The organism is Candidatus Avelusimicrobium fimicolum (assembly GCF_021632165.1).
Classification (GTDB): domain Bacteria; phylum Elusimicrobiota; class Elusimicrobia; order Elusimicrobiales; family Elusimicrobiaceae; genus Avelusimicrobium; species Avelusimicrobium fimicola.
Genome location: NZ_JAJWTS010000011.1, coordinates 1 through 46,030 on the forward strand (window position 1 = coordinate 1; position 46,030 = coordinate 46,030).

The 46,030-nt window shown below is 48.6% G+C and carries 62 protein-coding genes and 1 tRNA gene; 57 read left to right on the forward strand and 6 right to left on the reverse strand.

Going from position 1 to position 46,030, the window contains the following annotated elements:
* Window positions 1–423: 423 nt before the first annotated feature.
* Window positions 424–924, reverse strand: coding sequence for a type IV pilin protein (locus tag ACQY2K_RS05095; protein ID WP_428040989.1), 501 nt, complete (start codon window positions 922–924; stop codon window positions 424–426).
* Between the two features lie 339 nt (window positions 925–1,263).
* Between ACQY2K_RS05095 and ACQY2K_RS05100 the strand changes: the two genes are divergently transcribed.
* From ACQY2K_RS05100 to ACQY2K_RS05295, 40 genes are all read left to right on the forward strand, one after another.
* Complete coding sequence (locus ACQY2K_RS05100) at window positions 1,264–1,626, forward strand: hypothetical protein (protein ID WP_428040990.1); 363 nt, start codon at window positions 1,264–1,266, stop codon at window positions 1,624–1,626.
* Between the two features lie 10 nt (window positions 1,627–1,636).
* Window positions 1,637–1,984, forward strand: coding sequence for a hypothetical protein (locus ACQY2K_RS05105; RefSeq protein WP_177746023.1), 348 nt, complete (start codon window positions 1,637–1,639; stop codon window positions 1,982–1,984).
* Between the two features lie 319 nt (window positions 1,985–2,303).
* The gene (gene rpsJ, locus ACQY2K_RS05110; RefSeq protein WP_428037898.1) at window positions 2,304–2,648 is read left to right on the forward strand and encodes a 30S ribosomal protein S10; all 345 of its coding nucleotides are present in this window, start codon (window positions 2,304–2,306) and stop codon (window positions 2,646–2,648) included.
* An 18-nt stretch (window positions 2,649–2,666) separates the two neighbouring features.
* A complete protein-coding gene (gene rplC, locus ACQY2K_RS05115) occupies window positions 2,667–3,458 on the forward strand; it encodes a 50S ribosomal protein L3 (protein WP_177746025.1) in 792 nt (263 codons plus the stop codon).
* Between the two features lie 12 nt (window positions 3,459–3,470).
* Complete coding sequence (rplD, locus tag ACQY2K_RS05120) at window positions 3,471–4,103, forward strand: 50S ribosomal protein L4 (protein ID WP_177746027.1); 633 nt, start codon at window positions 3,471–3,473, stop codon at window positions 4,101–4,103.
* The gene (locus ACQY2K_RS05125; protein WP_177746029.1) at window positions 4,103–4,399 is read left to right on the forward strand and encodes a 50S ribosomal protein L23; all 297 of its coding nucleotides are present in this window, start codon (window positions 4,103–4,105) and stop codon (window positions 4,397–4,399) included. Before rplD ends, ACQY2K_RS05125 begins: the two co-directional genes overlap by 1 nt.
* A gap of 21 nt (window positions 4,400–4,420) precedes the next feature.
* On the forward strand, window positions 4,421–5,260 hold the full coding sequence (gene rplB / locus ACQY2K_RS05130) for a 50S ribosomal protein L2 (RefSeq protein ID WP_177746031.1): 840 nt from the start codon (window positions 4,421–4,423) through the stop codon (window positions 5,258–5,260).
* Between the two features lie 2 nt (window positions 5,261–5,262).
* Window positions 5,263–5,547 carry a 30S ribosomal protein S19 gene (gene rpsS, locus ACQY2K_RS05135; protein ID WP_177746033.1) on the forward strand — a complete coding sequence of 95 codons (285 nt, stop codon included), beginning with the start codon at window positions 5,263–5,265 and terminating at the stop codon, window positions 5,545–5,547.
* A gap of 16 nt (window positions 5,548–5,563) precedes the next feature.
* Window positions 5,564–5,923 (forward strand): 50S ribosomal protein L22, encoded by a 360-nt coding sequence (rplV, locus tag ACQY2K_RS05140; RefSeq protein WP_087289330.1) that lies wholly within the window; start codon window positions 5,564–5,566, stop codon window positions 5,921–5,923.
* A 3-nt stretch (window positions 5,924–5,926) separates the two neighbouring features.
* Entirely contained in the window at window positions 5,927–6,658 is a 732-nt protein-coding gene (gene rpsC, locus ACQY2K_RS05145; protein ID WP_177746035.1) for a 30S ribosomal protein S3, read from the forward strand.
* A gap of 13 nt (window positions 6,659–6,671) precedes the next feature.
* Entirely contained in the window at window positions 6,672–7,082 is a 411-nt protein-coding gene (gene rplP / locus ACQY2K_RS05150; protein WP_428040991.1) for a 50S ribosomal protein L16, read from the forward strand.
* A gap of 3 nt (window positions 7,083–7,085) precedes the next feature.
* Window positions 7,086–7,289, forward strand: coding sequence for a 50S ribosomal protein L29 (rpmC, locus tag ACQY2K_RS05155; protein ID WP_177746038.1), 204 nt, complete (start codon window positions 7,086–7,088; stop codon window positions 7,287–7,289).
* A gap of 11 nt (window positions 7,290–7,300) precedes the next feature.
* A complete protein-coding gene (rpsQ, locus tag ACQY2K_RS05160) occupies window positions 7,301–7,570 on the forward strand; it encodes a 30S ribosomal protein S17 (protein ID WP_177746040.1) in 270 nt (89 codons plus the stop codon).
* Window positions 7,571–7,598: 28 nt separating this feature from the next.
* Window positions 7,599–7,967 carry a 50S ribosomal protein L14 gene (rplN, locus tag ACQY2K_RS05165; RefSeq protein WP_087289320.1) on the forward strand — a complete coding sequence of 123 codons (369 nt, stop codon included), beginning with the start codon at window positions 7,599–7,601 and terminating at the stop codon, window positions 7,965–7,967.
* Between the two features lie 3 nt (window positions 7,968–7,970).
* A complete protein-coding gene (rplX, locus tag ACQY2K_RS05170; RefSeq protein WP_177746042.1) occupies window positions 7,971–8,279 on the forward strand; it encodes a 50S ribosomal protein L24 in 309 nt (102 codons plus the stop codon).
* 15 nt (window positions 8,280–8,294) lie between these two features.
* Window positions 8,295–8,891, forward strand: a complete 597-nt coding sequence (gene rplE / locus ACQY2K_RS05175; protein WP_428037896.1) for a 50S ribosomal protein L5 — start codon at window positions 8,295–8,297, stop codon at window positions 8,889–8,891.
* Window positions 8,892–8,906: 15 nt separating this feature from the next.
* Window positions 8,907–9,092, forward strand: a complete 186-nt coding sequence (locus ACQY2K_RS05180) for a type Z 30S ribosomal protein S14 (protein WP_087289315.1) — start codon at window positions 8,907–8,909, stop codon at window positions 9,090–9,092.
* A gap of 70 nt (window positions 9,093–9,162) precedes the next feature.
* Complete coding sequence (gene rpsH / locus ACQY2K_RS05185; RefSeq protein ID WP_177746046.1) at window positions 9,163–9,555, forward strand: 30S ribosomal protein S8; 393 nt, start codon at window positions 9,163–9,165, stop codon at window positions 9,553–9,555.
* 9 nt (window positions 9,556–9,564) lie between these two features.
* Entirely contained in the window at window positions 9,565–10,116 is a 552-nt protein-coding gene (gene rplF / locus ACQY2K_RS05190; protein ID WP_428040992.1) for a 50S ribosomal protein L6, read from the forward strand.
* Between the two features lie 2 nt (window positions 10,117–10,118).
* Window positions 10,119–10,484: a 50S ribosomal protein L18 gene (gene rplR, locus ACQY2K_RS05195; protein WP_177746050.1), complete on the forward strand. Its 366-nt coding sequence runs from the start codon at window positions 10,119–10,121 to the stop codon at window positions 10,482–10,484.
* Window positions 10,485–10,498: 14 nt separating this feature from the next.
* Window positions 10,499–11,101: a 30S ribosomal protein S5 gene (gene rpsE / locus ACQY2K_RS05200; protein WP_428040993.1), complete on the forward strand. Its 603-nt coding sequence runs from the start codon at window positions 10,499–10,501 to the stop codon at window positions 11,099–11,101.
* Between the two features lie 18 nt (window positions 11,102–11,119).
* Window positions 11,120–11,581, forward strand: coding sequence for a 50S ribosomal protein L15 (gene rplO, locus ACQY2K_RS05205; protein ID WP_177746054.1), 462 nt, complete (start codon window positions 11,120–11,122; stop codon window positions 11,579–11,581).
* Window positions 11,581–12,915: a preprotein translocase subunit SecY gene (secY, locus tag ACQY2K_RS05210; protein ID WP_177746056.1), complete on the forward strand. Its 1,335-nt coding sequence runs from the start codon at window positions 11,581–11,583 to the stop codon at window positions 12,913–12,915. The genes rplO and secY overlap by 1 nt, the downstream gene beginning before the upstream one ends.
* Before the next feature lie 206 nt (window positions 12,916–13,121).
* Complete coding sequence (locus tag ACQY2K_RS05215; protein ID WP_428040994.1) at window positions 13,122–13,760, forward strand: adenylate kinase; 639 nt, start codon at window positions 13,122–13,124, stop codon at window positions 13,758–13,760.
* Entirely contained in the window at window positions 13,757–14,509 is a 753-nt protein-coding gene (map, locus tag ACQY2K_RS05220) for a type I methionyl aminopeptidase (protein WP_177746062.1), read from the forward strand. The genes ACQY2K_RS05215 and map overlap by 4 nt, the downstream gene beginning before the upstream one ends.
* A 77-nt stretch (window positions 14,510–14,586) precedes the next feature.
* Window positions 14,587–14,799, forward strand: a complete 213-nt coding sequence (gene infA, locus ACQY2K_RS05225) for a translation initiation factor IF-1 (protein ID WP_177746064.1) — start codon at window positions 14,587–14,589, stop codon at window positions 14,797–14,799.
* A complete protein-coding gene (rpmJ, locus tag ACQY2K_RS05230; RefSeq protein WP_177746066.1) occupies window positions 14,800–14,913 on the forward strand; it encodes a 50S ribosomal protein L36 in 114 nt (37 codons plus the stop codon).
* Between the two features lie 21 nt (window positions 14,914–14,934).
* Window positions 14,935–15,309: a 30S ribosomal protein S13 gene (rpsM, locus tag ACQY2K_RS05235; protein ID WP_177746068.1), complete on the forward strand. Its 375-nt coding sequence runs from the start codon at window positions 14,935–14,937 to the stop codon at window positions 15,307–15,309.
* Window positions 15,310–15,334: 25 nt separating this feature from the next.
* Window positions 15,335–15,757 (forward strand): 30S ribosomal protein S11, encoded by a 423-nt coding sequence (gene rpsK / locus ACQY2K_RS05240; RefSeq protein WP_177746071.1) that lies wholly within the window; start codon window positions 15,335–15,337, stop codon window positions 15,755–15,757.
* 5 nt (window positions 15,758–15,762) lie between these two features.
* A complete protein-coding gene (gene rpsD, locus ACQY2K_RS05245) occupies window positions 15,763–16,392 on the forward strand; it encodes a 30S ribosomal protein S4 (RefSeq protein ID WP_177746074.1) in 630 nt (209 codons plus the stop codon).
* Between the two features lie 13 nt (window positions 16,393–16,405).
* Entirely contained in the window at window positions 16,406–17,404 is a 999-nt protein-coding gene (locus ACQY2K_RS05250) for a DNA-directed RNA polymerase subunit alpha (RefSeq protein ID WP_177746076.1), read from the forward strand.
* A 17-nt stretch (window positions 17,405–17,421) separates the two neighbouring features.
* Window positions 17,422–17,766 (forward strand): 50S ribosomal protein L17, encoded by a 345-nt coding sequence (gene rplQ, locus ACQY2K_RS05255; RefSeq protein ID WP_177746078.1) that lies wholly within the window; start codon window positions 17,422–17,424, stop codon window positions 17,764–17,766.
* A gap of 10 nt (window positions 17,767–17,776) precedes the next feature.
* Window positions 17,777–18,820 (forward strand): rod shape-determining protein MreB, encoded by a 1,044-nt coding sequence (locus tag ACQY2K_RS05260; protein WP_177746080.1) that lies wholly within the window; start codon window positions 17,777–17,779, stop codon window positions 18,818–18,820.
* A 198-nt stretch (window positions 18,821–19,018) separates the two neighbouring features.
* Entirely contained in the window at window positions 19,019–19,777 is a 759-nt protein-coding gene (gene mreC / locus ACQY2K_RS05265) for a rod shape-determining protein MreC (RefSeq protein ID WP_428040150.1), read from the forward strand.
* 3 nt (window positions 19,778–19,780) lie between these two features.
* A complete protein-coding gene (gene mreD, locus ACQY2K_RS05270; protein ID WP_428040995.1) occupies window positions 19,781–20,275 on the forward strand; it encodes a rod shape-determining protein MreD in 495 nt (164 codons plus the stop codon).
* A 9-nt stretch (window positions 20,276–20,284) separates the two neighbouring features.
* Complete coding sequence (mrdA, locus tag ACQY2K_RS05275) at window positions 20,285–22,126, forward strand: penicillin-binding protein 2 (protein WP_428040996.1); 1,842 nt, start codon at window positions 20,285–20,287, stop codon at window positions 22,124–22,126.
* 1 nt (window position 22,127) lies between these two features.
* Complete coding sequence (locus ACQY2K_RS05280) at window positions 22,128–23,471, forward strand: FtsW/RodA/SpoVE family cell cycle protein (RefSeq protein WP_428040997.1); 1,344 nt, start codon at window positions 22,128–22,130, stop codon at window positions 23,469–23,471.
* A gap of 31 nt (window positions 23,472–23,502) precedes the next feature.
* Entirely contained in the window at window positions 23,503–24,171 is a 669-nt protein-coding gene (locus tag ACQY2K_RS05285) for a DUF2344 domain-containing protein (RefSeq protein ID WP_428040998.1), read from the forward strand.
* Between the two features lie 34 nt (window positions 24,172–24,205).
* Window positions 24,206–25,660, forward strand: a complete 1,455-nt coding sequence (locus ACQY2K_RS05290) for an Rne/Rng family ribonuclease (protein WP_428040999.1) — start codon at window positions 24,206–24,208, stop codon at window positions 25,658–25,660.
* 38 nt (window positions 25,661–25,698) lie between these two features.
* Complete coding sequence (locus ACQY2K_RS05295) at window positions 25,699–27,405, forward strand: N-acetylmuramoyl-L-alanine amidase (RefSeq protein WP_428041000.1); 1,707 nt, start codon at window positions 25,699–25,701, stop codon at window positions 27,403–27,405.
* 54 nt (window positions 27,406–27,459) lie between these two features.
* On the opposite strand, the gene ACQY2K_RS05300 is transcribed toward ACQY2K_RS05295, so the two are convergent.
* On the reverse strand, window positions 27,460–28,008 hold the full coding sequence (locus ACQY2K_RS05300; RefSeq protein WP_428041001.1) for a type IV pilin protein: 549 nt from the start codon (window positions 28,006–28,008) through the stop codon (window positions 27,460–27,462).
* Between the two features lie 89 nt (window positions 28,009–28,097).
* On the opposite strand from ACQY2K_RS05300, the gene ACQY2K_RS05305 reads away from it, so the two are divergent.
* From ACQY2K_RS05305 to ACQY2K_RS05320, 4 genes are all read left to right on the forward strand, one after another.
* Window positions 28,098–28,340, forward strand: a complete 243-nt coding sequence (locus ACQY2K_RS05305; RefSeq protein ID WP_428037886.1) for a helix-turn-helix domain-containing protein — start codon at window positions 28,098–28,100, stop codon at window positions 28,338–28,340.
* A 13-nt stretch (window positions 28,341–28,353) separates the two neighbouring features.
* On the forward strand, window positions 28,354–28,896 hold the full coding sequence (locus ACQY2K_RS05310; protein ID WP_428041002.1) for a chromate transporter: 543 nt from the start codon (window positions 28,354–28,356) through the stop codon (window positions 28,894–28,896).
* Complete coding sequence (locus tag ACQY2K_RS05315) at window positions 28,893–29,417, forward strand: chromate transporter (RefSeq protein ID WP_428041003.1); 525 nt, start codon at window positions 28,893–28,895, stop codon at window positions 29,415–29,417. Before ACQY2K_RS05310 ends, ACQY2K_RS05315 begins: the two co-directional genes overlap by 4 nt.
* Before the next feature lie 153 nt (window positions 29,418–29,570).
* The gene (locus tag ACQY2K_RS05320) at window positions 29,571–30,314 is read left to right on the forward strand and encodes a hypothetical protein (RefSeq protein WP_428041004.1); all 744 of its coding nucleotides are present in this window, start codon (window positions 29,571–29,573) and stop codon (window positions 30,312–30,314) included.
* A gap of 83 nt (window positions 30,315–30,397) precedes the next feature.
* On the opposite strand, the gene ACQY2K_RS05325 is transcribed toward ACQY2K_RS05320, so the two are convergent.
* Window positions 30,398–31,054 (reverse strand): M48 family metallopeptidase, encoded by a 657-nt coding sequence (locus tag ACQY2K_RS05325; RefSeq protein WP_428041005.1) that lies wholly within the window; start codon window positions 31,052–31,054, stop codon window positions 30,398–30,400.
* 61 nt (window positions 31,055–31,115) lie between these two features.
* Here ACQY2K_RS05325 and gcvT point away from each other — a divergent pair, with 61 nt between their 5' ends.
* The 9 genes from gcvT to ACQY2K_RS05370 all read left to right on the forward strand — a co-directional run bounded on the left by gcvT (window position 31,116) and on the right by ACQY2K_RS05370 (window position 41,006).
* Window positions 31,116–32,195 (forward strand): glycine cleavage system aminomethyltransferase GcvT, encoded by a 1,080-nt coding sequence (gcvT, locus tag ACQY2K_RS05330; RefSeq protein ID WP_428041006.1) that lies wholly within the window; start codon window positions 31,116–31,118, stop codon window positions 32,193–32,195.
* 18 nt (window positions 32,196–32,213) lie between these two features.
* Entirely contained in the window at window positions 32,214–32,594 is a 381-nt protein-coding gene (gene gcvH, locus ACQY2K_RS05335) for a glycine cleavage system protein GcvH (protein WP_177746112.1), read from the forward strand.
* 61 nt (window positions 32,595–32,655) lie between these two features.
* Complete coding sequence (gene gcvPA / locus ACQY2K_RS05340; RefSeq protein WP_428041007.1) at window positions 32,656–33,981, forward strand: aminomethyl-transferring glycine dehydrogenase subunit GcvPA; 1,326 nt, start codon at window positions 32,656–32,658, stop codon at window positions 33,979–33,981.
* A 1-nt stretch (window position 33,982) separates the two neighbouring features.
* A complete protein-coding gene (gene gcvPB / locus ACQY2K_RS05345; protein WP_428041008.1) occupies window positions 33,983–35,431 on the forward strand; it encodes an aminomethyl-transferring glycine dehydrogenase subunit GcvPB in 1,449 nt (482 codons plus the stop codon).
* Between the two features lie 143 nt (window positions 35,432–35,574).
* Window positions 35,575–36,273: a lipoyl protein ligase domain-containing protein gene (locus tag ACQY2K_RS05350; protein WP_428041009.1), complete on the forward strand. Its 699-nt coding sequence runs from the start codon at window positions 35,575–35,577 to the stop codon at window positions 36,271–36,273.
* The gene (locus ACQY2K_RS05355) at window positions 36,273–36,965 is read left to right on the forward strand and encodes a M50 family metallopeptidase (RefSeq protein ID WP_428041010.1); all 693 of its coding nucleotides are present in this window, start codon (window positions 36,273–36,275) and stop codon (window positions 36,963–36,965) included. The genes ACQY2K_RS05350 and ACQY2K_RS05355 overlap by 1 nt, the downstream gene beginning before the upstream one ends.
* Before the next feature lies 1 nt (window position 36,966).
* Window positions 36,967–39,264 (forward strand): AsmA family protein, encoded by a 2,298-nt coding sequence (locus tag ACQY2K_RS05360; protein ID WP_428041011.1) that lies wholly within the window; start codon window positions 36,967–36,969, stop codon window positions 39,262–39,264.
* The gene (locus ACQY2K_RS05365; RefSeq protein WP_428041012.1) at window positions 39,251–39,832 is read left to right on the forward strand and encodes a phosphoribosyltransferase family protein; all 582 of its coding nucleotides are present in this window, start codon (window positions 39,251–39,253) and stop codon (window positions 39,830–39,832) included. Before ACQY2K_RS05360 ends, ACQY2K_RS05365 begins: the two co-directional genes overlap by 14 nt.
* Before the next feature lies 1 nt (window position 39,833).
* A complete protein-coding gene (locus ACQY2K_RS05370) occupies window positions 39,834–41,006 on the forward strand; it encodes a class I SAM-dependent rRNA methyltransferase (RefSeq protein WP_428041013.1) in 1,173 nt (390 codons plus the stop codon).
* A gap of 167 nt (window positions 41,007–41,173) precedes the next feature.
* Here the strand turns inward: ACQY2K_RS05370 and ACQY2K_RS05375 are convergent.
* Together ACQY2K_RS05375 and ACQY2K_RS05380 are read right to left on the reverse strand one after the other, a co-directional pair.
* Window positions 41,174–41,245, reverse strand: a tRNA-Phe gene (locus ACQY2K_RS05375).
* 81 nt (window positions 41,246–41,326) lie between these two features.
* On the reverse strand, window positions 41,327–41,776 hold the full coding sequence (locus tag ACQY2K_RS05380) for a GAF domain-containing protein (RefSeq protein ID WP_428041014.1): 450 nt from the start codon (window positions 41,774–41,776) through the stop codon (window positions 41,327–41,329).
* A gap of 109 nt (window positions 41,777–41,885) precedes the next feature.
* On the opposite strand from ACQY2K_RS05380, the gene ACQY2K_RS05385 reads away from it, so the two are divergent.
* Genes ACQY2K_RS05385 through ACQY2K_RS05400 form a run of 4 tightly spaced genes read left to right on the forward strand, consistent with a single transcriptional unit; the run spans window position 41,886 to window position 44,561 of the window.
* Window positions 41,886–42,092 carry a 4Fe-4S dicluster domain-containing protein gene (locus ACQY2K_RS05385; RefSeq protein ID WP_177746131.1) on the forward strand — a complete coding sequence of 69 codons (207 nt, stop codon included), beginning with the start codon at window positions 41,886–41,888 and terminating at the stop codon, window positions 42,090–42,092.
* A gap of 21 nt (window positions 42,093–42,113) precedes the next feature.
* Entirely contained in the window at window positions 42,114–43,277 is a 1,164-nt protein-coding gene (gene vorB, locus ACQY2K_RS05390) for a 3-methyl-2-oxobutanoate dehydrogenase subunit VorB (protein WP_428041015.1), read from the forward strand.
* A gap of 4 nt (window positions 43,278–43,281) precedes the next feature.
* The gene (locus ACQY2K_RS05395) at window positions 43,282–44,025 is read left to right on the forward strand and encodes a thiamine pyrophosphate-dependent enzyme (protein WP_428041016.1); all 744 of its coding nucleotides are present in this window, start codon (window positions 43,282–43,284) and stop codon (window positions 44,023–44,025) included.
* A complete protein-coding gene (locus ACQY2K_RS05400) occupies window positions 44,025–44,561 on the forward strand; it encodes a 2-oxoacid:acceptor oxidoreductase family protein (protein ID WP_428039931.1) in 537 nt (178 codons plus the stop codon). Before ACQY2K_RS05395 ends, ACQY2K_RS05400 begins: the two co-directional genes overlap by 1 nt.
* A gap of 226 nt (window positions 44,562–44,787) precedes the next feature.
* Here ACQY2K_RS05400 and ACQY2K_RS05405 read toward each other — a convergent pair whose 3' ends face one another.
* Complete coding sequence (locus ACQY2K_RS05405; RefSeq protein WP_428041017.1) at window positions 44,788–45,990, reverse strand: spinster family MFS transporter; 1,203 nt, start codon at window positions 45,988–45,990, stop codon at window positions 44,788–44,790.
* Between the last annotated feature and the right edge of the window lie 40 nt (window positions 45,991–46,030).

Below are 46,030 nucleotides of genomic sequence, written 5' to 3' on the forward strand. Positions count from 1 at the left end.
CGCGAAGGTGGCCATACGGTAGGCGCCGGTGTTGTAACCAAAATTATTGAGTAGTTTTACTGCTTAATGTGCAAAAAGGGGGACCGAATTTTCGGCCCTCCTTTTTTGTTGGTACAAAGTAACCCGGTATAGCCGGGGGACAGTTATTGTTTTAAGGGAGATTAATTTATAAATACCTCTTACTTTTTGTGCCGTCAAAAAGGAACAAAAAACTCGCCGCTCGGGCTCCATAAAAAGCAGTTCGCAACGGGAAATTTTATAACTCGCTTTGCTCAACCAATAAAATTTCTTGTCCGCCGTGAACGCTTTTTATAAACGGAACAAAGAGCGGGCAAACAGCAAAAAAACGAGGTAATTTTGCCCTTTGTAAAGACTTAAAATAACTATCGGTGTAGAGGTGTCATTTGCAGCGTTTTATTTTCATTAAGGTCGGTACTCTACCCCTAGGCTTGTGAGAGATTTGCAAATATCTTTTCCTTGTTCTGTCTCTGAAGAACATAACAAACAATTTTCCCCATCAACGGAAGGGTAACAACGCCATAAATCATAAATGCTTTCGTCCTTTATGTTTCCTGTGCAGGTTCCTTTACACCGGTAGGCGGCTACACCTGTCGAGTCGTCTCTTGTCAGATAGAAGAAATTTTTTGTTACATACATAGGACCACAACAACCTGAGTCCTTCCAGTAGCCACCAGATAAAGAAATATCCCAGTTTTCGGGATCGGCATATACAGCACTATCATAAACACCACTACTTAAAATAGTTGTTTCCACAGCATTAACAATATTACTGGTAATAGAAAGAGCCTCGGTTGCACGGGCTTTTTCTACGGCTTTGGTGTATTGCGGCAGGGCGACGGCTGATAAAATGCCGATAATCAGCACGACTACTAACAATTCTATTAAGGTAAAACCTTTTTCCATACTTTTCTCCTTGTCAGTTTTTGGAAAAAAGGCTCATAAAAAACGGCTGCCTATCTTGCGCCAGAGCAAGTGCCGCAAGTATAAACAGCCGTAGTCTGCCGCCAAAAAGGCGGCAAACATTCAGCCCAAGAAAAAGGGGTTATAAGGCCCTTTCCCTTGCGCATTTGATCGGCTGTTTTTGGACTTGCTCTGGATTACGTTCGTAATGCCTCCGTGTTCTTCACACGGTTCCAAAAACAGATAAATTTTTATTTCTGCAACATTTTAAGTATAACAAATTTAAACGTATTCTCCCAGTTTGGTATAATATAGATAATCATTATATAAGGAGTCGCTCGTATGAATATTAAATTAGCGGGCTTTTTGGGCAGCGTTCTGTTGCTGGCAGGTTGTGCGGCCACAGAACAGGGGTACCAGCCCATTAACCCAAAAGCCAAAAACTATGCCGAAGCGTTGCGGTCGGCTGATAAATCGTGCCAAGTAGATGCGGATTGCACCTCGGTCAACAAGGGTTGCTGCCTGTGCCACGGCAAAGAAGCGGTTAATAAAGCGGCCGCCAAAGCATTGAAATCCCGTTGGAATAAAGAATGCGCTGATGGCGTATGCACCTTGGAAATGTGTTATGTGGAACTGAACACGTCCTGCCAAAACGGGACTTGTGTGGGCACACCCAAGCCAATGAAGGACTATTTTGCCAGATAAGGAGAGATAAGTGAAAAAAATTCTAATTGTATTAGCCTGCGCCGCCGCATTGGGCGCTTGTGCTTCTTCCGGTGCGGGGATTAATGCCACTCCGGCCAAATTAACCAAAGCCGTTGCCGCGGCAGACAGAACCTGCCAAACGGATGCCGATTGTGTAGCCGTTCAAAAAGGCTGCTGCCCTTGTGCGGGCTTTGAAGCCGTAAATAAAACGGCGGCCGCCAAGGTTCAAAATGTACTTGAAAAGGCCTGCGCTAATGCCGGTTGTACGCGCGAAGCCTGCTACACCCGCATTACCACTGCGTGTGTAAACAATGTTTGCACGGGCAAATTGATTGCCCCCAAAGCAGTGGCTTTTTAAGGCAGAAACTTTATAATGTGCCCGGCCTTCCAAAACAGGCCGGGTGCTGTATTGTAAAGCCCGACGGAGAAAGTCTTTACAATACAAGACGGATATTATACAATATATATAAGCGAATTTTAGGCGCTAGACAAAGAAACGAAATGGTGAAAAACGTGAGTATTTGTATAGCGCAAAAGCCCACTAATTTGGTATAATAAAATGTACTGAATTGGACGAAAGGCAGGAAATTCCATACCGGCTCGTCGGAGAAAGCGACCCGGGGGAGGAGTTTCTGCCGAATAATTTTTTTGTAAAAAACATTTAAGGAAAACCAAAAATGGTAGAAAAAACAGAAAAAAAGGCGAAAGTATTGAGCCAAGAAAGAATCCGCATTAAATTGCGTTCTTACGATCACCGTATGTTGGACGCCTCGGTTTCCCGCATTGTGGAAACTGCACAAAAAACGGGCGCCATCGTGGCGGGTCCTGTTCTTCTCCCGGTTCGGATTAAGAAGTACACCGTACTTCGCTCTCCCCATACCGATAAAAAGAGCAGAGAACAGTTTGAAATGCGTATTCACAAAAGACTCATTGATCTGAAAAGTCCCACTTCCAAGACCGTTGACGAGTTGATGAAATTAGACTTGCCGGCCGGTGTGGATGTGGCAATCAAAAGCAACTAACAGGAAACCTGATAGAATATGACTGAAGAAATCAAAAATGCTGCTGGTGCCCAAGAGGCAACCCCCGTTGCTGAAGCGGCCAAAGCAGAAACTGTCAAAGAAGCCCCGGCTACGTTTCGTTTCGTAATCGGCGAGAAAGTGGGTATGACCCAACTCTTTGATGAAAAAGGCAACCTTCACGGTGTGTCCGTTGTAAAAGCGGGTCCGTGCAAAGTTGTACGTGTCAGAACCCAGGATAAAGACGGTTACAATGCCGTTTGCGTGGGTTTTGGCGAAGTGAAAGAAAACAAACTTAACAAACCTGAACTCGGTTATTTCAAAAAAGCCAATGTGGCGCCGGTCAAACATATGAAGGAATGCCGTGTGGCCGACGTGAATGGTTTTGAAATTGGTCAAGTCATTTCACTTGAAAAGATTTTTAAACCCGGCGACTATGTGGACGTCCAGGGGAAAATTAAAGGCCACGGTTTTGCCGGTGCGATGAAACGCCACGGCTTTGCCGGTCAGGCTGATTCCCACGGTGCATCTGACAGATGCCGCGCTCCGGGTTCCTTGGGCTCCCGCCGCTCTTTGGGTAAAGTGCTCTCCGGTCAGCGTATGGCTGGCCACTATGGTACCACCACCCATACCGTCGCCAAGATTGAAGTTGTGAAAGTGGATAACGAAAACGGTCTCTTGTTCCTTAAAGGCTCTGTGCCGGGTGCAAGAGGTTCTATCGTCTCCGTCTTGGAAACTTCCAAATACAAAAAACACTATGTGGCGCCCCAGCAGCATAAAGTGTCTGCTTCTAAGGCCGCCAACAAGAAGTAAGGACTTTGACCCATGGAAACTAAAGTTTTAGATATTAAAGGAAAAGAAAAAGGGACCTGCGCTCTGCCGGATAGTTTGTTCGCCGTCAAAGCCAACCCTACGTTCCTGCACGAAGTCATCACCGCCTTTTTGGCCAACCAAAGACGCGGCACCGCTGATGTAAAAACCCGCAGCGAAGTGTCCGGAACCGGCAAAAAACCGTGGAAACAGAAAGGCACCGGCCGCGCCCGCCAGGGCAGTTTGCGCGCTGTGCAGTTCCGCCACGGCGGTATCGCTTTTGGGCCTACCCCGCATTCCTATCGTCAGGATTTGCCGGCCGCCAAACGCAGAACCGCTTTGGCTATGGCTCTTTCCACCAAACTGGCCGAAGGCAACTTGGTAGTTTTGGACTCTTTGACCTTCAAAGAACCCAAAACCAAAGCCTTTGCCGCTGTAATGGAAACATTAGCCGCCGGCCGCAAACCGTTGGTGCTTGATAACTTTGCCGACGAAAATGCCGCTTTGGCCTGCCGCAATATGGAAGGTTTAACCCATATCCCGACGCAGGACATCAACGCCTACGTGGTGCTCAACAGTTCCAAAGTCATCTTGACCAAAGACGCTGTTGAAAAACTGTGCGATACCTTCGCCAAGGAGACGAAATAATGTCCCGCACGTATGAAACGTTAAAAAAGCCCCTTTTGACTGAAAAAAGTCTTATTGAAAGAGACACGCATAACCGCTACGGCTTCGTAGTGGCCAAAACCGCGTCTAAGGGCGAAATCAAAACCGCGGTGGAAAAAATCTTTAATGTAACCGTTACCAAAATCAACACCATTAATGTAACGGGCAAAACCCACCGTATGGGTCGCTTTGAAGGGAAAAGACCTGATTATAAAAAGGCCTTTGTTACCTTGAAAGAAGGCGATAAAATTGAAGTGGTGGAAGCCGCTTCAAAGTAGCGAAAGGAGAAACTACTAACTATGCCTATTAAGTCATTTAGACCTTATACCCCTTCCCGCAGAACGATTACGGTTTCGGATTATTCCGATATCACCAAAACCACTCCGGAGAAGAGTTTAACCAAAGGTCTGCGCAAAACCGGCGGCAGAAATAACACCGGTATGATTATGGTTCGCCACATTGGCGGCGGCCACAGACGTGCTTACAGACAAATTGATTTTAGAAGAGAAAAATACGGCATTCCGGCCAAAGTCGTATCTATTGAATACGATCCGAACAGAAGTGCCCGTATTTGTCTTTTAAATTACGCTGACGGCGAAAAGAGATATATTCTTCATCCGCTCGGCGTACAGGTGGGCGATGTGTTGATGTCCGGCCCGGCCGCTGATATTAAAGTGGGTAACTGCCTTGCTCTTAAAAATATTCCCGAAGGTACTTTTATCCACGCGATTGAATTGAAAGTTGGCAAAGGCGCCCAGTTGGCTCGCAGCGCGGGCAGCCAGGCCCAACTTATGGCCAAAGAATCGGACTATGCCCATATCAAAATGCCGTCCGGTGAAATTCGCTTGGTCCCCAGCGCTTGCTGCGCGACGATCGGCCAAGTGGGCAACATTGACCACGGCAACGTCGTAATCGGCAACGCCGGCAGAAACAGACATCGCGGCGAAAGACCTACCGTACGCGGTAGCGCTATGAACGCGGTTGACCACCCGATGGGCGGCGGCCGTGGGCACGGTAAAGGCGGAAACATTCCGCGCTCCCCGTGGAACCAGCAGACCCGCGGTCTGAAAACTCGCTCCACCAAAAAAGCGTTCGGCTGGATGATTGTCAGCGACAGAAGAAAAAACAAGGCTAAGTAATTATGGGAAGATCAACTAAAAAAGGTCCGTTCGTGGATTTAAACCTGTTGGAAAAAGTTCAGGCGATGAACGCTTCCAACGAAAAGAAACCTATCAAGACGTGGGCAAGAGCCTGCACCATCGTGCCGGAATTCGTGGGACACACGTTTCTGGTGCACAATGGCAGAAAATTTCTTCCCATTTACGTTTCCGAAAGAATGGTAGGATACAAACTCGGTGAATTTTCTTTCACTCGTTTGTTCAAAGGTCACGGTGGCATGACGAAAGATTCCACCGCCCTGAAATAAGAGTTGAGGATTTGATATGGAAGCTTGTGCAAAAGCTAAATTTCAACGTTTCGGCAGCCGCAAGGTAAACTTGGTGCTGGATCAAATCCGCGGTAAAAACGTCAAGGCGGCGGAGGAAGTTCTTCCTTTCGTAGCCAAACGCACCTCGGATTTGGTGGCCAAAACTTTACACAGCGCTGCTGCTAACCTGGAAGTGAAAGCCGGCAAAAAACTGGATTTCAGCAAAGTCTTCATTAAAGAAGCGTTTGCTAACCTCGGCCCCAGCGGCCACTTGAAAAGAGTACAGCCCGGCCCGCAGGGTCGCGCTATGCCCTATAAGAAAAGTATGTGTCATTTGACTGTCATTGTTACCGACGAAAAAAAGGGAGGTCGCTAATTTATGGGACACAAGATTCATCCCCGGTCAATTAGATTAGGTTATATTCAGGATTGGCGTTCCAGATGGTTCGCTCCCAAGAATATGCCCGCGCTTATTAAAGAAGACTTTGATATCCGCAAAATCATTGACGACAAATTCAAAATGGCGGCTGTCAGTTACGTCGGCATTGAAAGAGCCGGTGCGTTCTTGCGTGTGAATGTTCACACTGCCCGCCCGGGTGTGGTAATCGGCAAAAAAGGCGCCGATATTGAAGCGTTGAGAAAAGAGTTGGAAGCCCTTACCGGTAGCAAAACTTTCGTCAACGTGATTGAAATTAAAAATCCGGAAACGGACGCCCAACTGGTAGCCCAGAATATCGCTATGCAACTTGAAAAGCGCGCTCACTATGGCGCCGCTATGAAAAAAGCGATTGAAAAGGCCTTGTCCGGTAAAGCGCTCGGTATTAAAATTATGGTGTCCGGCAGACTCGGCGGCGCGGAAATCGCCCGCACCGAGTGGAAACGCGAAGGCCGCGTTCCGCTGCACACCTTGTGCGCCGATATTGACTACGGTTTCACCGAAGCCAACACCATCAGCGGTAAAATCGGCATTAAAGTCTGGATTTTCAAGAGAACCCACTTCGCCAAATCTCCGAAAGAGATTATGAACGAACTCAAGAAACATCGCGACATGGAAAGCGGTTCCACCGAAGGCGCGACGGAAGTTGCCGCCCCGGCTGTGGAAACCAAATAGAGGACTTTGACTTATGTTAATGCCTAAAAGAGTTAAATATCGCAAGCCCTTCAGCGCGCCGCGCATTAAAGGTAATGCCAAGCGCGGTACGGAAGTGGTTTTTGGCGAATTTGGGTTGAAAGCGTTGGAACCCAAATGGATTACCGCCCGGCAGATTGAAGCTGCCCGTATTACCTTGTCCCGCTTCATCAAGAAAAAAGGCAAATTGTGGATTCGCATTTTCCCGGACAAAGCCATTACGAAACACCCCGCCGAAACCCGTATGGGTAAAGGTAAAGGCGCGCCCGAATACTGGGCCGCTGTGGTGAAGCCCGGCAGAATTTTGTTTGAATTGGAAGGCGCTTCCGTGGAAGATACCAAAAAAGCGATGCGTTTGGCTTCCGACAAACTGCCGATTAAGACGAAACTGGTAACCAGAAGGTAGTTTATGAAAACGAACGAAAAAGAAGTTTTGAAAAAGAAAACGTTGGCCGAACTGAATGAAGCGCTCGGCAAAGCCCAAGAAAAGAAGTTCAACCTTCTTTTCAAACACAGCACCACTCCCATCGCTAACCCGATGGAAATTAGAGCGGTCAGACGCGAAATTGCTCTTTTGCAAACGCTGATCAACCAGAAGAAAGAGCAAAAATAGAGGTTTTAAAAATGGAAAATCAAGAAACCCGTGCTAAAAGAAAGGTCCTCACCGGCGTGGTTGTGTCCGACAAAATGAACAAAACCCGCACCGTTATGGTGGAACGCCTGGTTCACGACGACCGCTATGGCAAAACGCTCAAAAGAGCGGCCAAATTCCACGCGCACGACGAGGCCAACGAAACCAAAATCGGCGACAAAGTGGAAATTATGAGCACCCGTCCCGTTTCCAAAACGACGAAATGGCGTGTTTCCAAGATTGTGGAAAAAGCCAGAGCTTAGTTTTTAAAAACTACGGAGTTATTAAAGTATGATTCAATTAAGAAGCATAGTCAATGTGGCCGACAATTCCGGCGCGCGTAAAGTCCAGTGCTTTAAAGTGCGCGGCGGCCACCACCGGGATATCGCAACTTTGGGAGATGTCGTGATGTGCTCCGTCAGAGATGCGATCCCTACCTCCGCCATTAAAAAAGGCGACGTAGTCCGCGCGGTAGTCGTTCGCGTGGCCCGCGAAAAAAGAAGAAAAGACGGTTCCTATATTCGTTTTGATGACAACGCTGTTTGCATCATCAACGATAACGGCGAACCCAAAGGCACCCGTGTGTTCGGGCCCATTGCCAGAGAACTCAGAGAAAAGAACTTTTTGAAAATCATTTCCCTGGCTCCTGAGGTGGTATAGAGTATGATTATCAAGAAGAAAGATACCGTGCTGGTTTTGGCCGGCAAGGACAAAGGCAAGAAAGGCGAAGTGAAATCTGTCAACCCGGGCAAAAACAAAGTAGTAGTTGCCGGCGTAAATATGATTTCCAAACACACCAAGCCTACTCAAAATAAGCAAGGCGGCATCATCCAGATGGAAGCGGCGTTGGATGCTTCTAACGTAGCGGTCATCTGCGGTAAATGCAAAAAAGCGATGACGCCCAAAGTGCAAGTTTCGGCCGACGGTAAAAAAGTACGCGTTTGCCGCAAATGCAACGAGCCGATCATTTAATCCAGGTAAGAGAAAATGACTAAGAAAGAAACGAAAAACGTAACAAAGGCGCCCGAGGGATATACTCCTCGCTTGCAGGCCCTTTATAAAGAAAAAGTGCTTCCGGCCTTGCTCAAAGATATGGGTGTAAAGAGCCCGATGGCTGCGCCGAAACTCACGAAAATCGTGATTAACATCGGTGTCAAAGATGCCCGTGAAGACATTAAAGCGTTGGAAGTGGCCAAAGAAGATTTGACCGCCATCGCTGGTCAGGCTGCCCAAGTAAGACGCGCCAAAAAATCTATCTCTAACTTTAAACTTAGAGAAGGTATGCCTATCGGCGTGCGCGTAACGCTGCGCGGTGCGAGAATGTATGAATTTATGGAACGCTTCATTATGATCGCCTGCCCCCGCATCCGTGACTTCCAGGGTTTCAACCCGAGTTTTGACGGCAAAGGCAATTTGAACCTGGGTATTAAAGAACATTATATTTTCCCGGAAATTGATGTGGAAAAATCACCCAAAGCCCACGGTATGAACATTACGTTCGTTACCACGGCCGGCAACGATAAAAGCGGTCGCCTGCTCATGGATTATATGGGTATGCCCTTCCGCAAATCGGCTACTAAATAAGAGGACTAAAACTTTATGGCTACTAAAGCATGGGTTGCAAAAATGGCTAAGGACCAAAAGTTCGCCGTGCGCTATCACAACAGATGCCAAATCTGTGGCCGCGCAAGAGGTTACTACCGCGACTTCGGTCTCTGCCGTATCTGCCTGAGAAAGATGGCACACCAGGGTTTAATCCCGGGTCTTAGAAAATCGAGCTGGTAATTTACAGGAGGAGGTATCGCTTTCGGGCCAACTCCGTTACGGAAAGTGGCTTGGGACGATAACCTAGAATATGGATCCAATCGCAGATTTCTTAACCAGAATAAGAAACGCCAATATGAAGAAAAAAGAAAAAGTGGATATCCCTTTTTCTAAAATCAAAACCGAAATTGCGCGCATCCTCAAAGAAGAAGGATATATCGCCAATTTCAAAGCCGTCCATAATGAAACCAAGGGCGGCGTGGTAAGAGTATTTTTGAAATACACGCCGGAAAACGAATGCGTTATCCAGGGCCTCAAAAGAGTGTCCAAACCGGGTTCCCGCGTTTACAGCGCTTACAACAATATCCCGAAAGTTCGCGGCGCTTTTGGTATTTCTATTCTTTCCACTTCCAAAGGCTTAATGACCGACGCGCAAGCCAAAGCCGCCAAAATCGGCGGTGAACTTTTGTGCCAGGTCTGGTAAGGGGGGAATATGAGCAGAATCGGTAAAAAAATTATCAACATCCCCGCTAATACCAAAGTGGAAATTAAAGAGAACATCATCACCGCTACCGGCGCTTTGGGCACCTTGTCCTACACTTTGCCGGAAGGTGTAACCCCCAAAATGGAAGGGGCTGTGTTGACTTTCTCTATCCCGGAAAACCGTGTGAAAGAACTTAACGCTATCCACGGCACCACCCGCGCGAACGTCTTTAATATCATTGAAGGCGTTACAAACGGTTTCTCCAAAACCTTGGAAATCAATGGTTTGGGTTACCGCGCAAATGTGGCCGGACAAAAACTCAATTTGGAATTGGGTTTCTCTCACCCCGTCAATTTGGATATCCCCACGGGCCTTACGGTCGTGGTGGATCCGAAATCCGGCGCGGTAACGATTAAAGGCAGCGATAAGTTCAAAGTGGGCGATTTCGCGGCCAAAATCAGAAGAATCAGACCTCCGGAACCCTACAAAGGCAGCGGTATTAAATACCAGGGCGAACATATTGCCCGCAAAGCCGGTAAGACTGCGGCGGGAGGTAAATAATTATGGCTACTAAGCAAGAAAGATATCAATTCAGAAAGGACCGCAGCCGCGGCCACCTGTTGAAAAACGGTGCGCACCGCCCGCGCCTTTCGGTGTACAGAAGCTTGAAATACATCTATGCCCAAATTATTGATGACAACACCCACAGCACGTTAGTGTCTGCCACGACGTTGTCCAAAGAATTTGAAGGCAAGTTTGACACTTCCGCCAAGAGTATTGAAGCCGCCAAGGCCTTGGGCGCTGCTATTGCCAAGAAAGCGCTTGAAAAAGGTATCAGCGAAGTAATGTTTGACCGCGGCGGACGCGTGTACCACGGCAGAATTAAAGCGCTTGCTGATTCCGCCAGAGAAGCAGGATTGAAATTCTAAGACAGGTGAATTTAATGTCCAATGAAACGCTAGTTAAAAGCGATAACAGAAAAGAAGCGAAAGGCAAAAGAGCCGAGTTTCAAAAAGCAAGACCGCTCGCCGAAGGCAAAACGACGGTCATCCACGTAGCCAGAACGGCCAAGGTAGTAAAGGGCGGTAAACGCTTTGGTTTCCGCGCGTTGGTCGTGGTCGGTAACGGTATGGGCAAAGTGGGCGTTGCTATTGGCAAGGCAAACCAGGTTCAGTTGGCTATTGCCAAGGCTGAATCTCACGCGAGAAAACATATGATTACGTTCCCGATTGTGGGCGAAACGATTCCTCACGAAACCATCGGCAAGTTCGGTGCTTCTTCCGTGTGGATGAAACCCGCCGCCCCCGGTACCGGTGTAATCGCCGGCAGCGGTGTGCGCCTCTTGTTTGAAGCCGCCGGTATCAAAGACGTGCTCGCCAAGAGTTTGGGCAGTTGCAATCCGTGCAACCTCGTGTATGCCACTATGGAAGCGTTCAAACAACTCAAAAGCAAAGAAGTTGTAAACGTGATCCGCGGCAAGGCCGAAAAAGCCGCTGCCGAAGCCCCGAAAGCCGAAGCGTCCGTAGAAGCCGCCAAGGCCGAATAGTTTTGTGGAGAGAATAAAATGGTAACTTTAAATAAACTTTTCCCTAAACATGGGTCTAGAAAAGCCAAAAGACGCTTGGGCCTCGGCCCGGGCTCTGGTTTGGGCAACTACTGCACCAAAGGTATGAAAGGGCAGACTTCCCGCTCCGGTAACAGCCGCAAGGAAAGCAAAGAAGGCGGTCAGATGCCTCTTATCCGCCACACGCCGAAAAGCGGTTTTTCCAATAAAGACTTTGCCAAGCGTTACGATTATGTAAACCTCGGCTCCTTGGAAAAAGTGTTTGCGGCCGGTGCGGAAGTAACCCCCGAAGCCTTGAAAAAAGCGGGCATCATTCACGATGTTACCCGTGTCAAAGTGTTGGCTAACGGCGCTTTGACCAAGGCCTTGAAAGTGTCTGCTCACGGTTTTTCTGCCACCGCCAAAGCGGCGATTGAAAAAGCCGGCGGCACCGTAACCGTGCTTGAACAGAAGACCAAATAATGGCTAACAACACAGTTGCAAATATCTTTAACGCCCCCGAACTCAAGAAGAGACTTCTCTTCTTGATTGGGGCGTTGGCTGTTTTCCGGATTGCGGCTGCAATCCCAATACCCGGTATCAATGCGGATGTTTTGAAACAACTCTTTGCCGCCCACCAAAACGGTATTCTTGGTTTTATGAATATCTTTTCGGGCGGAGCGTTGGGGAAATTCTCCATTTTGGCCTTGGGTATTATGCCGTACATCAATGCGTCCATTATTATGGGGCTTGTTCGCGGGGCGCATATTTTCCCCGCGTTGGACAGAATGCATAAAGAGGGCGAATCCGGCAGAAGAAAAGAAAACCAGATTACCCGTATTTTTGCACTGTTCCTGGCTGTTTTGCAAGGCGCTATGATGACCTTCGCCATCACGAAAGTGGAAGGCGCAGGCGGCGTATCGGCGGTAGTCAATCCGTCTTTTATGTTTTTTGTAACCACCGTGCTGACCCTTGCGGCCGGTACGATGTTTGTAATGTGGTTAGGCGAACAGATTACGGAAAAAGGGGTGGGCAACGGTATTTCGCTCATCATTTTTGCCGGTATCGTGGACCGTTTGCCCAGTGCCATTATGGAAGTCGTCAACCGCGTAAAAACGGACGAAATGGACTTCTTTATGGCCTTGGTGATTTTTGGTGCGGCGATTGTGATTACCGCGTTAGTGGTATGGCTGGAAACGGCCCAACGCCAAATCCCGGTTCAGTACGCCAAACGCCAGGTAGGGAATAAAACTTATGGCGGACAGACCAGTTATCTGCCGCTTAAAATTGACCAGAGCGGTGTGATTGCAGTAATCTTTGCATCCTCTGTTATTTCCTTACCGCTGACGATTGCCAGTTTTAACCAAGAAGCCGCTTGGGCGCAGAAACTGTTGGAGGCTATGAGCCGCAGCAACGGTTGGTATATGTTGATTTTCTCCGCGCTCATTATTTTCTTCTGCTATTTCTACAATTCTATGACGATTAACCCGTCCGATTTGGCAGACAATATGAAGAAATGGGGCGGCTTTATCCCGGGTATTCGCCCCGGGGAACCGACCAAAAACTACATTGAGTGGGTAATGAACCGCTTGACGTTCTGCGGTGCCATCTTTGTATGTTTGGTGGCAGTCTTGCCGGATTTCTTCCGTGCGGAATTTAACGTGGACTTTTACTTCGGCGGTACGGCTTTGCTTATCGTCGTTGGTGTCGCGTTAGATACCGTCGGTCAAATCCAAGCCCATCTCTTGGCCCGCAATTACGAGCCGTTGATGAAGGGCAGCAAGAGAATTAAAGGCCGCTGGTTCAACGTCCAGTAATTTTTACAGATTTTGGGAGATTTCTTTGTTTCCTTTTTCCTCGCATAGCAGTTAGTATGCTTCGGAAAAAGGCGCCTAGAAATCTCCTCAAAATCTTAAAAAATAGTATCCGTTGTTTTGTTGCATTTTTTTGCAAATTATTTTGTGTGTGGCTCTGTTGGGGCTACACGCAAAGTTGTTTGAAAGAATAGGAAGGAATTTTTAAAGTGAATATTGTTTTAATGGGCTGCCCGGGTGCCGGTAAAGGCACGCAGTCGGCCAAGTTGCAAGATGAATTTCAGTTGAAGCACATTTCCACCGGGGATGTTCTGCGCGCGGAAATTGCTTCCGGTTCCGACCTTGGCAAAAAGATTTCCGGCATTATTGAAAACGGAAATTTGGTGCCGGACGAACTGATGATTTCTATGTTGGAAAAGATCGTCAAATCTACCGATAAAGGTATTATTTTTGATGGGTTTCCCCGCACAGTGGCGCAGGCCGAAGCGTTAGATGCTATGATGGCCCGCCTCGGGCGCGAAATTACGGAAGTAATTATGATTGACTTGCCGGAAAGCGAAGTGGTCAGCCGTATTACCTCCCGCCGCCAATGCAAAAAATGCGGTGCTATTTTGCACGTCAATCCGGAAGCCCCGCTTGCCGAATGTCCGTCTTGCGGTGGTGAATTATACACCCGTGCGGACGATACCGCCGAACACGTTAAACGCCGCTTGGAAGTGTATCACAAAGATACGCTGCCGGTAAAAAATTATTATCTAAACAGCGGGAAATACGTAGAAATCAAGGGTAACCAAACCCCCGAAAAAGTTTTTGAAGACATTGTAAATGTCATCAAGAAGGCAAAATGATTGAAGTAAAAAACGATAGCGAACTCCAAAAGATGCGTGAAGCCGGCAAAGTAACGGCGGCGGTCCTCAAACTGATGACCGAACTCGTTAAGCCGGGTATTTCTACGCTGGAATTGGATGCCGCGGCCGAAAAGACGATTCGCTCCTTCGGGGCGACACCGCTCTTTCTCGGTTATTATGGTTTTCCGGGCACTATTTGCGCTTCCGTAAATGAAGAAGTCGTGCACGGAATCCCAAAAAAAGATAGAATATTAAAGAGTGGTGATATTATCAGTATAGATACAGGGGCTCGCCTTGACGGCTTCTGTTCTGATGCCGCAATCACCCTCGGCGTGGGAGAAGTTTCTGACGAAGCCCAAAGACTGATGGACGTTACCAAAAAGTCTTTATATAAGGCAATCGGGCAAGTCAAACCCGGCAAACGTCTTGGCGACGTGGAGCACGCGGTGGAAACTTTTGCCAAGCAAAACGGCGTAGGTGTCGTGCGTGATTATTGCGGGCACGGTATTGGACGCAATATGCACGAAGAACCCAGTATCCCGAATTTCGGCAAGCCGGGCACGGGACCGCTCTTGGAAAAGGGTATGGTCTTGGCAATAGAACCTATGCTTACTGCGGGAACATATAGAGTCAGGGAGTTGGATGACGGTTGGACTGTGGTTACAGCGGACGGGAAGTATGCCGCCCACTTTGAACACACGGTGGCCGTTACGGCTAACGGCAGTGAAATTTTCACGGCCTTTGAATAATCTACGCTGGCGCTTTTTGGAAGGTTCAAAAGGGCGCGGCGGATGTTTGTTCTAAATTTATCCGAACTCGGAGTCGTATGAGCGATAAGATAGAAATTGAAGGTAAAGTCTTGGAATCGCTGCCCAATGCGATGTTTAAAATCGAAATCCCGGGCGGCAAAATTATTCTGGGACATATATCCGGCAAAATGAGAGTTCATCATATAAGAATTCTACCGGGCGACAAGGTCAGACTGGAATTGTCTCCTTACGATTTGACCCGCGGCAGAATAACTTATAGGGAGAAATAAATGAAAGTCAGAGCCAGTGTAAAAAAGATATGTCAGAAATGCAAAATCATTAAGCGCAACGGCGTAGTCCGTGTGGTTTGCGAAGTCGCGAAACACAAACAACGCCAAGGTTAATTTAAGGAGTTTTAGAAGAATATGGCTAGAGTCGCAGGTATTGATTTACCTAAAAATAAAAGAATTGACGTCGCCCTGGAATATATTTACGGCATCGGCAAGAAAAACGCCAAAGACGTGCTTGCCAAATTGAACGGCCAGATTGATCCCGCTACCCGCGTGAAAGACTTGACCGAACAGCAGGCCGGTTTGCTCAACACCATTTTGCAGAAAGAATACAAAGTGGAAGGCGAACTCCGCCGCGAAGTGGCGCAAAACATTCACCGCGCCATTGAAATCGGTTCCTATCGTGGCCAGCGCCACCGCCGCAACCTGCCGGTCCGCGGTCAGCGCACCAAAACTAACAGCAGAACCCGCCGCGGCAGAAGAAAAACCGTGGGTGCTAAAACCAAATAACTTTTAATATTAGGAATTTAAACATATGGCAGAAGAAAAAGTAACAACGGCCCCGGCCGCGCAAGCGCCGGCGGCGAAAGGAAAGAAGAAAAACGCCAAAGCGCCGGTATTCGGCGTGGTGCATATTTACTGCTCGTTCAACAATACGATTGTAACTGTTTCGGACGACAAGGGCAACACGATTGCTTGGTCCACCGCCGGTTCCCACGGCTTTAAAGGCACCAAGAAAAGCACTCCGTTTGCCGCGCAAATCACCAGCAATAAGGCTGCTGAAAAAGCCGTTGCTATGGGTATGCGCGAAGTAGCCGTAAAAGTTTGCGGCCCGGGCCAGGGCAGAGAAACTGCCGTGCGCGCCGTACAGCAAGCCGGTTTAACCGTGTCTTCCATTAAAGACATCACCCCCATCCCCCACAACGGATGCAGACCGCCCAAAGCCAGGAGAGTATAAGATTTATGTCTAGATATACAGGACCCAGCTGCAAAAAGTGCAGAAAATTAGATTGCAAACTTTTCTTGAAAGGGAGCAAATGCTACACCAACTGTGTTATTGACAAGTTGGCGGCCGTAACCAAACGCGGCGGCAAAGTTAGAAAAGCCAAAGTGTCCGAATACGGTATTCGTTTGCAGGAAAAACAGAAAGCCAGACTTCAATCTGGTATGTCTGAAATTCCGTTCCGCAATTTATTTGATGCCGCTGCCAAGGCCGAAGGCCAGACCGGTGAAAATTTCTTGCGCAAATTGGAAACCCGCTTGGACAACACCGTCCGCCGCTTGGGTTTTGCCATTTCGCTTAAAGCCGCTCGCCAGTTGGTATTGCACGGATATGTAACCGTAAACGGTAAAGCCGTAAACGTGCCTTCTTACCAGTTGCGCTTGGGCGACAAAGTAACCCTGAATGCCGCCTTGGCTGAAAATGTGGAAGTAAAGCAAGCCTTGACGGATGCCGAAAAGCGCAACCAGCGCCCGAGCTTCTTGGAATACGATGCGGAGAAGATGACCGGCAAACTTTTAAGATGGCCCGACAGAGCGGAAATGTCCTACCCTGTCAACGAGCAGCTCATCGTAGAATACTATTCTAAATAGTTTGGAGGCAATAATGGCTTTTAACGAAATAGTCCTTCCGCAAAAGATTCAACTGGAAGAAAAAACCGCGTCCGACTTTTACGGCAAATTTATTGCCGAGCCGTACGAAAGCGGTTACGGTCATACGGTGGGCAACTCCCTGCGCCGGATTTTACTTTCCGGTATGGAAGGGGCCGCTGTAACCGCCGTCAGAATCGCGGGTGCCGTGCACGAATTTAGCACGATTCCCAACGTGCGGGAAGACGTTATCAATATTTTGCTCAATATGAAACGTCTGCGCGTGAAAATGGAAGGCAAAAACCGTGAATATTTGCAGTTGCACGTCACCAAACCCGGCGTGGTTACGGCTGCGGATATTGAAGAAGCGTCCGGTGTGGAAATTGTCAATAAAGACCTGGCCTTGGCCACCTTGGAAGTCGGCGGCAGCCTGGAAATGGAAATTGAAATTTCCCGCGGCAAGGGTTATGTGCCTGCCGAAGATTTAACCAAAATTCAGCGCCCTGCCGGGTTTATCCCGGTGGATGCCCTGTTTTCTCCGATTGTGAAGGTCCACTACGACGTGGAACCTGCCCGCGTCGGCCAGAAAACGGACTATGACCGCTTGATTTTGGAAATTACCACCGACGGCACCTTGGCTCCGGCCCGGGCGTTGCACCGTGCAGCGGTATTGCTGTCCAGTTCTTTGCATATTTTCACGATTGAAGGCGAAGACGATTGCGTGGCTACCACCAGCGACGAAGCGGTGGAAGAACCCGTGTCTGCTACCGGGGCCGTCGCCGGCGCGAGCGTCAATTCCAAATTGGATGAACTGCTCAACCAGTCCATTGAATTTATTGAATTGTCGTCCCGCTCCATTAATTGTCTTAAATCCGAAAATATTAACACGGTCCGCGACTTGGTTAAAATGACCGAAGATGACTTGAAAATGATTAAGAACTTCGGTGCCAAATCTATGGATGAAATCAAAGAAAGACTGGCCGAGATGAAACTTTCGCTCGGTATGAAAATTTAAGGAGTAGTTTTTAGCGTATGATTAAAAATACCGGATACAGAAAATTGGGCAAGACTGCGTCCCACCGCAAGGCTATGCTTAACAATATGGCCACCAGCATTATTCTTCACGAACAAGTGAAGACCACGCTGCCCAAAGCCAAAGAAGTTAGACGCGTGGTGGAAGGGCTCATCACGCTGGCCAAAGCCAACAACGAACGTGCCGCCAAAGACACCTTGAAGGATGCCACGGCTGTAAAGAAATTGTTTGAAGTATTGGCTACCCGCTACGCCAACCGCGCCGGCGGCTTCTGCCGCATTTACCGCGCGGGGCTGCGCCAAGGCGATAATGCCGAAGTGGCCATCGTTAAATTGGTTGAATAGGTGAGCGCTTATGGTAATAGACTATCTTGGGGGGCTTTTCTCTTCTGACTTGGGTATGGACCTTGGCACGGCCAACTGTCTAATCTATGTCAAAGATAAAGGCATCGTGCTTCGCGAGCCGTCCGTTGTCGCTGTGGAAAGAGAAACCGGCGAAGTGAAGGCCGTCGGCGCGAAGGCCAAGCAAATGCTTGGCAGAACCCCGGCTAATATTGTGGCCGTGCGCCCGATGAAGAACGGTGTAATTGCGGACTTTGAAGTTACGCAAGAAATGATTCGTTATTTCATCCGCAAGGTCCACAGCAGAAGCAGTCTGTTACGTCCCAGAATTGTGATTGGCATTCCCTCGGACATTACCGGCGTGGAAAGACGCGCGGTAGATGATGCCGCCCGCCAAGCGGGTGCGCGCGAGGTCTATTTGATAGAGGAGCCCATGGCTTCGGCCATGGGCGCCGATTTGCCCATCGCGGAACCGCACGCAAGTATGATTGTTGATATCGGCGGTGGCACGACGGAAGTGGCTGTTATCTCGCTGGGCGGGATGGTGGTTGCCAAGTCTATTGATGTGGCCGGCGACGAATTAACCGAGTGCATCGTGCAGTATTTCCGCAAAAAATACAATCTGATTATTGGCGAAACGACGGCCGAGGAAGTGAAAATCAACCTGGGTTCCGTCTATCCCTTAAAGGAAGAAAAATCCATGGAAGTAAAAGGGCGCGACCAGACACAGGGCCTGCCCCGCACCTTGACGGTAACTTCGGAAGAAATCCGCCAAGCGTTGATGGAGCCGGTGCGCCTGATTATTGACGTGATTAAAAGCACCTTGGAAGAAACCCCGCCGGAATTAGCCGCGGACCTCGTAGATAGAGGGCTTGTGGTGGCCGGTGGCGGCAGCCTGTTAAGAGGCATTACCGAACTGATTCGCAAAGAAACGGATATCCCCGTTCACCGCGCCGCAGACCCGCTTAGTTGCGTGGCCTTGGGCACGGGTAAGTTCTTGGAACAACTGAACGAAAAAGGCTCCCGCTTCTTCGGCTCCCGCGGTAAATCTTTCTAGCAGACGGTTGCAGAAAACCTTTTAGCGGACACAGTTCTTTAAGGGACCGTGTCCGCTTTTTCGTTTAAAAGGGGAAATTCCCCCATACAGATTTGAGTTATGTTATCACATAAAAAAAAGTCATCCAAAAAGCAAGAGCCCGGCTCTCGCCGTCGTTTTTTGCTCCCTTTAATTTTTTTACTAACGTCCTTCCTGCTAATGATTTTACCGCTGGAAGGTTTTGTATCTTCTGTTAAAGCAGTATTGGCGTATGTTTTCTTGCCGCAGGTGCGCGCGGCGCACGCTACGGCTAAATATGCGGAAAATGTCAACCAAACGGTGCGGGAATTATTGGATGCCCACCGGGAAAACCGCGAACTTAAACAGGAAATTGAAATGACGAAGTTGCTTTCGTCCCAAGCCGAAGCCATTTTGGACGAAAACGGCCGTTTAACCGGTTTATTGAAATTATCCCGCACGCACCGTTGGAAAGGGGTGTGGGCGAAAGTGGCTTATCGCGAGCCTTCCCAATGGAACGCTGTTATTATTGATAAAGGTCTAAAAGACGGTATAACCGAGCGCAGTGCTGTAATTTCTATGGAAGAAGGGCAGGAAGGCTTGGCGGGTGTGGTGGTGGAAGCCACAGAAAGCACCGCCAAAGTGCTTTTGGTGCGCGACGAGGATTTTTCCGCCGCTGTTTATTTAGAGCGCGGCAAAGAGGAAGGCCTTTTAACGGGCAACGGGCCGCGTGCGGTTCGTATTAAATATATTCCCCTTTTAACCCAGGTGGAAAAAGGCGATAAAGTTTATACTGCGGCGACCAGCAGTATCTTTCCGGCTGGAATTTTAGTTGGCGAAGTAAGCGGCGTGCGCGAGGACGAGAGTTTTCAAACAGCCCTTACGGTGGAAGTAACTCCGTTGGTGCGCTCATCGGCGGTGCGTGAACTGTTTGTGATTACAGGAAACGGAGGCAACTAACCTATGTGGAGTTTTATTAAATTGCTTTTGCTGTTTATAGTGGCGACGGTGTGTCATTGGGCTTTTTCGTCATTATTTTCTTTTTGGGGATTGAGCGTGAATATTATGTTGGCCTTTACGGTGGCTTTTTGCGCCGTATTAAAGCCTGCGTTTGGTTATCCGGCGGCTTTTGTATGCGGGCTGTTTTTAGATTTTTTCGCTACGAAACTGTTTGGCTACAATGCTTTTTCCTTTACGGTGGCCTCGTGCATTATTTATGCGTTGGCGGAACGGTTTGACTTTGACGGGATTTTCCCGCAGGTTATTAGCGTGTTTGGCTTGTCTGTTTTAGTCAGCGTGATTAATGCGCTTCTTGTATGGTGGTTTGCTTCCGCCGCAATGTGGCCCGGCTTTTGGAGTGTGCTGGGAGGTGCATTTTTCTGTGCGCTCTTGGCTCCGGCGGTGTTTTGGATAGTTCGCCGGGTGTTGGCCTGCGGGCCTGTTTGCCGGCAAAGATAGGATTTTTATATGGCAGTTACCCGGATATTTTTTAATGCGCGTTTAAAAACAATGATGATTCTGGCCGCTGTGGCCGGAGCGGTCATTGCGTTGCGTTTGGTGGATATCCAGGTTTTGCGCCACAATGCTTATTTAAAAATGGCAGAGCGCAACCGTACGCAAATTTTGTACCAGACGGCTCCGCGCGGGCGCGTGTTCACCGCAGATGGCGTAGCAGTGGCCTCAAATGCCCCGGCATTTAGTTTTTATTACCTTTCCGCAGGGCGCAAGGACCCTGAATATTTAAACCAACTGGCGCACGATTTAGCCCCGCATTTAAAGATGAGTGAAGCCGACGTGTTGTCCAAGGTGGAAAAGGGTGTTAAAACGGGCAAGGCTACCTTGCTTGCCGAAAACCTTTCCACCAAAAGTACAATGGCCTTGCAAGAACTCCAACTGTATTATCCGGGTGTGTATTTGATTGAGGAAACGAAGCGCAGTTATCCCTATGGCGGTTTTGCCAGCCACCTGATTGGTTATATCGGGAGTATGGACGAGCGCGAGTGGCAAAAGCGCGACCAAAGTATGGGCTACCGTTTAAATTCCAAAATCGGCAAAAACGGCATTGAAAAGAAATTTGAAAAAAAACTTAAAGGGCACGATGGCGGGGTGTTTTTGGAAGTGGATTACCGCGGACGTGTAAAAAGCATTATTCAAGATAAAAAATGGTCTGCCGGGAGTGATGTATATTTGACGCTGGATTTTGATTTGCAGCGTGCGGCGGAAGAAGGCCTTAAAAAATCTAAAACGGGCCGTGGCGCCGCTGTGGCGTTGGACCCGCGGACAGGGGCGGTGTTGGCCTTGGCGAGCGCTCCGGCATACGACCCGAATATATTTGTAGGGTACAGCGACGAGGAAACCTCCAAACAATCTAAAAAAATCAACGAATATAACCTGGCGGTACAGGGAATTTATCCGCCGGCTTCTACTTTTAAAATTATTACGGCTGCGGCCGCCTTGGAGGACGGGCATTTAGACGTTAAGCGCAAAATCAACTGCCCCGGGCATTATAATTCCGGCCCCCGCGTGTTTAAGTGTTGGAGTACGCACGGCCCGGTAGATTTTTTTGACGGGGTAAGCAACTCCTGCGACGTATATTTTTATGTCGTGGCTTCCGAAACCGGCGCCGCCGCCATTGAGCGGGTGGAACGCAAATTTATGTTTGGCCGCCAAACGGGAATTGATTTGCCCGGCGAAAAAGCAGGCAACTTGTACGGCCCGACCCGTCGCGCGCGTAACAAAACGTATTGGTTTATCGGCGACACATTGAACCTTTCTATCGGGCAGGGGGAACTGCTGGTAACTCCTTTAAAAATGGCGCAGTTTGCGGCCGCCGTAGCCAGCCGGGGAAATGTCTATCGTCCGTATTATGTGGAAAAAATCGTCAGCAACCAGACGGGCAAAACCGAAGTGCTGGGCAAGACGGATATCTTGCAGAAGGCCGATTTGAAGCCCCAAACGTACGATTTATTGTTTAAAGCCTTAAAACATACGGTGGATGATGGTACCGCACGGCGCGTGAAAATCAAAGGCTTAGATGTGTATGGCAAAACGGGTACTGCGCAGAATCCGCACGGAAAAGACCACGGGTGGTTTATGGCTTTTGCGGGGAAAGAAGGGGAGGAACCGTCTATTGCGTTGGCGGTATTTGTGGAATTTGGCGAGGGGGGCAGTTCTGCCGCCGGGCCGATTGCGCGCGCTATGTTGGAAGCCTATTTTCATTTAAATAAGCCCGCAGAGAAGAAAGCCACACCCCAAAATAATCCCCGCTCCGCCGAAGATTATGATGAGTTATTAAGGAGTGCCGATTAATATGGCCGTATTTCGTAATTTTACTAAAAATTCCAGCCGCAGCCGTTTGGACTATGTATTGTTTGGGGCAATGATTTTACTGGTAATACTGGGCGCGCTGTGCATTATGTCCGCCGTCAACAGTTTATCTTTTTCTAACCCGGTTGTCCGCACGCATTTGGTAGCCTTGCCGGTAGGGGCTTTTGCGTTTTTTGTGGGGTGGAGTTTTAACTACCAGATTTTTGATGAACAATGGAAATATCTCTACGGTTTTATTTTGGCTTTGTTAGTGGGGGTATTATTGTTCGGCACCTACCAGCGCGGGTCGCGTTCGTGGTTTGTGCTTCCTTTTTTCTCTATGCAGCCTTCTGAGATTTGCCGCGTGGCGACCCTTTTGGCCGCCGCCGCGTTCTTGGACAGACGCGGACAGCGTATCCGCGATGTTTCCACGCTCTTTGGGTTGGGCGCGCTTTTAGTTCCTGTTTTCGGGCTGATTATGATGCAACCGGACTTTTCGTCCGTAGTAGTTACGTTTCCGGCCATTTTGGTTTTGCTTTATTGCACGGGGGTCAATGTGTTCTATTTGGGTTTGATTGGCCTTTTTGCGGGAGTAGCGGGGTTTTTTACGATTGCCTGGACATATATCTACCTCCACCCCGATTTACAGGAATATTGGCTTGTGCACGCATTTTACGAACTGGCGCATAACGGTTGGTATATGGCCGGATTTTCCGTATTGGTGATTGTGCTGGGTTATGTTTCTTGGTGGTTTTTTAAACAGTTGCGTATGTTGTTGCCGTCCTTTTACTTTGTGTTGGCTACCTTGGTAGTATTGGCGGGGCTGTTTGGCGGGATATTTGTGGACCACCAAATGAAACCACACCAAAGAAAGCGCGTGGAAACCTTTTTGGCCCCCAAATCCGACCCGCGCGGAGCGGGGTATAATGTGTTGCAGGCGCAAATTGCTATGGGGGCGGGGGGCGTGTTTGGTTCAGGGTTATTTTCGGGGACCCAGTCGCGCTTGGGATTTGTGCCCGAAAAACATACAGATTTTATTTTGGCCGTGGTGGGGGAAGAACTCGGCTTGTGGGGAACACTGCTAGTGTTGGGACTCTATTTACTCATTTTATGGAGAATTATCGTAGTGGCATACAGTTCTAGCGACCGCTACGGTTATTTGGTATGTTCAGGCATATTCGGAATGTTTTTTACCTATATGCTGGTCAATTTTGGAATGCTTATCGGTATAGTGCCGGTAGCCGGAATTCCGCTGCCGTTTATTTCGTATGGCGGGTCCAATTTAGTATCCAGTTTATGGGCATTAGGGGTGGTGCAGTCGGTTTACGCACGCCGCATACGGGCATAAAAAGATGATAAACACGCCAAAAATTTATAAAATGCGTATAGTGTTCACCTGTGCCGAAAAATCGGCGGCACAGCGGAACACATTTAATGCCGTGCGCAGTATGGTGCTCGCTAGCGGGCTGCCCTACGAACCGGCCAAGGTCAATAAGAATTGGCCCCGGCTTGCGTACGGTCCGGCACCGTCTATGGGTGTGCGGGCGGAAAGGGAATATGTAGATGTGTATTTGCTTTCCTCCGTTCCCGCAGAGCAGGTGCGCCGTTCGCTGGAACAGGCTAAACCGCAGGGGCTTACGCTTTTAGACGTACAACGCGTGCCTTATGCGTTGCCTTCGGTGCAAAATTTGGCTGTCGGTGCGGTTTACCGGGTGGAAGGAAATTTTGACTTGTTTGGCCCGGAACAGACAGCGGAAGATTTCTTTAATGCGGCCCGGGTGGATATTACCCGCCGGGCTGAGAGCGGTCTGGCACTTGTGCAAAATGCCAAACCGTACATTTGGAAAGCACAAACCGTTTCCAATTCGGCGGTGCGTTTGACGCTTTTAAACGTGCAAGGCAAGTGGAAACGTCCGCAAACGCTTATTGCCGCGTGGCTGGGGGTGGATATCCCGGCGCAGGACGATACGTTTACGGTGGAAGGTTTTACATTTATTAGGGAGAGTTTCCTTTGGCAGGACAGCGAAGGGGAATTCCACCCCATTTAAAGGCTTATGAACAAAGCCAAGAGAGGATTTTTATATGAGTAAGAATTTGGAAGGACAGCCCTCCGTGGAAGTCTTGGTAAATACATCGTTTGAAGAAACGCGTATCGCCATTTTGGAAGACGGACGGGTTAATGAGTTGATTTGGGAACGCCGCGGCTCGCTCAATATCGTGGGCAATATTTACAAGGGTACGGTGGAAAATGTACTGCCCGGTATTTCCAGCGCGTTTTTAAACATCGGTTACGATAAAAACGCCTATTTGTATATTTCCGATGTGTTGGGCGGAGATAAAAAGAATATAGATAAAGTGCTCCACAAAGGCCAGGAAGTGATGGTGCAAGTAGTAAAAGATGCCATCAGCACGAAAGGGATGAAGGTAACGATGGACGTAACTTTGCCCGGCCGCTATTTAGTTTTAACGCCGCACCAAAGTTTTGTGGGGGTGTCTAAAAATATTGAAGATTCCGAAGCCCGCCACAAATTAAACGATATTATGCAGGATTTGGCCGCCAAACACTTAAACGGGATGGGCTGTATCGTCCGCACGGAAGCGGAAGAAGCGACCAAGGACGAATTGGAACGTGAAGTAAAATATCTTTACCGCCAATGGCAGTCTATCGTTAAGAAATTTGAAACCTCCCGCTCCCCTAAACTTTTGCACGAGGATATGGATGCGGTCTTGCAGGTGGCGCGTGATGTGCTGTCGGAAAATGCCAAAGTCTATTTGTTGGACAGCAAAAAAGATTACGAACGTGTGTTGGATTTTGTGGAAAAAAATTCCCCGGATTTGGCTGACCGCGTAAAACTTTATAAAGGCAAAACCCCCATTTTTGAAGCGTATAATGTAGAGCCGGAAATTGACAACTTGCGCAAGACCAAACTCCCTTTGCCCAATGGCGGCAGTATTATTATACAAGAAGCGGAATCCCTTTGCGCTATTGACGTCAACACCGGGAAATTTACCGGCAACAAATCGCAAGAAGAAACCGTAACCCAGACCAATATTGAAGCGGCGGGAGAAATTGCCCACCAGTTGCGTTTGCGGAACATTGGCGGAATTATTGTCATTGACTTTATTGATATGCGCAAGGCATCCAGCCGCCACCGGGTGGTGGAAGCCTTGGCCGCCGCCGTGCACGGGGACCGTGCCAAAATCCGGATTTTGCCGATTACTCGTTTGGGCCTGGTGGAAATGACTCGCGAAAGAAAACGCGCCAGCACAGGCAGTTTTATCAGTGAGGAATGTCCCCAATGCCACGGTTCGGGCCGCGTGTTATCTGCGGAGAGTATGCGTATTAAAATCCAGCGCGAAATTTACGACCTTACCAACGGCCGCCCCGGCGGAAATTTGCGTGTTGTTTTGCATCCGGTTTTGGCCGAAGCCATTAAAAACCGTCAAGAAGATATTGAGCAAAACATTCACCGCACGCTTAAAATTCAGGCGGACCCGCAGTTGGCGTGGGAAGATTACAAAATCGTCTTGGAGTAGAATAAGTGCGCCCGGCGTGTGCCCGGGCGCTTTTGTATATGAAACGGTTTTGGCAAATTTTTCTATCGGGTCTGTTGGCCTTGTGTGCGTCTTGCCCCGCGTTTGCGGCGCAGGACGAGGCCGGTTTTATCGTTTCGGGTAAAAAGGCCGGAACGGTGCCTTTTGAACAAATTGGCGGCGTGCCGTATGTGGACACACAAAAAACAGCCCGTAAATTTGGCGCGAGTGTGGAACTGTTTGCCAAATCTAAGCAAGCCAAAGTTTCCACCAAGGGGTTTTATGCTATTTTAACGGCTCCGTTGCAGGAAATTGTGGTCAACGCACAAGCCAAAACCTTATCTGCCCCCGTATTGGTACGGGGCGGCAAGATAATGACCCCGGCGGAGTTTTTTACGCTGCCTGCGTTTACGCAAGCGGTGGATAAATTGGTTGAATTTAAAGACGGGGCCTTTTATGTGGAACGATGCTATAATTTATCCTGCGAAGATAAAAAATTCGGCGGCAAAGATAATTTACTGGTCTTTTCAGCCCGGAAAAATGTAACCTTTACCACCGAACAGCCCAATAAACATACCGTGATTATTACGTTCCCCAATGCCGTGGTAAAGCGGGATTTGCACGAACGCCTGCGCACCAGTTATATTGCGTCGGCGGATATCCGCCAAAACCGCGGGGATGCGGTCTTAAAAATAATTTTAGGTAAAGATGCTCGCGTTTGGAGTTTTGATTGGGCAGGAGATAAATTAGTTTTTCGGGCGGGCCTTAAAAATGCCTTGCCCGCACCCGAGGAGACGGTGGGGACCGAACCCGTACAGCCGGCCTCGGCACCCGCAAAAGCCGCGCATAAGTCGCTTGTAGAGGGAGAAGAACCTTCGGTCCTGTCGGACACGGAAAACCTCTCTTATGAGCCTGTAATGAAGGCGGCGGCTCCCAAGGCGGCGGTGCTTTCGCCTGCCAATCCGGAAAGCACGCCCCCACAAGCGGCTTCTAAAACCGCGCCGAAACCGGCCCCTGTTTTAAAAAGTGAACCAAATCCCGTCAGTATGCGGGAAGCACGCAAGAAAATGCGCGTAGTGGTGGACCCGGGGCACGGCGGCAAGGACCCCGGAGCCATACGCAACCGTATGCGCGAAAAAGATTGGAACTTGTCCGTAGGCAAGGAATTGGCAAGACTTTTGCAAAAGGGCGGTTTTGAGGTTAAACTTACGCGCGATAACGATACCTTTATCGCCTTGTCTGAGCGTTCTAAAATTGCCAATAATTTTAAGGCCGATTTGTTCGTTTCCGTACATACTAACGCTTCTAAAAACCGCAACGCAAACGGATTTCAGGTATATTTCCGTTCGGAAAAAGCCACCGACAAGGAATCCGCCGAAACCGCGGCTTTTGAAAACGAGGCCATGCAATACGAAGAGGTCCACTATAACTTTGTGGATGCCCTGTTGCAATCGTTAGCCAAAAACGAGTATATTAACGAAAGTTCCAAACTGGCGGGATATGTGCGCAACGCGGTGTATAAACAGCCCGGTATCGGAATTGCCGTCAACCAAAACAGCAGTGTGCGCCAAGCCAACTTTTATGTGTTAAAGGGTGTAAACAGCCCGGCGGTGCTGGTGGAAATGGGATATATCAGCAGTAACAAGGACCGCGCCCGCCTGAGTAATAGTGCGGTGCGCAACAAAATGGCCTTGGGTATCTACAACGGCATTTATAACTACGCCAAAAAAGAAGGTTGGATAAATTAGCGTTTTGTAAGATAAAATAAACAGCCCCCGGTTTTATGCGCCGGGGGTTGTTTTTTAAAAACCCATTGTTTTACAAAGACCGTCAACTTTGCTTTGACACTCGGTTTTTCCCGGATAAGGGGAATTATCAAGCCAAACCACATAATAGGCGGGGGCTTTGTCGTAGAGGTCGGTAGAGGGCATATTCTTTCCGTTATTGGGCAGGCCATGCGTATCAAATAAATTTAAATTTACGTCGTTGCTGTTAAACATATCCACAGCAAAATTATCACACCACAGCATATAGCGGGCCGATGTGTCGGCGGTACAGCCTTTAAATTCTATGTCTAAATCGCCCCAATATTGCGGATAGTTGCCGTTTGCCATATAATATACTTCCATAGCATCTTTTAACGACTTGCCCGCCGTAATCAACTGTGAATAACGGCTTTTGGCCACGGCCTTGGTATATTGCGGCAGGGCCACGCTTGCCAAAATGCCGATAATAAGGACGACTACTAATAATTCAATAAGGGTAAAGCCACGCCTAACGACCCAAGCGGTAGATCCTGAACTAAATGCAGGATGACGGCAAAAACACCAATTTTTATCAAATCCTTTCATTTCTTCCTCCTAAAAGTATCTTTATTATAACATAAAATGATACTTATAGTCCGTGTACTTAAAAGTATCAAGCCGCTATCCTGTAAAGTATGAAAAATACATACACTGTGGCGGACCGGAAATATTTAAAAGCGTTCGGCGCGCGGGTGCGGGCCTTGCGTAAGGCGGCGGGATTTTCCCAAGAGGATTTTGCTTTGGAGATTGGGTTAGACAGAACCTATATGGGCGGCGTGGAACGCGGAGAGCGGAACTTGGCTTTGCTCAATTTGCGCAAAATTGCGTGCGGTTTAAAAATTTCCGTCGCCGAACTGTTAGCGTTCCCTGCTAAATAGTACAATATACGTAATGAAAACGTATTTGATTTTGTTTTGGATATTTGCCAAAATCGGTACATTTACCTTGGGCGGCGGATATGCAATGCTCCCGCTCATTGAACGGGAATTGGTAGATAAAGGCCGGTACTTGGACGAACAGGAATTTTTAGATGCAACCGCTGTGGCCCAGGCCGCGCCGGGTATTTTGGCTATCAATATTGCCATTTTGTCCGGGTATAAGATGAAGGGTTTTTGGGGCAGTGTGTGCTGTGCGTTGGGGGCGGCGCTCCCGTCGTTTATCATCATTTTGCTTATTGCGCTTTTCTTTCATAATTTTAAAGAAAACCCGATAGTTCAGCGTGTGTTTTTAGGAATTCGTCCGGCGGTAGTAGCCCTGATTGCTGTCCCAGTGTTCCGCTTGGCTAAAACGGCGGGTATTACCTATAAAACGGCTTGGCTTCCGGCGGTTTCTGCACTTTTGGTGTGGTTGCTGGGGGTGTCCCCGGTTTATGTGGTGTTGGCGGCCGGGCTGGGCGGTTTTTTATATGGCCGTGTGCACGGGGGCGCAAAATGATTTTCTGGAAACTTTTTGTTACGTTTTTTAAAATCGGGCTTTTTAACTTTGGCGGCGGATATGCGATGATTTCGTTTATCCAAAATGAAGTGGTTTACAAACAGGCGTGGCTGACGACGTCCGAATTTACCGACGTGGTGGCTATCAGCCAGGTAACCCCCGGCCCGGTGGGGATTAATTTGGCCACTTACACGGGATATACCGCCGCACACAGTGTGTGGGGCAGCGTGATTGCCACCTTTGCGGTGTGCTTGCCGTCATTTATTTTAATGCTTCTGGTTAGCCGCTACTTTTTAAAATACCGCCACGCGCAAGCGGTGGAAAATGTTTTTAAGGGCCTTCGCCCGGCCGTGATCGGGCTGATTGCGGCGGCGGCCTTGGTGCTGTGCAACGGCGAAAACTTTGTGGATTACAAGAGCGTGCTTTTGTTTTTGTCCGCCTTTATTGCGGTGGGGAAATTTAAAGCAGGGCCGATTGCCGTTATATTTGCCTGCGGTGTTTTGGGTTTTATTTTCTACTAAAATTAGCATAACCTAACTTTTTAATAAAAAAATAAAAATATTTTTTCTGTTTTTTACGACGGAGAAAATATTTTTTAAAAAATATTTGTTAGTTTAGGCTAACTTTTGCTATAATAAATATATCAAAGTTGTGCATAAAGAGGAAAAAGAAAAATGAACTATAAGAATTTTGCAAAAATTTTATTCGCGGCCGCCTGCGTGGGCGTATGGAGTTTATCTTCCGCCGCCACTAACACGGGTAAAAACGGTAATGTTTCCCGTGCGTTGGATAACAAATTAGCCGAAGTTACATTGGTTTCCGAATTTGAAAAACCTGTTAGGCTCAGCGATATGGTTTCCCGCCGCCGCCCGGGCTTTAAAGATGTTCTGATAAAAGTGGACCGCCAAACCAAAACTTGCCAAGGTGTTCTTTTGGCGGGCACTCCGCGCGTGGCCACCTTGTCCGCTTGCTTTAAAGGGGGCGACGGATACCAAATGAAAAAGGTTACGCTCCGCTTTGCCAACGGGAAACAGGCCGTGGGTACGGCTAACAGCGTAAGCGTGCAGGGGGAATTTGCCCGCCTGTATGTAAAACGCGCGCTTGTACAAGATTTGAAGGGAGTGGAAATCGCCCATATTGCCGCGGGGAAATCTTTGCAGCAGACGTATTCTAATGACGGTGCGGCTATGCTTGCGCAGTTCTTTACGAATCGGGGGGTAATTTCTCCGCGTGCCCGCCGGGCTATGGGTATGAAACCGTCTCTTAAAATCGGTACGCCTGTGTTCTTCCGCGGCAAACTGGTAGCGTTTGCAAACTCGGTTCCAAACAAATTCCCCGTGTCGCTCTTTGGCGGCGTAAGCGAGGATTCTTTGACGGTTGTCCGCCCCGATAACGGGTCTGCCATACTCTTTAAGTAACCATTACTTCCCAGCCCACAAGCCAGGGGCGGGAGGTCTCCTATAAAAAACCGCCGGAAATTCGCACCGGCGGTTTTTACTGTCTAATTTTGCGGATGGTTCTCTTTCTGGTCGTCTGTCGGCGGCTCGCGGTAAGCCAGTTCTACCTCGGCAAAGATGGAGCCTTTGTTGTCGTTTAACCAACGGCGGTGGCTTTTGTAGTCGGGGCAAAATTGCGCCACTAATTGCCAGTATTCCTGCCCGTGGTTCATATGCACCAGGTGGCACAGTTCGTGTACGATTAGGTAGTCTTGTACCGCCAGGGGCATTTTGATAATACGGTAAGAATAGTTAATGTTTTTTTTGCCCGAACAACTGGCCCAGCAGGTGCGTTGGTCTTTAATAACGATATTGTTGTATTCCACTCCGATTTTTTCCGCCCACTCTTTTGTTTTATCTTTTAAGGTTTCGTTGGCTTTTTCGCGCAGCCAAACCGTAACCAACGCGGACGGGTCGGATTCTTTGGTGTGTAAATAGACGTGGAAAATTTCCCCGTCAAACGCTACGCCTTCCTCTTGGTCGGGCGTCAGGTACATACGGGCCTCGTAAAAATTGCCGTTGTAAAGCACCTTGTTTTCGCCTGCGGGAGCGGTTTGCTCCGCGGCGGACGAATCCTGCTTGCCGAACACTTCGGGCAATTCTTTTTTCAGCCGTTCAATAAATAGTTTTACGTCGCTTACGACACTCTGCGTATCTGCCATATTTATATTGTATAAAAAACGATTAAATTTTATACAATGAACATATACTTTTGGAGGCGTAATGACTCATACCGATTTAAAGACTACTCCGCTCTGCGCCGCTTGCGAAGCCGCCGGCGGAAAAATGGTGGACTTTCACGGTTGGTTGCTGCCGGTGCAGTTTAAGGGAATCCTGGCCGAGCATAAAGCCGTGCGCGAAGCCGCTGGGATGTTTGATGTTTCCCATATGGGGCAGTTTTTTGTAGAAGGCAAAGACGCTTGGCCCTTTTTACAATACATTAACTGCAACAATATAAAAAATACCCCCGGGGTGGGTACTTATTCCCATATTTTAACGGAAAAAGGCACTATTATTGATGATGCCATTTCCTTTTGCCTAACTCCTGAAAAATTTTTAGTGGTGGTAAATGCCGCCTGTATTGACGGCGATTTCGCTTGGTTTACTAAGCAGGCCAAAAACTTTAATGTTACGGTGCGCAACGAAAGCGCTGACTGGGCAATGATTGCTTTGCAAGGCCCCAAAGCCGTAGAAACGGCGGACAAAGTTGTGGCCGGAGCCGCCGATTTGCCGCGCTTTCACATTAAAGAAATTGAACTTTTTGGCGCACGCGGTTATATGACCCGTACCGGATACACCGGGGAAGACGGCGTGGAAATTATGCTTCCCAACAATAAAATTGTAGAACTGTGGGCCGCCTTGCTCGCGCACGGGGTTACTCCGTGCGGTTTGGGGGCGCGTGATGTGCTGCGCTTGGAAGCCGGGTACTTGCTTAACGGGGCGGATGCGGACCAAACCCGCACACCGTACGAAGCCAACTGCGGTTGGGTGGTAAAATTAGCCAAAGAAAATTTTGTAGGAAAAGAGGCTCTTGCCGCGCAAAAGGCGCAAGGGCTTAAAGAAAAACTGACGGCCTTTGTGTTAAAGTCTGCCGGAGTGCCCCGCGCCGGATGCAAAATATTTGTGGGCGCGGAGGAAAAAGGCACGCTGACCAGCGGGACATATTCGCCCTTATTTAAAGGCATTGCCGTCGGTTATGCGGCCCTGGACGTAACGGCCGGGACGGAAGTGGAAATTGAAATTCACGGTAAACGGGTAAAAGCCGATACCGTCAAAACACCCTTTTATAAAAACCGGGTTTAAATTAAGGAGAAATTAGTTATGCATACCGAAGAAAATTGCCGCTTTGCTAAAACGCACGAGTGGGCCTGTGCCGCAGACGGCGTAGCCACTGTGGGTATCAGCAATCACGCGCAGGAAGAAATCAGCGATATCGTATTTGTAGATTTGCCCAAGGTGGGCCAAAAGGTTACGGCCGGACAAAATTGCTGTGTGATTGAATCTGTTAAATCTGCCAGCGAAATTTATGCACCTGTCAGCGGGGAAATTGTGGAAGTCAATTCTGCCTTGGAAGGCGACCCGGCTCTTGTAAACCGCGAACCGCACGGAAACGGCTGGCTGTTCAAAATTAAAATGAGCAATCCCGCCGAATACGACAACTTACTTGACGTAAACGCTTACAAAGCCACCCTCGCCAAATAACAGTTGCCCGGACTATTTATCCCCCGCGATAAGCGGGGGATTTTACCAAGAGGACTTATCAATGTTTATCCCAAATACTCCATTGGACCAAAAAGAAATGCTGGCTAAAATCGGCGTTTCGTCCGTAAAAGAGTTGCTGTCGCAAATTCCGCAAGATTTGCTGTACCCCGTCTTAAATTTGCCCCAAGCCCTTACGGAGCAAGAACTTACCGCGCATATACACGCGTTGGCGGAGAAAAATAAACCGCTCAACAATTTTATTGGCGCCGGTATTTATGAACATTTTATTCCCGCCGCAGTTAATGCCCTTTCTTCGCGAGGGGAATTTTTAACCGCTTATACGCCTTATCAGGCCGAGGCCAGCCAAGGCACCTTGCAGACGATTTATGAATTTCAAAGTTGCCTTTGCGCCTTAATGGATATGGATGTAGCCACCGCGTCCCATTACGACGGCGCTACCGCCGCGGCAGAGGCCGTTTTGGCATGCCTTCGTATTACGGGCCGTCAGGAAATTATTGTTTCTGCTGCGTTGCATCCGCACTATAAACAGGTGCTTGATACTTATGTACGCCACTTGCCGGGTGTACAAGTAACCGAAGCCCCACTGTCGGCGGATGGCACGTTGGATTTGGCGGCTTTAAAGGCTAAACTAACGGATAAAACGGCCGTGTTTTTATTGCCTACGCCCAACTTTTTCGGCTGTTTGGAACGGGCCGGGGAAATTTCCAACTTGGTTCATAATGCGGGGGCGCTGTTGGTCGCGCTTGTAAACCCGATATCGCTCGGTGTGGTGCAAACACCCGGCTCGTTTAATGCTGATTTTGCCGTAGCCGAGGGACAGCCTTTGGGCAACGCGGTGAATTTCGGCGGGCCGGGGCTGGGCATTATGACGGCAAAAAAAATATATATGCGCCAACTGCCGGGGCGCATTGTGGGTATTGCCAAAGATAAAGACGGCCGCCGCTCTTTCGTGCTGACCTTACAGGCGCGCGAACAGCATATCCGCCGCGAAAAGGCCTCTTCTAACATTTGCTCCAACGAGGCTCTGTGCGCGTTAAACGCGGTCATTTATTTGACACTGCTTGGCCCCAAGGGCTTGCAGGAAGTGGCCGAACTGAACTTGGAGCGCGCACACGAATTAGCCGACCTCATTAGCGAAGTGCCCGGCTTTAAACTGAAATATTCCGCCCCGTTCTTTAACGAGTTTGTGGTGGAGTGCCCGGTTCCTGCCCAAGATATTATTAACAAATTGGAACAGAAGGGGCTTGGCGCGGGCTATGCGCTTGCCGGACTGAAAGGGATGGAAAATTGCCTTTTGGTGTGTGCTACGGAAACCAAAACAGAGGCAGATTTAAAAGCCTATCAAACGGCTTTAAAGGGGATTTAATATGGAAGAAATTTTACAACATAGCCAGTTATCTATTGAAAAATCCCAGCCGGGCCGCCGCGGGGTGCGCTTTGCCGCTGTTACAAAGCGTGCGGCTGATTATTTGCCGGCGGAATATTTGCGTAAAAGTGCGCCCAAATTGCCCGAAATAAGCGAATTTGAAACCGTGCGCCACTTTACGCGCCTGTCGGAACTGAACTATTGCTTGGACGGCGAGTTTTATCCGCTTGGCTCCTGTACAATGAAATATAACCCCAAGGCTTACGATGTGCTTTCCGCCCTGCCGGCCTTTGCGTCGGCCCACCCGTTTGCGCCGGAAAGCGCGGTGCAGGGGACCTTGGAAATGATGTACAACTTGCAGGAACTTTTAAAGGAAATTACGGGGCTTGCCTCGTTCACCTTGCAGCCGGCGGCCGGCGCGCACGGGGAATTAACCGGCATTATGACTGCCCGCGCCTACCACGATGCCCGCAAAGATTTTAAACGTACCGAAGTGATTGTGCCCGATACCGCCCACGGCACGAATCCTGCTACGGCACATATGGCGGGATACACGGTGGTGAACATTAAATCCGGCTCCGACGGCTGTGTGGATAAAGAGGCCTTAAAGGCCGCCCTGTCCGACAAAACCGCCGCCGTAATGCTGACCGTTCCCAATACGGTGGGTCTCTTTGAAAAAGACGTGCGCGAAATTGCCGATATGGTACATAAGGCGGGTGCGCTTTTCTATATGGACGGGGCGAATTTTAACGCCTTAATCGGTTTAGCCAAGCCCGCCGATTTCGGCGTAGATATTATGCACTTAAACTTGCATAAAACATTTGCCGCTCCGCACGGCGGCGGTGGCCCGGGTTCCGGCCCTGTGGGCGCGGCGGCGCACGTGGCGCCGTTCTTGCCTAAACCGACGGTGGAACTTAAAGACGGAAGATACACTTTGTCCGGCAAAATGCCTCAAAGTTTGGGTAAAATGAAAGCCTTTTACGGGAACATTGCTGTATGTTTGCGCGGATATTGCTACTTGCGCCAGTTTGACGGCAAAACGCTTAAAGAAATTGCCGAAAATGCCGTATTGAACGCGAATTATATCCGCGTGGCATTAAAGGGCAAGTTCAATGCGTTTTTTGACAGTCCTTGTATGCACGAGTGTGTGCTGACACAGAATCCGGCGGAAATGAACGGTGTCCATACTTCCGATATCGCCAAGCGTTTGTTGGATTACGGCTTTTACGCGCCGACTATCTACTTCCCGCTTATTGTGCCGGAAGCAATGATGATAGAGCCGACGGAAACCGAAAGTAAACAAATGTTGGATGCGTTTGTGGCTGCAATGGATAAAATATACGACGAGATTAAGACCGATCCGCAAGTCGTAAAAGATGCCCCGCACACTCAATGTGTTAAACGTATTGATGAGGTGTCTGCCGCGCGTGAACCCAACCTGCGTTGGTAAGGTCGGTTGGCAAAGTATTAGCAAAGTAAATCGTTGTTTTTAGTAAACAGGCCGCTCTGGGTGAGCGGCCTGTGTGCTGTATGCGGAGAACTAATATTTTTCCACGCGCCAAAGGAAGCCCCGGAACTGGTAAAATATATCATATGAATTTACTTTTGTCCGCCCCGTCATTAAACGTGTATGAGCAAATGGCTTTGGACGAGTGCCTTGTGCGCACCCGTCCGGATGAAATTACGCTGCGCTTTTACCGTTGGACGGACAGCCCCGCTGTTACTTTTGGTTATTCCCAATTCGCGCACGAAGTGAAAAAAACACTTGCGGCGCGCGCCTTTTTTGGCCCGTATGCCCGCCGCCCCACAGGGGGAGGGGTAGTTTTTCACCAAAGCGATTTGACCTTTTCCTTGGTGTTTGTATCAGCCGAACGTCCAAGCGATATTTATAAAAAGTTTCATCATTTTATTTTGGCGGAACTTGCCGCGCGCGGGATAAACAGTATGTCATTTAATAAGGCGTTGCCCGCTTCCGCCTATGCTCCCAGCGTAAACCATACGGCTAGTGCCTGCTTTATAAATCCGGTGGAAAATGATTTACTGTCGGCGGACGGACATAAGATTTTGGGCGGGGCTATCCGCCGTTTTGGCCAAACCGTGTTGTACCAAGGTTCTTTACAAGTTCCTGACGGGAGGGAGAACCCTCTTTATAAAAATGCCGTTATCGGTGCCGTGCGGAGTTTTTTAGGTACAGATTTGCGCCCGTGCGGTGCAAGTGCCGTCTTAATCGCCGCGGCGCGCTGCTTGGCCAATGAACAATATAAAACCCTTGCCTGGACGGAGAAATTTTAATGCTTTGGCGCCCGATAAAATTTTTATTTGCCCTTATTTTGCTCCCTACGGCTTTTTTTACACTCTTGGAGACAGGTAAAATCTTGTGTGCGGTATTGGGTAATTTGGGTGCGGCACTCAGTTTTGTTTTAGGGGTTCTTATTTACTGCGGTATTCATTATGGATATTATAATTTTTCCCGCTTGTATGTTTTCGGGCACGAAATGACACACGCGCTCGCCGCGCTTGTGTGCGGGTACCGTATTAAAGATGTATCCGTCGGCCAGGATAGCGGATATGTAAAAATGGATAATTGTAATGCGTTTGTGGTGCTGGCTCCGTATTTTGTGCCGCTGTATGTGATTGCGGCGGCCCTGCTGTATGCTGTAACGGATTTGTTTGTAGATTTAACTCCTTACCGGCAGGTGTTTTTATTTGTCATCGGCTTTTTAACCGCGTTTCACTTTGTGCAAACTTTTAAAACCTTGTTTGAAGCCGACCAGCCCGATTTAAAAATTGCAGGCGGGAAAATTTTTTCCGGTGTAATGATTACACTTGCCAATTTGGTAGTATTGGCGGTGGTATTAAAGGCCTTGTTCCCGGAAACGGTTTCTTTGGTATCGGCCGGGAAAAATATCTTGGCGGGAACCGTCAATATCTGGCGAATTATAGTAAACTATATAGTAGAGAAAATGGTAAATTCCGGCAAATAATATGGGTAAGCAACATAAAAAGAAAGGATTTTTTCGTTGGTTGTGGCGGTTTTTCAAATCGTGCTGCATTTTAAGTTTGCGCACGGTGTTGTTTACGGCTATGTTTTTTATGCTTATCTGTGCAGGGCTATGGCTATTGTTTTTAAAAACCTTTAATGCCCAGCATATTAGCGAAATTATTACAGACGAATTACAGCGCCGCTTGGACCGTCCTGTTGTTATTTCTTCGCTTGATTTAAAATTTATAAATACGCTTGAATTAAAGGGGTTTGCCGTATTGGATACGGACGGTGAACCCGGCAAGGCTTTTGTTTCGGCCGAGTCTGTAACGCTTCGTTTTAATATGCTCCCGCTTTTAAACCAGCAATTAGTAATTGACGAGGTGTCCTTAAACGCGCCCCGTTTTAATGTGGTGCGTAAGGCGGACGGCACCTATAATATGCCTCAAATCCGCGTGCCGGAGGAACGCTCCGTCTATACCAGCGAACTGACAGGTAAAAAATTTACCGTCAGCGTAGAAGATTGGACGGTTAAAAACGGCGTGGTAAGTTACAAGGATTTGGGCGCTGGCCTTTCCCACGCAGTATATGGGCTTAATGTTCATTTTGAGCGTCTCCGCTTTAATGAATTGTCGCGCTTTTCGGCGGAAATGGTGCTCCGCAATAAGTGGGGGGATAACATTTCGGATATGGAAATTAAAGGCGCGGGGCACGTTAATTTTGCAGATTTTGAGTGGCAGAATTTTGCCCTGCGCAGTTTGCGTACGCAGGTATATTTATTCCAAAAACCTGTGGATATTTTATTAGATTTGGATAATTTACGGACTCCCTATTTTAATATCAAAGCCTCCGTTCCGGCGTTTGAAGACAAGGATTTATCCCTTTTTCACGCCGAAAAAGGCCGTTTTTCTATTCCCAAAGCCACGCTTACTGCCAAAGGCGTGCTGACAAACGGCTACCGTTTATTGAAATTAAACCAACTGACTGCCAGCGCGGCAGATGTCAAATTAACGGCGTCCGGTGCGGTAGATTTTGAAAAAGCCCCCTTTGAGGCCGATTTGCAGGTATCCACCAATTTCTTTAATTTGGCCGACAAGGAAAAATATTATCCGTTGATGTCTAAATATAAACTGACCGGGCAAGGCTCTTTGGCGGGCCGGATTACGCACACTTCCGGCAAGTATGCGCTTCCGCTTGTTACTGCACAGGTTAAAGAGGCTTCGGCCTTGCTCTATGGCTTTAAGGCCGATAACATTACCGGTGAGTTCCAAGCCAAAAAAGATTTTACCGATTTGTATGCTGCCACGACGGACGGAAAGGTAACGGTGGACCGTTCGGTATTTGAAAAACTAAATTTAAGTGCCAGTTGGCGCAAGGGCAATTTGTATGCGAATATAGCCTCGTGTGAATTAAACGGTGTACCGTTTAAAATGAATTTGTCTGTTAGAAATTTAAAAAGTGCCCGGCGTAAAATTCGCACATCTATTTATTGGAAACACCTGGACCCGATGGCTTTTATTGAAACGGTGCGGGATTTTGTAACGGTTATTGTGCCGCTCACCAAGCACGGCGGCAAATTTAAAGCCCCAGTGGACGGGCCGCTTGCCTGGCTGCGCAACTTTCGCGACCGCCTGCCCGGCTTTATGCCCAATTTTGCAGGAACGCTGACGGCAGATACTTTTTCCACTCAAGTATTATCGGGAAACCGTTTTAGTGCGGAATTTGATTTTACGGGTTTTAAGGCCGGTATGAAGCAACTGTCCGGGCCCTTGCACGCGCGGTTAGAGGGTGGAGTGATTCACCAAATGGAAAAATGGGCCGAAGAACAGCAGGCGCTTAACATTACCTTTCAACCGTTTTTGATTATGCACCGTATGGAACGTGCGGGAAGTTTTAAGGTGGGGCAGGTGCTTAAAGATGTGCCGTTTACCGATATGGCCGCCTCGGTAGAATTTAATAAAGGGCCGATGACGGTAAACAATGCCTACACGGTTGGCCCTACGCTTTCCGCCGCGGTCAGCGGTTGGACTAACTGGGTGGACGAAAATTTTGATATCATAATATGGACGATGTTTACCAACACGTCGCGTTCTGGCGCGTTGGCTGAAAACCTAACGGACGAGTCGGGAAATCCGGCATTGGCGTTTAGGGTGTCGTCGTCAATGTTAAAGCCGAAACTGGAAATGCTGCGCGCCAAAAAAACGGGCAAAACGATACGCGCCGCCCAGGAAAAAGGCGTACCGACAGATTTTAGTGCCGCAACTAAATTTATCCAAGGAGATTTTAATGCCAAGAAATAATATGGACGTACTGTGCCTGTTGCAAGAACACGGCGCCATTTTAGAAGGACATTTTGTCATGCCGTCGGGCTTTCACAGCCAGACGTATATTCAAACCTCGCTCTTAATGCAGCACCCTAATTTAGCGCAAAAAATTGCGGGGGCGTTGGCGGATAAATTTACCAAGCCGGCAGATGTGGTAATGGCGCTTACACCGTCCGATTCCGTCTTGGCGCAGGAAGTAGCCCGTGCCCGCGGCGTTCGTGCTATTTTTGCCTCGCGCGACGATAACGGCGAAATGGTGTTAAAGCATAATTTTACCGTAAAAGAAGGTGAAAACGTACTCATTGTGGACGACGTGGCCGTTTCCGGACGCAAAATTAATAAGGCTATTGACCTGGTGGGTAAACTGGGCGGAAATGTAATTGGCGTGGGGGTGATTGTGGACCGTTCTATGGGTTATTTGCCCTTGTCTGTGCCGCTTCGCTCGCTTTTGTCTTACCCGATGCAGACTTTTACGGCAAAGGAATGCCCGTTATGTGCGGCCAAATTGCCAATTACTCCGGTAGAAGAGGTTTCTAAAAATTAATATGATTCAAATTACCTTAAAAGTAAAAGAAGAAAGACGGCTCCTGGCGGGCCATTGGTGGGTTTTTTCAAATGAGATTGACGGCTTGGATACATCTATTGAGCCGGGTTCTCTTGTGCGTGTCGTCAGCCACGAGGGCAAACAGGTGGGCATTGGTTTTTTCAACCCGCACAGTTTAATTGCCGTGCGCTTGCTGATGAAGGGCGAGGGCGAACTGCCGGAAGATTTCGTATTTGAAAATATAGATAATGCCTATGCTTACCGCAAGGAAATCGGCGTGCGTAAGTACGGACGTATGTGCTATGGCGAAGCCGATAATATGCCGGGGTTGGTGATTGACCGCTACGGCGATATCTTGGTCATAGATGTATTGACGGCGGGTATGGAAAAATTAAAGCCTGAAATCACCAAGGCCGTGCAAAAGATTTTTAAGCCCAAAGGCATTTATTACAAGAACGACAGCGCCTTCCGCGCGTTGGAAGGGCTTTCTAATACGCCCGAAATCATTGGCGAAGTGCCTGAAACGGTGGAGATTGAAGAAAACGGCGTAAAGTATATTGTTCCTATCCGCGGCGGACAAAAGACGGGCTTTTATTTTGACCAGCGCGAAAACCGCGAATTTTTGAAACCGTATTTTAAAGATAAACTGGTGTTGGATTTGTATTCCTACATCGGGTCCTTTGGTATTACGGCCGCCTTGGCCGGGGCCAACCAGGTGTGGGGGTGCGACTCCTCTGCCGCTGCGGTAGAATTTGCTAAAAATAATGCCGAATTAAACGGCGTATCCGACCGCGTGGTATTCCACCGCGACGACGCCGAACGCTTGCTCTCGGCAATGAAGAAAGGCGAACTGCCCGACCAGCCCGATATGGTGCTGTTGGACCCGCCCGCCTTTGTCAAAAGCCGCAAGGCATTGCCGCAAGCCGTGGGGCTTTATGTAAAACTCGTTAAAATGGCCTTAGAGGGTATTAAAACGGGTGGATATTTGGCATTTTCCACCTGTTCGCACCATATTTCGCGCGAACTGTTTGTGGATATTATCCGCCAAGGCGTGAGCAAATCGGGCCGCAAGGCGGTATTGGTTGAACTGCGCGGGCAAGCCAAGGACCACCCAGTGCTTATCGGTATGCCGGAAACGGAATACCTGCACTTTGCGCTTATCCAGTTGCGCTAGGAGGAAATTTTTAAGCAGTAAAAATTTAATCTGTTTTTGGAACCATAGCAGATATGGTGTGTAACCGCTTATGCGGTACGCAAAGAGGATTGAAGTCCGTATCCAGAAACTATTTATGTGCAATAAAAAACCCCGCCAAAAGCGGGGTTTTTTAAACAAAAGGAAAATGCCGAGGGACAGGATCGAACTGTCGACACCTGGTTTTTCAGACCAGTGCTCTACCACTGAGCTACCTCGGCATTACCTAAATATAATACAAAATTTAGGACACTTCGGCAATATTTTCTGCGTTCTACGACGGAGAAAAATATTTTATTTCATTAAAAATGGCAATTTTTTAGCAAAATTTCCGCTACTTTTTCAAAAAATACCTGGTCCTCTTGGCTAAAACGGCCCTTGTGCGGGGAATCAATATCCAACACACCTAAAATCACGCCATTTTTGATAAGCGGGACCACCACTTCACTTTGCGAGGCCGAATCGCACGCAATATGCCCCGGAAATTGGTGGACGTCCGGCACTAAAACAGTTTTACGCAGTTGAACGGCAGTTCCGCATACCCCGCGTCCTACGGAAATCCGCACGCAGGCTGGCTTCCCTTGAAATGGCCCCAGTACCAGCACACCCTCTTTTAGCAAATAGAAACCCGCCCAATTTAATCCCGCCAGTCCGTTATACACGAGGGCTGCTGTGTTAGCCATATTGGCCACAGGGTCCGTTTCGGCGGATAATAAGGCTTCTAACTGGGTGAGTAAAGTGTTTTTATCCATAAAATTATTGTAGCAAAAAAGGGTGTTTATTATTGCGCTTGCACTGGCAAAAGTCATATACTTTATATATGGGTTTTTCCGGTTCTACCCCCGGACCCACAGGAGAATTATGCCAAGAATTGAAGTGGACGCGAATAGATGTAAAGCCTGTTATCTGTGCGTCAGCGCTTGCCCTAAAAAATGCTTGGGCAAAGCCGAAACCATTAGCAAAAAAGGGTATTTCCCTGCCGTTATGGAACGTCCGCAGGACTGCATCGGCTGCAAGATGTGCTATATGATGTGCCCCGATATTGCCATTACGGTAATTAAAGAATAACGATTTGAGGACCTTTTACCTATGACCGAAAAAACATTAAGAAAAGGCAACGAAGCCTTGGCCGAAGGCGCTATCCGCGCAGGCTGCCGCTTTTTTGCCGGTTACCCGATTACCCCTCAAAACGAAGTGCCGGAATTTATGTCTGCCAATATGGCTGATGCCGGCGGTTCGTTTGTCCAGGCCGAAAGTGAAATCGCCGCTATCAATATGGTGTATGGCGCGGCCGCTACCGGAACCCGCAGTATGACGTCATCTTCCTCTCCGGGTATCAGTTTGAAGCAGGAAGGTATTACTTATTTAGCCAGTGCCGATTTGCCCTGCCTGATTGTAAACGTAATGCGTGGCGGCCCGGGGCTTGGCAGTATTGCCGGTGCGCAAGGGGATTATTTCCAGGCCACGCGCGGCGGCGGTAACGGGGATTATCATATTATCGTTTTGGCTCCGAACTCCGTAGAAGAGTTGGGCAATTTCCCGAAACTCGGCTTTGACTTGGCCGAAAAATACCGTATGCCTTGTATGATTTTAGCCGACGGTATTTTGGGGCAGATGATGGAAAGTATGTCCTTTCATTTTGACCCTGTTGACCCCAACCAATTAGGCAAGTTTGATTGGGCGGTGGATATCCATAAAAACGGACAAAAAAAGAATAATGTTTTTTCCTACAAAGGCGATAATTTGATTGCCGACGTGGTAGAGCGCGCTAAACGCTATGGTTTGATTGAACAGACCGAAACCCGCTGGGAAGAACGCAATACGGAAGATTGTGATGTGCTGTTGGTGGCGTATGGCTTGTCCTCCCGTGCGTGCTTGGAAGCCGTCAATAAAGCCAAAGAAGAAGGCTTGAAGGTGGGGCTCTTCCGCCCGGTTACGCTGTGGCCGTTCCCGTCCAAGCGTTTGGCGGAACTGTCTTCCAAAACCAAAGCCATCGTGTGCGTGGAGCAGAGTTTGGGCCAGTTGGTGCAAGATGTAAAACTGGCTGTAAACGGCGAAACACCCGTTTATTTAAATGCCTATCCGGCCGGAGGGCAACCGGACGGTTCTACCATTTTAACTGCCGTGCGCTCCGCGCTTACGGGCAAAAAGGACGGCTTGTTTGATTTGCAAGAACACGCCGCCGGGTTTACCTACAACTGCCAGCGTGATACCACCCTGGGTATGCAGGGCGACCTGAAAGGAGGCAAATAGATTTATGACCATTTTAGCCAAAAAACCCGCCAGTTTAACTGATGTGCCAATGCACTATTGTCCCGGCTGCGGACACGGCATTGTGCACCGCTTAATGGGCGAAGTGTTTGATGAACTTAACATTGCGGACCGTGTAATCGGCGTGGCCCCGGTGGGCTGTGCCGTGTTTGCGGATTCTTACTTTGCGTGCGATATGGTGCAGGGCGCGCACGGACGCGGTCCGGCGATTGCTACCGGTGTAAAACGCTCCAAACCGCAGGCGATCGTATTTTCCTATCAGGGCGACGGCGACCTCGCTTCTATCGGTATGGCCGAAATTGTGCACGCCGCTGTGCGTAGCGAAAACATTACGGTTATTTTTATCAATAATGCTATTTACGGTATGACGGGCGGACAAATGGCCCCGACCACATTGGTCGGCCAGGTGGCTACTACCGCCCCCAAAGGCCGCGACCCCAAATTGCAGGGTTGGCCGATTAATATGTGCGAAATGCTCGCGCAGATTACGGGTTCCAAATACTTGGCCCGCGTGGCTGTGGACTGCCCGCAGAACGTAATGAAAGCCAAACAGGCAATCAAAAAAGCGTTTGAAAACCAGGTAAACGGAGTCGGTTTCTCTATGGTGGAAGTGCTTTCCCAATGCCCGACCAATTGGCACGCCAGCGTGCCGCAATCATTGGAATTTGTGCGTACCCAAATGATGCCGCAATATCCGTTGGGTGTATTCAAAGACGAGGGGGCGAAATAATGTATCAAGGTATTAGAATCGCCGGATTTGGCGGACAAGGTGTTATTTCTGCCGGGATTTTGCTCGCACAGGCGGGTGTGGAAAACAAAAAGAACGCCAGTTGGTTGCCGTCTTACGGGCCGGAAATGCGCGGCGGTACGGCTAACTGTTCCGTAGTTGTGTCGGACGGAGAGGTTTATACGCCGATTGTGTCTGCACCGGATACGGTTATCATTATGAACGAGCCGTCCTTGCCCAAGTTTGAGCCTTTGCTTAAAAAAGGCGGACTAATGATTATTAACAGTTCGCTGATTAATTCCCGCCCTACCCGCACGGATATCAAAGTGGTGTGCGTGCCGTGCAATAAAATTGCCGAGGAATTGGGAATGGACCGCATTGCCAACTTGGTGGCATTAGGTGCTTTTATTAAACTGACGGGTGCTGTTACGCTGGAAAGCGTGGCACACGCGATGAAAAAGGTTTATAAACGCGCCAAACCGGAAATGCTGGAACTGAATAAAAAAGCGTTGCAAGCCGGTTTTGATGCGGTAAATTAATCCGAAAAGTAAGTGATTTAACGAGAGGGACCAAACATAATGTTTGGTCCCTTTTTTGTACCAACTAAAAAGGGAAGACTTTTTTGTCTTCCCTTTGTGGCATTAGGTGATAAGTATGTACAACTCCGGGCGGCTGTAATGCCAAGGACAGCGGCCCTATCCCCCTGCTTTTCGGTTCCCCTGCTGTTATTGTAAGTATAAATGGATTTTTTGAATTTGCCTATGGTTAAAAAGGGTTAGTTCCCCGCCGTTCGTATGAGGAGGCAATCCAAGTAAATACTATCCCTGGGACTGCCGCTAAACAGCACAAAAGCACCGCGGCTTTTAATCCACACGCATCAGAAACTTGCCCGATAAGTACCGGGGATAACGCATCTCCCAAGGCGTGAATAATAAAAATATTCACGGCAAAAGCCATAGAACGTACCGGCGCGCGTGTGGCGGAAACAAGGGCTGCCGCCACAGGGCCGGTGGGCAGAAATAAACAAGTAATGGCTAGCCCAAAGCAAATCAGGGCGCAAATAACGGAGCCTGTGTGTATGCCTATCCAGGCAGGGGGCAGTAATCCCGCTAATGCAAGCCCGATTACCCAAAAGTAGGCTTTGGGAGAAAAGAAAAGCATTTTATCGGCCCATTTACCGCCTAAATAAGTTCCAGTCGCCCCGCACAAGACGACCAGTATCCCGAAAACGGCGCCCGCACGCGCTACGTCCATTTGCAAATAACGGTGCAAATAAGTGGGCATCCAGGCGGATAGCCCCCCAATGATAAACGTAATCATTGCGTGCGCCAAACAAATAAATAAAAAAGGTCTATTTTTTAACAAGGCAAAATATTCTTTAAAATGCGGAATTTCGGCTGGTTTTTGGGACAGGCGCCGTTTGTCCTGTAATTGGGTAAACGCTAAAAAACCTAAAAACAGACCCGGTATGCCCGCCAGCATAAAGGCGGCTCTCCACCCCCAATGTTGGCCGATAAGCCCGCCCAGCAAATATCCAAGCGCACTCCCGGCGGGTAACGCCAGCCCGAAACAGGCCAAGGCGGTGGCTCGTTTTGTTTTAGGGAAATGCTCTGCCAAAAACGGCTGTGCAAGCGTGGTGAATCCGGCTTCCCCTACGCCGATAAGCCCTCGCGTAAAAAGCAGGGAGATATAGCCTTTTGCGGCGGAACAGGCCAAGGTAGCCGCGCTCCAAATAAGCGCGCTTGCGCCAATCCATTTTTGGCGCGGGGTTCTGTCGGCAAAGTACCCCACAAACGGGGCATAGAACATATACACAAGCATAAACGCGGAGGCCAAAGCCCCCAAGTGCATATCATTTAAACGGAGTTCGGCTTGCAAGAGGGGAAACACCGAATAAAGCACTTGCCTGTCTATATAATTAAACAGGTTGAGTAAAAAAAGAATCCAAAACAGTTTTTTCGCGTTCATAGTGCTTTAAGTATTTTATAAAATATATACTATTAAAAGC

What these genes read in the sequence shown, in the direction of transcription:
- ACQY2K_RS05315 (WP_428041003.1), top strand. Translation starts at nt 28,893, where the DNA reads ATGATTTTCTGGAAACTTTTTGTTACGTTTTTTAAAATCGGGCTTTTT.
- gcvT (WP_428041006.1), top strand. Translation starts at nt 31,116, where the DNA reads ATGACTCATACCGATTTAAAGACTACTCCGCTCTGCGCCGCTTGCGAA.
- vorB (WP_428041015.1), top strand. Translation starts at nt 42,114, where the DNA reads ATGACCGAAAAAACATTAAGAAAAGGCAACGAAGCCTTGGCCGAAGGC.
- ACQY2K_RS05365 (WP_428041012.1), top strand. Translation starts at nt 39,251, where the DNA reads ATGCCAAGAAATAATATGGACGTACTGTGCCTGTTGCAAGAACACGGC.
- rplX (WP_177746042.1), top strand. Translation starts at nt 7,971, where the DNA reads ATGATTATCAAGAAGAAAGATACCGTGCTGGTTTTGGCCGGCAAGGAC.
- ACQY2K_RS05405 (WP_428041017.1), bottom strand. Translation starts at nt 45,990, where the DNA reads ATGAACGCGAAAAAACTGTTTTGGATTCTTTTTTTACTCAACCTGTTT.
- ACQY2K_RS05280 (WP_428040997.1), top strand. Translation starts at nt 22,128, where the DNA reads ATGGCCGTATTTCGTAATTTTACTAAAAATTCCAGCCGCAGCCGTTTG.
- ACQY2K_RS05350 (WP_428041009.1), top strand. Translation starts at nt 35,575, where the DNA reads ATGAATTTACTTTTGTCCGCCCCGTCATTAAACGTGTATGAGCAAATG.
- ACQY2K_RS05380 (WP_428041014.1), bottom strand. Translation starts at nt 41,776, where the DNA reads ATGGATAAAAACACTTTACTCACCCAGTTAGAAGCCTTATTATCCGCC.
- rpsJ (WP_428037898.1), top strand. Translation starts at nt 2,304, where the DNA reads ATGGTAGAAAAAACAGAAAAAAAGGCGAAAGTATTGAGCCAAGAAAGA.
- rplO (WP_177746054.1), top strand. Translation starts at nt 11,120, where the DNA reads ATGGTAACTTTAAATAAACTTTTCCCTAAACATGGGTCTAGAAAAGCC.
- ACQY2K_RS05100 (WP_428040990.1), top strand. Translation starts at nt 1,264, where the DNA reads ATGAATATTAAATTAGCGGGCTTTTTGGGCAGCGTTCTGTTGCTGGCA.
- map (WP_177746062.1), top strand. Translation starts at nt 13,757, where the DNA reads ATGATTGAAGTAAAAAACGATAGCGAACTCCAAAAGATGCGTGAAGCC.
- rplC (WP_177746025.1), top strand. Translation starts at nt 2,667, where the DNA reads ATGACTGAAGAAATCAAAAATGCTGCTGGTGCCCAAGAGGCAACCCCC.
- rpmC (WP_177746038.1), top strand. Translation starts at nt 7,086, where the DNA reads ATGAAAACGAACGAAAAAGAAGTTTTGAAAAAGAAAACGTTGGCCGAA.
- ACQY2K_RS05125 (WP_177746029.1), top strand. Translation starts at nt 4,103, where the DNA reads ATGTCCCGCACGTATGAAACGTTAAAAAAGCCCCTTTTGACTGAAAAA.
- ACQY2K_RS05310 (WP_428041002.1), top strand. Translation starts at nt 28,354, where the DNA reads ATGAAAACGTATTTGATTTTGTTTTGGATATTTGCCAAAATCGGTACA.
- rplB (WP_177746031.1), top strand. Translation starts at nt 4,421, where the DNA reads ATGCCTATTAAGTCATTTAGACCTTATACCCCTTCCCGCAGAACGATT.
- rpsC (WP_177746035.1), top strand. Translation starts at nt 5,927, where the DNA reads ATGGGACACAAGATTCATCCCCGGTCAATTAGATTAGGTTATATTCAG.
- ACQY2K_RS05290 (WP_428040999.1), top strand. Translation starts at nt 24,206, where the DNA reads ATGAGTAAGAATTTGGAAGGACAGCCCTCCGTGGAAGTCTTGGTAAAT.
- ACQY2K_RS05385 (WP_177746131.1), top strand. Translation starts at nt 41,886, where the DNA reads ATGCCAAGAATTGAAGTGGACGCGAATAGATGTAAAGCCTGTTATCTG.
- ACQY2K_RS05260 (WP_177746080.1), top strand. Translation starts at nt 17,777, where the DNA reads ATGGTAATAGACTATCTTGGGGGGCTTTTCTCTTCTGACTTGGGTATG.
- ACQY2K_RS05095 (WP_428040989.1), bottom strand. Translation starts at nt 924, where the DNA reads ATGGAAAAAGGTTTTACCTTAATAGAATTGTTAGTAGTCGTGCTGATT.
- ACQY2K_RS05300 (WP_428041001.1), bottom strand. Translation starts at nt 28,008, where the DNA reads ATGAAAGGATTTGATAAAAATTGGTGTTTTTGCCGTCATCCTGCATTT.
- rplE (WP_428037896.1), top strand. Translation starts at nt 8,295, where the DNA reads ATGACTAAGAAAGAAACGAAAAACGTAACAAAGGCGCCCGAGGGATAT.
- ACQY2K_RS05355 (WP_428041010.1), top strand. Translation starts at nt 36,273, where the DNA reads ATGCTTTGGCGCCCGATAAAATTTTTATTTGCCCTTATTTTGCTCCCT.
- secY (WP_177746056.1), top strand. Translation starts at nt 11,581, where the DNA reads ATGGCTAACAACACAGTTGCAAATATCTTTAACGCCCCCGAACTCAAG.
- rplP (WP_428040991.1), top strand. Translation starts at nt 6,672, where the DNA reads ATGTTAATGCCTAAAAGAGTTAAATATCGCAAGCCCTTCAGCGCGCCG.
- gcvH (WP_177746112.1), top strand. Translation starts at nt 32,214, where the DNA reads ATGCATACCGAAGAAAATTGCCGCTTTGCTAAAACGCACGAGTGGGCC.
- mrdA (WP_428040996.1), top strand. Translation starts at nt 20,285, where the DNA reads ATGGCAGTTACCCGGATATTTTTTAATGCGCGTTTAAAAACAATGATG.
- rpmJ (WP_177746066.1), top strand. Translation starts at nt 14,800, where the DNA reads ATGAAAGTCAGAGCCAGTGTAAAAAAGATATGTCAGAAATGCAAAATC.
- rpsS (WP_177746033.1), top strand. Translation starts at nt 5,263, where the DNA reads ATGGGAAGATCAACTAAAAAAGGTCCGTTCGTGGATTTAAACCTGTTG.
- ACQY2K_RS05305 (WP_428037886.1), top strand. Translation starts at nt 28,098, where the DNA reads ATGAAAAATACATACACTGTGGCGGACCGGAAATATTTAAAAGCGTTC.
- ACQY2K_RS05360 (WP_428041011.1), top strand. Translation starts at nt 36,967, where the DNA reads ATGGGTAAGCAACATAAAAAGAAAGGATTTTTTCGTTGGTTGTGGCGG.
- rplD (WP_177746027.1), top strand. Translation starts at nt 3,471, where the DNA reads ATGGAAACTAAAGTTTTAGATATTAAAGGAAAAGAAAAAGGGACCTGC.
- ACQY2K_RS05395 (WP_428041016.1), top strand. Translation starts at nt 43,282, where the DNA reads ATGACCATTTTAGCCAAAAAACCCGCCAGTTTAACTGATGTGCCAATG.
- ACQY2K_RS05180 (WP_087289315.1), top strand. Translation starts at nt 8,907, where the DNA reads ATGGCTACTAAAGCATGGGTTGCAAAAATGGCTAAGGACCAAAAGTTC.
- ACQY2K_RS05250 (WP_177746076.1), top strand. Translation starts at nt 16,406, where the DNA reads ATGGCTTTTAACGAAATAGTCCTTCCGCAAAAGATTCAACTGGAAGAA.
- ACQY2K_RS05295 (WP_428041000.1), top strand. Translation starts at nt 25,699, where the DNA reads ATGAAACGGTTTTGGCAAATTTTTCTATCGGGTCTGTTGGCCTTGTGT.
- rpsD (WP_177746074.1), top strand. Translation starts at nt 15,763, where the DNA reads ATGTCTAGATATACAGGACCCAGCTGCAAAAAGTGCAGAAAATTAGAT.
- ACQY2K_RS05285 (WP_428040998.1), top strand. Translation starts at nt 23,503, where the DNA reads ATGCGTATAGTGTTCACCTGTGCCGAAAAATCGGCGGCACAGCGGAAC.
- rplN (WP_087289320.1), top strand. Translation starts at nt 7,599, where the DNA reads ATGATTCAATTAAGAAGCATAGTCAATGTGGCCGACAATTCCGGCGCG.
- rpsH (WP_177746046.1), top strand. Translation starts at nt 9,163, where the DNA reads ATGGATCCAATCGCAGATTTCTTAACCAGAATAAGAAACGCCAATATG.
- rplV (WP_087289330.1), top strand. Translation starts at nt 5,564, where the DNA reads ATGGAAGCTTGTGCAAAAGCTAAATTTCAACGTTTCGGCAGCCGCAAG.
- ACQY2K_RS05400 (WP_428039931.1), top strand. Translation starts at nt 44,025, where the DNA reads ATGTATCAAGGTATTAGAATCGCCGGATTTGGCGGACAAGGTGTTATT.
- gcvPA (WP_428041007.1), top strand. Translation starts at nt 32,656, where the DNA reads ATGTTTATCCCAAATACTCCATTGGACCAAAAAGAAATGCTGGCTAAA.
- rpsQ (WP_177746040.1), top strand. Translation starts at nt 7,301, where the DNA reads ATGGAAAATCAAGAAACCCGTGCTAAAAGAAAGGTCCTCACCGGCGTG.
- rpsE (WP_428040993.1), top strand. Translation starts at nt 10,499, where the DNA reads ATGTCCAATGAAACGCTAGTTAAAAGCGATAACAGAAAAGAAGCGAAA.
- ACQY2K_RS05370 (WP_428041013.1), top strand. Translation starts at nt 39,834, where the DNA reads ATGATTCAAATTACCTTAAAAGTAAAAGAAGAAAGACGGCTCCTGGCG.
- rplQ (WP_177746078.1), top strand. Translation starts at nt 17,422, where the DNA reads ATGATTAAAAATACCGGATACAGAAAATTGGGCAAGACTGCGTCCCAC.
- ACQY2K_RS05325 (WP_428041005.1), bottom strand. Translation starts at nt 31,054, where the DNA reads ATGGCAGATACGCAGAGTGTCGTAAGCGACGTAAAACTATTTATTGAA.
- ACQY2K_RS05320 (WP_428041004.1), top strand. Translation starts at nt 29,571, where the DNA reads ATGAACTATAAGAATTTTGCAAAAATTTTATTCGCGGCCGCCTGCGTG.
- gcvPB (WP_428041008.1), top strand. Translation starts at nt 33,983, where the DNA reads ATGGAAGAAATTTTACAACATAGCCAGTTATCTATTGAAAAATCCCAG.
- mreD (WP_428040995.1), top strand. Translation starts at nt 19,781, where the DNA reads ATGTGGAGTTTTATTAAATTGCTTTTGCTGTTTATAGTGGCGACGGTG.
- infA (WP_177746064.1), top strand. Translation starts at nt 14,587, where the DNA reads ATGAGCGATAAGATAGAAATTGAAGGTAAAGTCTTGGAATCGCTGCCC.
- rpsK (WP_177746071.1), top strand. Translation starts at nt 15,335, where the DNA reads ATGGCAGAAGAAAAAGTAACAACGGCCCCGGCCGCGCAAGCGCCGGCG.
- rplR (WP_177746050.1), top strand. Translation starts at nt 10,119, where the DNA reads ATGGCTACTAAGCAAGAAAGATATCAATTCAGAAAGGACCGCAGCCGC.
- rplF (WP_428040992.1), top strand. Translation starts at nt 9,565, where the DNA reads ATGAGCAGAATCGGTAAAAAAATTATCAACATCCCCGCTAATACCAAA.
- rpsM (WP_177746068.1), top strand. Translation starts at nt 14,935, where the DNA reads ATGGCTAGAGTCGCAGGTATTGATTTACCTAAAAATAAAAGAATTGAC.
- mreC (WP_428040150.1), top strand. Translation starts at nt 19,019, where the DNA reads ATGATTTTACCGCTGGAAGGTTTTGTATCTTCTGTTAAAGCAGTATTG.